Annotated in this window: 63 protein-coding genes (1 of these 63 running past the window's edge); 34 read left to right on the top strand and 29 right to left on the bottom strand. The window is 34.9% G+C overall.

From position 1 onward, the window contains the following. The 25 genes from QWY78_RS12555 to QWY78_RS12435 form a co-directional block, all read right to left on the bottom strand. Positions 1 to 2,024, bottom strand: the 5' portion of a protein-coding gene (locus tag QWY78_RS12555) for a heavy metal translocating P-type ATPase (protein ID WP_290220354.1). Its footprint begins 103 nt before the window's first position; only the first 2,024 of its 2,127 coding nucleotides appear in the window; it begins with the start codon at positions 2,022 to 2,024; its stop codon lies off the left edge, out of view. A gap of 37 nt (positions 2,025 to 2,061) precedes the next feature. After that, complete coding sequence (locus QWY78_RS12550; protein ID WP_228438156.1) at positions 2,062 to 2,625, bottom strand: DUF305 domain-containing protein; 564 nt, start codon at positions 2,623 to 2,625, stop codon at positions 2,062 to 2,064. 38 nt (positions 2,626 to 2,663) lie between these two features. Next, positions 2,664 to 2,873 carry a GDCCVxC domain-containing (seleno)protein gene (locus QWY78_RS12545; RefSeq protein ID WP_082423508.1) on the bottom strand — a complete coding sequence of 70 codons (210 nt, stop codon included), beginning with the start codon at positions 2,871 to 2,873 and terminating at the stop codon, positions 2,664 to 2,666. Positions 2,874 to 2,888: 15 nt separating this feature from the next. Next, positions 2,889 to 3,518: a mercuric transport protein MerTP gene (gene merTP / locus QWY78_RS12540; protein WP_290220346.1), complete on the bottom strand. Its 630-nt coding sequence runs from the start codon at positions 3,516 to 3,518 to the stop codon at positions 2,889 to 2,891. An 87-nt stretch (positions 3,519 to 3,605) separates the two neighbouring features. After that, positions 3,606 to 4,166 (bottom strand): AAA family ATPase, encoded by a 561-nt coding sequence (locus QWY78_RS12535; RefSeq protein ID WP_290220345.1) that lies wholly within the window; start codon positions 4,164 to 4,166, stop codon positions 3,606 to 3,608. A 9-nt stretch (positions 4,167 to 4,175) separates the two neighbouring features. Next, positions 4,176 to 5,549, bottom strand: coding sequence for an MBL fold metallo-hydrolase (locus tag QWY78_RS12530; protein WP_290220343.1), 1,374 nt, complete (start codon positions 5,547 to 5,549; stop codon positions 4,176 to 4,178). A gap of 13 nt (positions 5,550 to 5,562) precedes the next feature. Next, entirely contained in the window at positions 5,563 to 6,405 is an 843-nt protein-coding gene (locus QWY78_RS12525) for an ATP cone domain-containing protein (RefSeq protein ID WP_290220341.1), read from the bottom strand. Between the two features lie 26 nt (positions 6,406 to 6,431). Continuing rightward, positions 6,432 to 7,493 (bottom strand): class I fructose-bisphosphate aldolase, encoded by a 1,062-nt coding sequence (locus QWY78_RS12520; RefSeq protein ID WP_209816073.1) that lies wholly within the window; start codon positions 7,491 to 7,493, stop codon positions 6,432 to 6,434. Positions 7,494 to 7,645: 152 nt separating this feature from the next. Beyond that, positions 7,646 to 8,677, bottom strand: a complete 1,032-nt coding sequence (locus QWY78_RS12515; protein ID WP_290220338.1) for a type II glyceraldehyde-3-phosphate dehydrogenase — start codon at positions 8,675 to 8,677, stop codon at positions 7,646 to 7,648. Between the two features lie 79 nt (positions 8,678 to 8,756). Next, positions 8,757 to 9,848: a YVTN family beta-propeller repeat protein gene (locus tag QWY78_RS12510; protein ID WP_290220336.1), complete on the bottom strand. Its 1,092-nt coding sequence runs from the start codon at positions 9,846 to 9,848 to the stop codon at positions 8,757 to 8,759. 76 nt (positions 9,849 to 9,924) lie between these two features. Continuing rightward, entirely contained in the window at positions 9,925 to 10,266 is a 342-nt protein-coding gene (locus QWY78_RS12505; RefSeq protein WP_125201694.1) for a four-helix bundle copper-binding protein, read from the bottom strand. A gap of 232 nt (positions 10,267 to 10,498) precedes the next feature. Beyond that, positions 10,499 to 10,750, bottom strand: a complete 252-nt coding sequence (locus tag QWY78_RS12500) for a heavy-metal-associated domain-containing protein (protein ID WP_209816070.1) — start codon at positions 10,748 to 10,750, stop codon at positions 10,499 to 10,501. 332 nt (positions 10,751 to 11,082) lie between these two features. Then, the gene (locus tag QWY78_RS12495) at positions 11,083 to 11,652 is read right to left on the bottom strand and encodes a helix-turn-helix domain-containing protein (protein ID WP_290220328.1); all 570 of its coding nucleotides are present in this window, start codon (positions 11,650 to 11,652) and stop codon (positions 11,083 to 11,085) included. Between the two features lie 120 nt (positions 11,653 to 11,772). Beyond that, positions 11,773 to 12,219, bottom strand: a complete 447-nt coding sequence (locus tag QWY78_RS12490) for a heme-binding domain-containing protein (protein ID WP_290220327.1) — start codon at positions 12,217 to 12,219, stop codon at positions 11,773 to 11,775. Between the two features lie 16 nt (positions 12,220 to 12,235). After that, a complete protein-coding gene (locus tag QWY78_RS12485; protein WP_089819485.1) occupies positions 12,236 to 13,441 on the bottom strand; it encodes an efflux RND transporter periplasmic adaptor subunit in 1,206 nt (401 codons plus the stop codon). An 11-nt stretch (positions 13,442 to 13,452) separates the two neighbouring features. Continuing rightward, positions 13,453 to 14,703, bottom strand: a complete 1,251-nt coding sequence (locus QWY78_RS12480; protein ID WP_290220321.1) for a heavy metal-binding domain-containing protein — start codon at positions 14,701 to 14,703, stop codon at positions 13,453 to 13,455. Beyond that, a complete protein-coding gene (locus tag QWY78_RS12475) occupies positions 14,700 to 15,947 on the bottom strand; it encodes a TolC family protein (RefSeq protein ID WP_290220319.1) in 1,248 nt (415 codons plus the stop codon). The genes QWY78_RS12480 and QWY78_RS12475 overlap by 4 nt, the downstream gene beginning before the upstream one ends. An 18-nt stretch (positions 15,948 to 15,965) precedes the next feature. Then, on the bottom strand, positions 15,966 to 17,924 hold the full coding sequence (locus QWY78_RS12470) for an efflux RND transporter permease subunit (RefSeq protein WP_290220317.1): 1,959 nt from the start codon (positions 17,922 to 17,924) through the stop codon (positions 15,966 to 15,968). A 2-nt stretch (positions 17,925 to 17,926) separates the two neighbouring features. Continuing rightward, the gene (locus tag QWY78_RS12465) at positions 17,927 to 19,210 is read right to left on the bottom strand and encodes an efflux RND transporter permease subunit (RefSeq protein ID WP_089819482.1); all 1,284 of its coding nucleotides are present in this window, start codon (positions 19,208 to 19,210) and stop codon (positions 17,927 to 17,929) included. Between the two features lie 14 nt (positions 19,211 to 19,224). Beyond that, positions 19,225 to 19,848 (bottom strand): DUF3347 domain-containing protein, encoded by a 624-nt coding sequence (locus QWY78_RS12460; protein ID WP_290220314.1) that lies wholly within the window; start codon positions 19,846 to 19,848, stop codon positions 19,225 to 19,227. A 19-nt stretch (positions 19,849 to 19,867) separates the two neighbouring features. Then, positions 19,868 to 20,254, bottom strand: coding sequence for a hypothetical protein (locus tag QWY78_RS12455; RefSeq protein ID WP_290220312.1), 387 nt, complete (start codon positions 20,252 to 20,254; stop codon positions 19,868 to 19,870). Positions 20,255 to 20,470: 216 nt separating this feature from the next. Beyond that, the gene (locus QWY78_RS12450; protein WP_290220310.1) at positions 20,471 to 20,887 is read right to left on the bottom strand and encodes a hypothetical protein; all 417 of its coding nucleotides are present in this window, start codon (positions 20,885 to 20,887) and stop codon (positions 20,471 to 20,473) included. A gap of 63 nt (positions 20,888 to 20,950) precedes the next feature. Next, positions 20,951 to 22,225 carry a site-specific integrase gene (locus QWY78_RS12445; protein WP_290220309.1) on the bottom strand — a complete coding sequence of 425 codons (1,275 nt, stop codon included), beginning with the start codon at positions 22,223 to 22,225 and terminating at the stop codon, positions 20,951 to 20,953. 14 nt (positions 22,226 to 22,239) lie between these two features. After that, positions 22,240 to 22,908: a hypothetical protein gene (locus tag QWY78_RS12440; protein ID WP_290220308.1), complete on the bottom strand. Its 669-nt coding sequence runs from the start codon at positions 22,906 to 22,908 to the stop codon at positions 22,240 to 22,242. Between the two features lies 1 nt (position 22,909). Next, positions 22,910 to 23,329, bottom strand: a complete 420-nt coding sequence (locus QWY78_RS12435) for a hypothetical protein (protein ID WP_290220306.1) — start codon at positions 23,327 to 23,329, stop codon at positions 22,910 to 22,912. 146 nt (positions 23,330 to 23,475) lie between these two features. Here QWY78_RS12435 and QWY78_RS12430 point away from each other — a divergent pair, with 146 nt between their 5' ends. From QWY78_RS12430 to QWY78_RS12400, 7 genes are all read left to right on the top strand, one after another. Then, a complete protein-coding gene (locus QWY78_RS12430; RefSeq protein WP_290220304.1) occupies positions 23,476 to 23,694 on the top strand; it encodes a hypothetical protein in 219 nt (72 codons plus the stop codon). A gap of 1 nt (position 23,695) precedes the next feature. After that, positions 23,696 to 23,980, top strand: coding sequence for a DUF3853 family protein (locus QWY78_RS12425; protein ID WP_290220302.1), 285 nt, complete (start codon positions 23,696 to 23,698; stop codon positions 23,978 to 23,980). Next, positions 23,980 to 24,237 carry a DUF3853 family protein gene (locus tag QWY78_RS12420; RefSeq protein ID WP_290220301.1) on the top strand — a complete coding sequence of 86 codons (258 nt, stop codon included), beginning with the start codon at positions 23,980 to 23,982 and terminating at the stop codon, positions 24,235 to 24,237. Before QWY78_RS12425 ends, QWY78_RS12420 begins: the two co-directional genes overlap by 1 nt. Before the next feature lie 49 nt (positions 24,238 to 24,286). Next, positions 24,287 to 24,955 carry a hypothetical protein gene (locus tag QWY78_RS12415; protein ID WP_290220299.1) on the top strand — a complete coding sequence of 223 codons (669 nt, stop codon included), beginning with the start codon at positions 24,287 to 24,289 and terminating at the stop codon, positions 24,953 to 24,955. Positions 24,956 to 24,995: 40 nt separating this feature from the next. Then, positions 24,996 to 25,202: a hypothetical protein gene (locus QWY78_RS12410; RefSeq protein WP_290220297.1), complete on the top strand. Its 207-nt coding sequence runs from the start codon at positions 24,996 to 24,998 to the stop codon at positions 25,200 to 25,202. 59 nt (positions 25,203 to 25,261) lie between these two features. Then, complete coding sequence (locus QWY78_RS12405) at positions 25,262 to 26,359, top strand: hypothetical protein (protein ID WP_290220295.1); 1,098 nt, start codon at positions 25,262 to 25,264, stop codon at positions 26,357 to 26,359. Positions 26,360 to 26,767: 408 nt separating this feature from the next. Beyond that, on the top strand, positions 26,768 to 27,604 hold the full coding sequence (locus QWY78_RS12400; RefSeq protein WP_290220293.1) for a DUF8464 domain-containing protein: 837 nt from the start codon (positions 26,768 to 26,770) through the stop codon (positions 27,602 to 27,604). A gap of 34 nt (positions 27,605 to 27,638) precedes the next feature. Here QWY78_RS12400 and QWY78_RS12395 read toward each other — a convergent pair whose 3' ends face one another. Then, positions 27,639 to 28,256 carry a hypothetical protein gene (locus QWY78_RS12395; RefSeq protein ID WP_290220291.1) on the bottom strand — a complete coding sequence of 206 codons (618 nt, stop codon included), beginning with the start codon at positions 28,254 to 28,256 and terminating at the stop codon, positions 27,639 to 27,641. A gap of 198 nt (positions 28,257 to 28,454) precedes the next feature. Here QWY78_RS12395 and QWY78_RS12390 point away from each other — a divergent pair, with 198 nt between their 5' ends. The 4 genes from QWY78_RS12390 (at position 28,455) to QWY78_RS12375 (ending at position 35,049) form a co-directional block, all read left to right on the top strand. Further along, the gene (locus QWY78_RS12390; RefSeq protein WP_290220289.1) at positions 28,455 to 31,169 is read left to right on the top strand and encodes a restriction endonuclease; all 2,715 of its coding nucleotides are present in this window, start codon (positions 28,455 to 28,457) and stop codon (positions 31,167 to 31,169) included. A gap of 3 nt (positions 31,170 to 31,172) precedes the next feature. After that, entirely contained in the window at positions 31,173 to 33,074 is a 1,902-nt protein-coding gene (locus QWY78_RS12385) for a site-specific DNA-methyltransferase (protein ID WP_290220287.1), read from the top strand. Positions 33,075 to 33,155: 81 nt separating this feature from the next. After that, positions 33,156 to 34,145, top strand: a complete 990-nt coding sequence (locus QWY78_RS12380; protein ID WP_290220285.1) for a thymidylate synthase — start codon at positions 33,156 to 33,158, stop codon at positions 34,143 to 34,145. Beyond that, entirely contained in the window at positions 34,135 to 35,049 is a 915-nt protein-coding gene (locus tag QWY78_RS12375) for an alpha-glutamyl/putrescinyl thymine pyrophosphorylase clade 3 protein (RefSeq protein WP_290220283.1), read from the top strand. Before QWY78_RS12380 ends, QWY78_RS12375 begins: the two co-directional genes overlap by 11 nt. On the opposite strand, the gene QWY78_RS12370 is transcribed toward QWY78_RS12375, so the two are convergent. The 3 genes from QWY78_RS12370 to QWY78_RS12360 all read right to left on the bottom strand — a co-directional run bounded on the left by QWY78_RS12370 (position 35,035) and on the right by QWY78_RS12360 (position 36,905). Continuing rightward, positions 35,035 to 36,150 carry an ImmA/IrrE family metallo-endopeptidase gene (locus QWY78_RS12370; RefSeq protein ID WP_290220281.1) on the bottom strand — a complete coding sequence of 372 codons (1,116 nt, stop codon included), beginning with the start codon at positions 36,148 to 36,150 and terminating at the stop codon, positions 35,035 to 35,037. The genes QWY78_RS12375 and QWY78_RS12370 overlap by 15 nt on opposite strands. Beyond that, positions 36,147 to 36,470 (bottom strand): hypothetical protein, encoded by a 324-nt coding sequence (locus QWY78_RS12365; protein WP_290220278.1) that lies wholly within the window; start codon positions 36,468 to 36,470, stop codon positions 36,147 to 36,149. Before QWY78_RS12365 ends, QWY78_RS12370 begins: the two co-directional genes overlap by 4 nt. 66 nt (positions 36,471 to 36,536) lie before the next feature. Then, positions 36,537 to 36,905, bottom strand: a complete 369-nt coding sequence (locus QWY78_RS12360) for a nucleoside triphosphate pyrophosphohydrolase family protein (RefSeq protein ID WP_290220276.1) — start codon at positions 36,903 to 36,905, stop codon at positions 36,537 to 36,539. Positions 36,906 to 37,411: 506 nt separating this feature from the next. On the opposite strand from QWY78_RS12360, the gene QWY78_RS12355 reads away from it, so the two are divergent. The 23 genes from QWY78_RS12355 (at position 37,412) to QWY78_RS12245 (ending at position 57,507) form a co-directional block, all read left to right on the top strand. Beyond that, positions 37,412 to 37,750 carry a hypothetical protein gene (locus QWY78_RS12355; RefSeq protein WP_290220274.1) on the top strand — a complete coding sequence of 113 codons (339 nt, stop codon included), beginning with the start codon at positions 37,412 to 37,414 and terminating at the stop codon, positions 37,748 to 37,750. 7 nt (positions 37,751 to 37,757) lie between these two features. After that, positions 37,758 to 38,753 (top strand): type II toxin-antitoxin system antitoxin SocA domain-containing protein, encoded by a 996-nt coding sequence (locus QWY78_RS12350; protein WP_290220272.1) that lies wholly within the window; start codon positions 37,758 to 37,760, stop codon positions 38,751 to 38,753. Between the two features lie 98 nt (positions 38,754 to 38,851). Further along, the gene (locus QWY78_RS12345) at positions 38,852 to 39,325 is read left to right on the top strand and encodes a hypothetical protein (RefSeq protein ID WP_290220270.1); all 474 of its coding nucleotides are present in this window, start codon (positions 38,852 to 38,854) and stop codon (positions 39,323 to 39,325) included. 2 nt (positions 39,326 to 39,327) lie between these two features. Further along, positions 39,328 to 39,453, top strand: a complete 126-nt coding sequence (locus QWY78_RS12340) for a hypothetical protein (protein ID WP_290220269.1) — start codon at positions 39,328 to 39,330, stop codon at positions 39,451 to 39,453. A 205-nt stretch (positions 39,454 to 39,658) separates the two neighbouring features. Beyond that, a complete protein-coding gene (locus tag QWY78_RS12335; RefSeq protein ID WP_290220267.1) occupies positions 39,659 to 40,729 on the top strand; it encodes an SMEK domain-containing protein in 1,071 nt (356 codons plus the stop codon). A 1,054-nt stretch (positions 40,730 to 41,783) separates the two neighbouring features. Continuing rightward, positions 41,784 to 43,025 carry a phage tail-like protein gene (locus QWY78_RS12330; RefSeq protein ID WP_290220265.1) on the top strand — a complete coding sequence of 414 codons (1,242 nt, stop codon included), beginning with the start codon at positions 41,784 to 41,786 and terminating at the stop codon, positions 43,023 to 43,025. Next, positions 43,026 to 43,418, top strand: coding sequence for a hypothetical protein (locus tag QWY78_RS12325; RefSeq protein WP_290220263.1), 393 nt, complete (start codon positions 43,026 to 43,028; stop codon positions 43,416 to 43,418). Positions 43,419 to 43,426: 8 nt separating this feature from the next. Next, complete coding sequence (locus QWY78_RS12320; RefSeq protein WP_353960534.1) at positions 43,427 to 44,878, top strand: relaxase/mobilization nuclease domain-containing protein; 1,452 nt, start codon at positions 43,427 to 43,429, stop codon at positions 44,876 to 44,878. A gap of 9 nt (positions 44,879 to 44,887) precedes the next feature. After that, positions 44,888 to 45,538 carry a ParA family protein gene (locus tag QWY78_RS12315; RefSeq protein ID WP_290220259.1) on the top strand — a complete coding sequence of 217 codons (651 nt, stop codon included), beginning with the start codon at positions 44,888 to 44,890 and terminating at the stop codon, positions 45,536 to 45,538. 43 nt (positions 45,539 to 45,581) lie between these two features. Continuing rightward, complete coding sequence (locus QWY78_RS12310; RefSeq protein WP_290220257.1) at positions 45,582 to 46,100, top strand: hypothetical protein; 519 nt, start codon at positions 45,582 to 45,584, stop codon at positions 46,098 to 46,100. 60 nt (positions 46,101 to 46,160) lie between these two features. Beyond that, positions 46,161 to 46,454 carry a DUF4134 family protein gene (locus QWY78_RS12305; protein ID WP_290220255.1) on the top strand — a complete coding sequence of 98 codons (294 nt, stop codon included), beginning with the start codon at positions 46,161 to 46,163 and terminating at the stop codon, positions 46,452 to 46,454. A gap of 77 nt (positions 46,455 to 46,531) precedes the next feature. Then, positions 46,532 to 46,750, top strand: a complete 219-nt coding sequence (locus tag QWY78_RS12300; RefSeq protein ID WP_353960533.1) for a hypothetical protein — start codon at positions 46,532 to 46,534, stop codon at positions 46,748 to 46,750. Positions 46,751 to 46,848: 98 nt separating this feature from the next. After that, a complete protein-coding gene (locus QWY78_RS12295; protein ID WP_290220250.1) occupies positions 46,849 to 49,914 on the top strand; it encodes a TraG family conjugative transposon ATPase in 3,066 nt (1,021 codons plus the stop codon). Further along, positions 49,901 to 50,557, top strand: a complete 657-nt coding sequence (locus QWY78_RS12290) for a hypothetical protein (RefSeq protein ID WP_290220248.1) — start codon at positions 49,901 to 49,903, stop codon at positions 50,555 to 50,557. The genes QWY78_RS12295 and QWY78_RS12290 overlap by 14 nt, the downstream gene beginning before the upstream one ends. Positions 50,558 to 50,572: 15 nt before the next feature. Beyond that, a complete protein-coding gene (locus QWY78_RS12285; protein ID WP_290220247.1) occupies positions 50,573 to 51,247 on the top strand; it encodes a hypothetical protein in 675 nt (224 codons plus the stop codon). 10 nt (positions 51,248 to 51,257) lie between these two features. Next, the gene (locus QWY78_RS12280) at positions 51,258 to 51,926 is read left to right on the top strand and encodes a hypothetical protein (RefSeq protein WP_290220245.1); all 669 of its coding nucleotides are present in this window, start codon (positions 51,258 to 51,260) and stop codon (positions 51,924 to 51,926) included. Positions 51,927 to 51,933: 7 nt separating this feature from the next. Then, complete coding sequence (locus QWY78_RS12275; protein WP_290220242.1) at positions 51,934 to 52,755, top strand: hypothetical protein; 822 nt, start codon at positions 51,934 to 51,936, stop codon at positions 52,753 to 52,755. A gap of 3 nt (positions 52,756 to 52,758) precedes the next feature. Next, a complete protein-coding gene (locus tag QWY78_RS12270; RefSeq protein WP_290220240.1) occupies positions 52,759 to 53,994 on the top strand; it encodes a TraJ family protein in 1,236 nt (411 codons plus the stop codon). Between the two features lie 35 nt (positions 53,995 to 54,029). After that, positions 54,030 to 54,644: a conjugative transposon protein TraK gene (gene traK / locus QWY78_RS12265; protein ID WP_290220238.1), complete on the top strand. Its 615-nt coding sequence runs from the start codon at positions 54,030 to 54,032 to the stop codon at positions 54,642 to 54,644. Then, positions 54,644 to 55,009 carry a hypothetical protein gene (locus QWY78_RS12260; RefSeq protein WP_290220236.1) on the top strand — a complete coding sequence of 122 codons (366 nt, stop codon included), beginning with the start codon at positions 54,644 to 54,646 and terminating at the stop codon, positions 55,007 to 55,009. The genes traK and QWY78_RS12260 overlap by 1 nt, the downstream gene beginning before the upstream one ends. After that, positions 54,999 to 56,219: a conjugative transposon protein TraM gene (traM, locus tag QWY78_RS12255; RefSeq protein WP_353960532.1), complete on the top strand. Its 1,221-nt coding sequence runs from the start codon at positions 54,999 to 55,001 to the stop codon at positions 56,217 to 56,219. Before QWY78_RS12260 ends, traM begins: the two co-directional genes overlap by 11 nt. Continuing rightward, positions 56,209 to 57,078 carry a conjugative transposon protein TraN gene (gene traN / locus QWY78_RS12250; protein ID WP_290220235.1) on the top strand — a complete coding sequence of 290 codons (870 nt, stop codon included), beginning with the start codon at positions 56,209 to 56,211 and terminating at the stop codon, positions 57,076 to 57,078. Before traM ends, traN begins: the two co-directional genes overlap by 11 nt. Before the next feature lie 15 nt (positions 57,079 to 57,093). Beyond that, positions 57,094 to 57,507, top strand: coding sequence for a Vir family protein (locus QWY78_RS12245; RefSeq protein ID WP_290220233.1), 414 nt, complete (start codon positions 57,094 to 57,096; stop codon positions 57,505 to 57,507). Positions 57,508 to 57,671 lie beyond the last annotated feature (164 nt).

Below are 57,671 nucleotides of genomic sequence, written 5' to 3'. Positions count from 1 at the left end.
ACACCCGCAGCAAGTGGAATAGCCACGACGTTGTAGCCCACTGCCCATACGAGATTCTGGATCATCTTGCTGTAGGTTTTCTTTCCAAAATCTATCATTTTCACCACGTCTCGAGGGTCACTGTTGACCAGAATAATATCTGCGGTTTCGGCAGCAACATCAGTTCCGCTGCCAACTGCAATGCCTACATCTGCTGCTGCCAAAGCCGGTGCATCATTTACGCCGTCACCTGTCATGGCAACGATTTCTCCTTTATCCTGAAATTCTTTTACTTTTTCCTGTTTGTGGTGCGGAAGTACATTTGCCAAATATCCGTCCATTCCTAACTGCTTTGACACCGCCGCCGCTACCTTTTCGTTATCACCTGTAAGCAGGAATGATTTAATGTTCATGCTTCGAAGTTGGTCAATAGCTTCTTTTGCGCCTTCGCGAATGGTATCTGCTAAAGAAACAATACCCACGGGCACGTCATCAATCAAAATAAAGTGTACTGTTTCTGCATCCTGGTTGATTTCTTCCGGAATGGCAGGTACCTGTTTATTGTTTTGAACAAAATAATTAGGACCAGCCGCGACAACCGATTTACCGTTTACGATTCCTGTCACTCCAATTCCCTGCATGTAGCGGAAACTGTCTGACTTCCATAGCTCCAGTTTTTTCTCGGAAAGGGTCTGCATGATTCCTTTTGCAATGTGATGTTCGGAGTTCTGCTGCACTGCTGCTGCATACTGGAGTAAATCGTTTTCCGAATAGTGTTCCGTTAGAGGAATGATTTTCTGCACAGTGTGGGAGCCTTTCGTAAGGGTGCCGGTTTTATCGAAAATAATGGTCGATAATTTTCTGGTGGTTTCAAAAGCCGTTCGGTTTCTGATGAGTAAACCATTTGTCGCTGAAAGTGTAGTGGAAATGGCCACAACCAGAGGGATTGCCACTCCTAAAGCATGAGGGCAGGCTGTTACCATTACCGTTACCATCCGTTCCAGAGCAAAAGCCAAATCTCCCATGGTGATGTACCAGTAAGTGAAAGTTCCTACTCCCACCACAATTGCTACTATAGTAAGCCATTTGGCTACTTTATCCGCCAGATTCTGAGTGTTCGACTTTGCTGCCTGAGCATCCTGAACCAAATTAATGACCTTATTGAGGTACGAATCCTTTCCAACCCCTGTTGCTTTTATCTTCAAGGCACCGTCTCCATTGATAGACCCTGCGATAACCTTTCCACCGGACTCTTTTCTTACAGGAACACTTTCTCCGGTCAGCATGCTTTCATTTAAATAGGAACTGCCATCGACAATCAGACCGTCAGCGGCGACTTTTTCGCCCGGTCTTATGATTACGGTATCTCCGTTTTTCAGCTGTTCCAGTTTTATTTTAACCGGACTTCCGTTCTGCTCGACGGTTACGTCATTTGGTAGTAAGGCAACTAGAGATTGCAACGCTTTTGAAGCAGCCATCTGCGAACGCATCTCGAGCCAGTGCCCAAGAAGCATGATCACAATTAAGGTGGCAAGTTCCCAGAAGAAATCCATGCCCGGCAGCCCGAATACGACTGCAACGGAATAGACATAAGCTACGGTAATCGCCAAAGCAACGAGCGTCATCATCCCAATAGCTCCGGCTTTCACTTCGCCCAAAAACCCTTTGAAAAAAGGCATTCCACCGTAGAAATAAATAATACTTCCCAAAACCAGAAGTACATATTTATCACCGTTAAAAGCAATTGTGAAACCAAGCCACTGCTGAATCATATGAGAAAGCAGAAGGACCGGAACGGTAAGTGCCAAAGAGATCCAGAATCTCTTCAGGAAATCCGGAGTATGATGACCTGCATGTTTGTCAAATCCGGCCGCAGAACTATCAGATTCTGAGTTATGAGCATGATTCTGATGATGATAGCTGTGTTCGTCTTTTTCAGGTCGGGCGGTTCCTCCCAAGGGAATTAAGTTCATTCCGCAAAGTGGACATTTCCCTGGTTCGTCCTTCAATATCTGGGGATGCATGGGACAGGTGTATTTTTTCATAATTCATTTTTTTTGCGTTAAATTCTGCTATTTGAGATTACTTCCGGGTTTGAAGTTCCTTAATTTTCGCCCTCATGACGGCAATTTCTTCCTCCTGTGCTTTGATAATTTCCTCGCCCAACTTTCTCACTTCCGGATCGACCAGATTACTTTCTTCGACCATAAGAATAGCCCCTGCATGGTGTGGAATCATGGACTTTAGAAACTGGACATCTCCCACGGCTGTCTGCTGCCGAATGCCAGACCAAAACAGCACCATCGCCAACACACCGACACCCATCAGTACCTTGTTGAGTTTTTTATTGGGATACATCTTTGCCATTAACAGCAGTTCGATGATCAACATAGGAGAAGCCATTAGTCCGGCCATATAAAACTGATTGATATTGGGAATCACATTGGATAACCGATCAACCATCGCATACATTAATATAAACATGGATACGAAGGAAATGAGAAGCATCCAAAACAACTTTTTGTATGCCCCGCTGTGATCCATTTGTTCACTTTCTTTTTTTGAATCCATATTCTGTGTAGAATGAGTTTTCCCCGAGGCACTATGGTCCGGAGAAACTTTGTGGCTGTGCGTTGATTTGTCCATTAAAATGGTTTTTGTTATTTAGTTAAACGTAAGGACTTTTAGCAACATTTCTTGTCCTGCTGAACTGGGGGACAAGGCACTGTTCCGTAACTGCAATACACACAGCAGTCGCCCTGTTTTGGTTTTAAAACGATCCTGCATTTTTCGCATTCGTAGAAATACTGGCAAGAATCTGTAGGCATTGTTTCCTCCTTCCTGTGTCCGCAATTGGGGCAGGTGATTATTGACTGTAATTTGACTGTATTCATCTGTTTAATAATTTATTATGGTTTTTCAGGACCAAGGGTTTCCAATTGATATTCTTTTTTGTCAGTTACTACATATCCGGTAGCGTTTATGGCGTTTTCGATTTCATCAATGTTTGTTTTTGAACCATCAAATTTCACAACTGCATTTTTGTTTTCGTACGAAGCGTCTGAACTTATAATTCCCGTCAGTTTATTTACTTCGCTATTGACATGTTCACCACAGCTTGCGCAGGTCATTCCACTAATTGTAAATTCTATTTCCCGGATATTAGATTGGTTCACAATTATAATTTGCTTTTCTGTTGTTGGATAAAAAATTCCTGAATAGTATGGGAAGGCAAGCATCACGACAGCGAAAAGGGTTATAATCCCCAAAAACATTTTGGACTGCGTGAACGGTATTTTCTCATCTTTCTCACAGCTACAGTCTAATTGTTTTTTAGGTTTTAATTTAAGATACCAGGCAAAACCAAGAACAAAAATTGTTAACCCGATTAAATAAGGCCGTAAAGGTTCGAGCCAGGAAAAAGTTGCAGCCAGGCCGCTTGTTCCTGCAATGAAGGCTAATAATGGTGTAATGCAACATAATGAGGCGGTGAAGGCAGCCAGCAGACCTGCGCTGATTAATTTTTTGTTTGTTTTCATATTGTTTTAAGTTTCTACTTGATATTTAAAGATCTAAATTAATGCTAATTTCAAAAATAGATTTATTTTGTTTGACAATGGTTTTTCTTATAAATTATTTAAAATATATTGAACTCTTTCTGCAGGAGGCAAAACCGGAACAAAAACGATAGGGAAACCGAGATTGGTATAGCTTTCTATTATCAACTGCTGAATTAGTTTTTGATCGTCTTCATTTTCGGTTCTCGCATAGTCTTTGGTAAAAGGCAATCGGTCTAAAATAAAGATTTTTTTGTAGGAAACCCCGTTGACGGCATTAAGTAACTTTTCATCATAATCCAAGTTTAAAAATTGATAATAAGCCATTGCGTCCGGGATAGCCCTGTCCAAAAAAACCATATCCTCCTTATTGAGCGATCCTTCTTGGGCAATCTGCATATCTAACACGCCCAATTGAAATTTCTTCTTATTGCTTCTAATTTCTTTAACGGAATTTCCTTCATTATGCATGGTATCAATGTAATGCCTTGCGTGTTCTATTGTCGTATGGTAACCTTGCTTCTGAAGCAAATCAATGGTCGTTGTTTTTCCGGTACTGGGTCCGCCGGTAATCACATACCAGTTGGTCTCTTCTGAATGCTTGATTTTACTGTCCCTTATATGATTCATCTCTCCAAATTATAATTCTTCAATATCATAAAGTTGCGGTATTTGGGAATCCCAGCCGTAGGTTTCTTTTATGCCCAGCTGCAGCGCTTCTGCGCCTTCTTTCTCACCATGTACGACGAAAATTCTTTTCGGTTGGCTGGTTATTTCATTCATCCATTGTATGAGCTCATTATGGTCTGCATGGGAAGATAAGCCTTCAATTACTGCTACTTCCATATTAAATGGGATCCATTTTCCGTATACTTTTACTTCTTTCTCGCCCTCCAATAATTTTCTTCCACGGGTTCCTTCGGCCTGATAGCCCACAAAAAGGAGAGTATTGTCGGGGTTTTGCGCTTGAGTTTCAAGATAATTGAGCATTCGGCCACCGGTGAGCATCCCGCTGCCGGCGATAACAATTTTTGGTTTGTTGTCGGAGCGCAACTCCATGGTTTCCTGATAGCTACTTACGACTGTGAAGTGATCGCACATTTCATCACATTCGTCGGTTGTTAACCGATGCCAATCTCTACTACGGTAAAACAGATCCAGTATACTGGCTCCCATTGGACTGTCCATAATCATCGGTACTTTGGATATTTTATTTTCTTTAAGTAACCTCCATAAAATAAGCATCATCAGTTGAGCACGTTCAACCGAAAAACTGGGGATAAATAGACTGCCTCCCCGGTTAATGGTGTCGTTGACTAATTTTTCAATCTCCGGAACCGCTTCCACTTCATCTGGATGAAACCTTCCTCCGTAGGTCGACTCTATGAAAAGAACATCCGCCTTTTCTGGTTTCAGGGGTGGAAACAACAATAAATCATTTGTGCGTCCAATATCCCCGGAAAAAACAAAACGTTTTTCATGTATCTCCAGCTCTATGAAAGTAGCACCCAAGATATGCCCATTGTACTGAAATCGGGCACTGATGCCCTCAAACAACGGAATCCACTGTGATGGTGGGACCTCCTTAAAGTGGGAAATGGTTTTTGCTACATCCTTTAGACCATACAGCGGTTCTGCCGGACTGTGTTTGGAGTAACCTTCCTTATTGGCTCGCGCTGCTTCCTGTTCCTGTATTTTAGCACTGTCGTTCAGGATGATTTCGGCAATATCCAAAGTGGGATTGGTCCCATAAACAGGTCCATTAAAACCATACTTCACTAATCGGGGGAGGAATCCTGTGTGGTCGAAATGGCCATGAGTCAATAATACGGCATCAATATCTGAAACGTCCACAGGCGGATATTCCCAGTTTTTAAGCCGTAATTCCTTTAATCCTTGAAAAACTCCGCAGTCGATTAGGAGTTGATGTGCTCCTGTATCGATTAAATATTTGGAACCCGTTACTGTACCCGCAGCGCCCAAAAAATGAATGGTAATTTTTGTATTTTTCATTGGTCAGAGTGATTTAATGTTGAGTGCATAATTCTTTTGCGTCTTCAATAATGTTTTTATGGCGTGGTTTTGCAATTCCGATTTGGTTTAAGACCCCCGGGTTTTCGTAAATTTCTCTGCAAAGAACTAAACCAAGGTCTAACAATTTTGTTTTCTCGTTTTTTGTCAGGGTCGTTAATGCGGTTAATGGGTGTAAACCGGATTTGTCTATTCTCTCTTTTAAACCGTTCCCAAAAGGATAGTCCCAGCTTGCCATTAGTAAACCTGCACATTTCCCATATTGTGTGGCATCAGAAGTGAATCTTGTATTGGTGTACAAGCCTCCTTTAGATATTTTACCTTCGTTACTTTTTTGTTTTTCCCACTGTTTTTCTACATCCAGAAATCTGGAATTGACATACAGAGGAATTTTTACATTGCAAAATCTCCCTTGGTCGCTGTGAAATTTACATTCAATAAAACAATGCTGGTCGTCTTTGTCAGCAATGACATCTATTTCATGCGACACGCAATTTCCCTGAACAATGACCCCAACCTGGGTGGAAAAACCTTCATGAGCCATCAGTTTGCCCACTAATTTTTCAAAAGGAAAACCAGAGGGACCCAATTCAAAGAGTGCGTTTTTGAGTTTGTATTTTGAAGCACTTACGCGGGAATATTTTTTTAACAAATCAAAAGCAATTTTATAGATCTTTGTGGTGGTCATGCCTTCGTAAATCGTGGACTGAACCTCACCAACGATTTGCTGAATGACCTTTTCCCCAGCAGACGCGCGCCTAAGTGAATTAATGAGTTTTTCGACATCAAATGCGACAATATCTCCGGACTTTTTTACGATGCTAATGGGAATCTTCATTTTCTGATAGTTTGTTGAAACTTATTTTAGGCAACTGTTATCTTATTATCGAGATATACACTCTGTACCCTTTGTAGCAAGTTCACACCGTCTTTAAACGGGCGCTGAAATGCCTTCCGACCCATAATCAGTCCAGTGCCGCCCGCTCTTTTGTTGATGACCGCTGTTGTAATGGCCTCAACCAGATCTGACTCACCTTTTGAATCGCCACCGGAGTTAATTAATCCGATTTTGCCCATGTAACAGTTCGCTACCTGCAACCTGCAGAGGTCAATCGGGTGGGGAGTTGTTAATGCCTCATACATCGCGTCATCGTATTTACCGAATTTAATGTTTTTGAATCCAAAATTATTTGTCGGCAATTTTTGTTTAATAATATCAGCTTGAATTGTTACTCCGATATGATTGGCTTGTCCTGTTAAATCCGCAGCGGAGTGATAATCCTGATCTGCTGTTTTAAATGCCTCATTTCGAAGATAGCACCATAATATAGTCGCCATACCGAGCTGATGGGCGTGCTCAAACGCCTCGGCAATTTCTTTGATCTGTCTGTCGCTTTCTTCGGAACCAAAATAGATGGTTGCTCCTATGGCAAGGGCCCCCATATCCCAGGCGTTTTTAACTTTTCCAAATAGCGTTTGGTCATATTTATTTGGAAAGCTCAGTAATTCATTGTGGTTAATCTTTACAATGAAAGGGATTCTGTGCGCATATTTTCGGGCATTCAAGGCTAACCCGCCGAAGGTAGAAGCCACACCGTTACAGCCGGCTTCGAGTGCAAGTTTTAAAATGTTTTCAGGGTCGAAATAGTCGGGGTTTTTATAAAATGAGTATACAGCACTATGCTCAATACCCTGATCAACAGGAAGAATGCTCAGATAACCCGTGCCGCCAAGATTTCCCTGACCGTAAAGTTGAGCGAGACTCCGCAGAACCTGCGGGTTTCTGTTGCTATCGCCAAAAACCTTTTCCAGACTGTATTTGCCTGGAGTCAGCAGTTCATCTTTTGTAATTTTTTGGCAAACGTGATCCAAATAGAAGGCGGCCTTCTTGCCTAATAGGTCTGCAATGTTATCGTTCATTTTCATTTTTTTTAAACTTTAATTTAATCCCTAAATTTCTATTTGTTTTAGAAATGGACATTTGCGGAAGTGCGCGTCTTACAAATATTTGCAGGGTACAAAACCATTTTCCTTAACATTCCGTTTTATTAATTTGAAAATTTACTTTTTGCTTACTCCTAATAAAAACTCTGTTTAACTCCAAGGCTTTCGTTGGTCTTTATTATTGACTTTTCAGCATCTGGTTCAATTCCGGTTAAGGCACGGATTGCGTCAATGGTTTCGGGGATTACGATAGCCTGATTATCGACTAGGTAAGCATAGAACACTTCATCTCCAACCACTTTCAGCATGTCTTGCCACAAGGCTACTTCATACATATCTCCATAAGGGCGGCCTATTGCAAGCATTAATTCCTTAACTGTATTATTAGCGGCTAACTCATCGCTGTATTTAATCATTGCAATTCTGGTAGATTTATTGAACGCATCCAAAACTTCTTCCTTATCGGCCTTTCTGGTCAACTGTACATTCCAGTAATGTAGGTGGCTTAACGTTTCCGGTACTTTAACTGCTGATGTGATAACGTCAAAAGAGGGGTCAACGGATTGCGCATCCGGCCCCTGATGACTTGGTATTTCTTTTTCGGGAACTAGGGTATTCATAATCCCGGTCAAATGACTTTCCCATGGGTCGGTTGCACGACGAAGTAGAGTACCTCTTGCTTTTAAGAGCAAGCCTGCATTCTTCAGGGCGGTTAATGTTCTCACAATGGATGTAGTGTTGCAGGAAACTACTCTTGTAGCATCAAGGTTAAGTGCAGTGGCATAGTTGTTTTCGGCACTAAAGGAATGACCGGTTGTTTCATGCTTTTCACCTCCCTGTAAAATAAACTTTTTACCAAGTTTTTTATAAAGCTCTATATTTTGAGCAGCGATTTTCTTGGGTGTGCAATCCACAATAATATCTGATGATGCAAGCAGGTCGTTCACTGTGCCTGATGAATTTATTCCGGCTTCGTTCATCTTAATTTGAAAAGTATCATCGGAAGCAAACACAGGATATTTTTTTAATACCGCCATTTGAATGCGCCAGTCAGTTACCACATCACATACACCTGACAGTTCCATGTCTTCCTGCATCTGTACGGCATCGGCAACCCGTTTGCCAATGACACCATATCCGTTTACGGCTACTTTAATCTTTTCCATAATAAATTTATTTAGCTTAATTTATATAAATTGATATTACTAGAACGTTCTTTGATATCTATTTCCTTTAATATCCTGTTTACGGCATACCGCCAGTTTCAAACCAATAGCTTATTCCATTAGGGCCTTTGCCAACCGGGATTGTGTGGATTACTTTTTGACTTGCCACATCAATCACAGAAACTGTATTGTCTATAGTATTTGTTACATAAACTGATTTGCCGTCGTTGCTTGCTACAACACCGTGTGCCTTCTTACCAACTTTAATGGTACTTATCACTTTTGCGTTTGGTATGTCTATTACATAAATCTCGTTTGAAACCGGTCTTCCGAGTAACTCTCCTTGGTCAGCCACATACAGTAACTTACTATCAGGGGTAGCATACAACTGAATTGGACCTTGAGCAGTAGCAGGTAATGGTATTCTGTTTAGTTGACCATTTTTAAGGTCATACTGTATCACCTCTTTTGTGTCGTATAAAGAGATGAAAATAAATTTATCATCACGGGTAACTGCCACCTGTGGAGCTATTCCGCCCAGAGGAATATCAGTTACTTTGCCATCAGCTACAGTAATGACAGACATGCTTTTTCCGTCCATATTGGCTACATACAATTTGCCATTAGCGTAGCGCAAACCATGTGGTGCATGTTTTGCACCTAAATCAAACTTCCGTACCACCTGATAGGTCGTTGCATCTACTTGTATGACCTCATTCGTTGCACCTGCGGTTACAAATGCATTCTTTGATTGATCGTCTAAAACTACATGGGCCACGTGTAGATCTTTACCTAACAGCACACGCTCTTTTATTGTACCGCTGTTTGGGTCAATAACTATTAAGTAATTTGTTTTACTGCTGTCCATACCTGCTGCCGCCACCCAAACAGATTTTCCATTGGGGGCCACCTGAACATTATGGGCCATAAACATAGTTCCGGCGCTATCACTTAAGTCAATGCTTGTAGTTTTTAAGCTATCCTGAAGATCAATAACTGAAACACTGCCTCCGGCTTCATTGGCTACATAAACTTTAGCCCTTGGCAATGAAGATGGTTTATCAGTATTACTACTATTGGTATTGCTATTATCGTTATTGCCGCAACTGCTGACCATAACAAATAGCATGGTCAATATGACAACCAATGTCGGGGTAAAAAATTTTTTCATTTAATAGATTTTAATTTGGTCGTTAGGATGTAGATAAAAAAGAGTGGCAATCATTTAAATCACCACCCGTTTTAAATTACGCTGCCATTTTCCGGCATTCTTCGGCGCATTTTCTGCAAGCTTCTGCACATTCACGGCAATGATCCATTCCATGTTGTGCATGTTTTTCACATTCTGCAGCACATGCTTCACAGATGTCGGCACAAATACGGCAAATGTCTTTTGCTTTGTCGCTGCCGAGGCTCATTAACTGTGCTGATGCATAGCAGATCGCTGCGCATTCCATGTCTAACTGAATGCATCTCGCCATCATTTTTACATCTTCTTCCTGAGTGCATGATGAAGCACAGTGATTACATATTGCAGCACATTTTAAACATGCTTCAATACAACTTTGGTACGTGTGATAACCTGTCATAATTGTTGGTTTTTATGTTAATAAATAGGCTGGTTTTTTCAATAAATATGCAGTTCCTGCGCTAATACTGTCGCAATCATAAGTGCGTTTGATCAGCCAAGCCATTGCTGGCTACTTTGATTTTTTTAAAAAAAAATTTAGTTGCTTCTTTCACTTAGTTTTTAGCGGAGCATTTCTACCGTTATCGTTCCCATAGTACTAACATTATACTTGCCCGCGCAGTTCATACTTTTCAACAGCAACAGGAGCCGCCAGACTTTTTTAAATTCTCATCTACGGAAGCGCCGGCAATACTATAACCTACTTTCGCCAAGGCTTGCGTTAACTGCGCTGTATTAATCGATTTCTCTGCTTCAATAACTGCGCTCGGTGGATGCAGACTCGCTTTTACATTCTGTACGCCATCAATTTCTTTCAACGCTTTTTCGACATTTTTAACGCAGCCTTCGCAGGACATTCCTGTTATTTCAATTTGTTGTTTCATTTTGGTTGATTTTATTATTTTATACATTGTAAATTTCCCACTATCCGTTTAAAATACGTTCTGTGAGCCGTATTTTGACCAAACTCGTGTTGCAATAAAGTAGTTTTTGAAAGCGAGCTGGTTGTAATTACTACTGTAAAAGTACAAGTTTCTTAAACGGATGTTCTGCATAATTTTCGTTAGTTTCTGTATAATTTCGCTTTGAAAAAAAGGCCAAGTAACATCAAAACTATACCTGAAGTTTATCGAGAGTTGCGCAAACGTCCCTGTGATTGCCGTTTCTATTTCGCAACTATTTCCTATTTATAATTTCATACGCCTAAGTTCTAAGGTTAACTAATTTCATCATAGGGTCTTCGATTGGCTAGTTCAGCATTTTTATACTCAGTCATGCTCTCTCCGGTAATCTCTTTAAACTGTCTAGATAGGTGGTTGACGCTGCTGTAATCCAGGAGATGCCCTATTTCTGAAAAGGTGTACTGCCTGAGTTGAATAAGTTGTTTTACTTTCTCAATTTTTAATTTAATAAAATATTTTTCGAGCGTTGTATTTTCAAAGTGTGAGAACAACTTGCTCAGTGACTTATATTCGTGGTTGAACTCCGTGCTTAAAATTTGAGATAGGTTTACCGTGGAATCGAGAGGGGGCTCTTCTATTTTACAAAGCAAAAAATGTTTAATTTTTTCGACGAGCACTTCCTCTGGACTATGGATTATTTCAAATTTATTGGTATGGAGTACGCTTTCAATTTTCGCCAAGATTTCAGTATGATTACCAGCCATCTCGTCGATTACCAATACCCCGAGATCAATTGATGAAACCTTAATTCCCAGTTGTTCAAGCTCTTGCCTAAGCACTTTGAGACATCGGCTGCAAACCATATTTTTAATATTTAATTTCATCACGTTGTTTTTAATTTTTGTTGATTCTACAGCACAGTCTTTTCCGATCCTTTTTTATTCTAAACGACCATTTCTGATACTCTAAAGACCACAGGCGAGCGTCATTTCTTATGTTCTGCGTTACTTACTATATTCGTTGTCACGAAAAAAATCTAACAGTTCTTTTTTTTCATCCGCTGATAATCTGGCGTTTCCGTGCATCATGCGGTATGATCTTAAAGGCATTTCGTCTTTTTCAATCTGGCTGATGATGCTTTTTATTTTCGCTTTTTTCCGTCTTTTTGAATAGTTATTGAACTCATCAAAATTGAGTTCGTCTCTCCCTTTTTTAATATGCTGCGCCATAAACCAAGCGCCGGGCTGCAATTCTGAATACCACGGATATCGGCTGTTGTTGGAATGACAGTCATAGCAGGAAACTTTCAGAATAGCAGCCACGTTGGCGGGCACCTTTTCGGTTTTTTCAAAACTTTGACCTGGCGGAACGGTGGAGACATTACGCTCCACCGGTATGACCTGAATGACTAAAACAATAGCCACCACTAGCACCGCCAGCCAGCCTATCATATTCAATTTTCTCATATTACATTGTGCTCATATCGTGACCCGCCATGGGATCGACCCCTTTCTTGAATATATATTCACTGTTCAGCAGATAGGCCCCGGAAACCACTACTTCGTCACCCGACTTGATTCCGGAGGTAATTTCTATTCTGTCTTCATACTCCAGACCCGTTTCCACCATTCTGTTGACGAAGGTGTTCTTCGCGGTTTTCACCCACACCGTGGAGGATTTACCATCTCTAATCACGGCATCCACAGGCATGGAAAGGCCATCACGGGATTTGTTTTCCACCAGAACATATACCGGCATTCCGGGTTTCAGCAGATTTCCTTTGTTAGGCACGGAAACGCGAACCAGATTTATCCTGCTGGAAGCGCTGATTTCTGGGTTTGTAAAATCAATCTTCCCATTAATCTTCAAATTATCCAGATCGGGAATATACACGGTAACTTTGCTGTCTTTCTGAAGGAGAGCCATTTGAGAGGAATAGACCTGCGCTTCCGCCCACAGCGATGAAAGATCTGCCAGATTCACGATGGTGCCACCTTCTGCAAGATAATCGCCTTCGGCAATGCTCAGATCGGTGATGTAACCGGCTGCATTGCTGAACACAGTGGTGGTAGGTGTGGCTTTTCCTGATCTTTCCAGCTGTTTGATCTGGCTTTCCGACATTCCCCATAAATAAAGCTTGTTTCGGGAACTTTGGAGCAGCTGGTCAAAATCAATGGACGTATTGCCGACGAAGAGCTTGCGTCTTTCTAATGCCAGCAAATATTCCTGCTTTGCATTATTGAGTTCTTCACTGTAAATATCGACCAACGGCGCCCCCTTCGGAACAAAATCGCCAATGTTTTTATAATACAACCGTTCAACTCTACCCATTACTCTTGAACTTACTGCCTGCATTTGGTACTGATTAAAATTGAGTGTTCCGGTCAGCGTAAGTTTATCAGCCATAGACCCATCTGATAGCGCGACTGTTTTGATATTCCCAAGTTTAACCTGCTCGTCATTCAAAATAATTTCGTTAGGATCCGCATTCTTTTTCTTCTCCACAGGCACCAAATCCATGTGACAAATGGGGCATTTTCCGGGTTTATCGGAGACTACCTGCGGGTGCATGGAACAGGTGTAGTAGATATCGTGGCCGGCATGCGGATCTTCCTCCTTTTTACAGGAGTAAAGAAAAACCAGCAAGGCAAGCATTAAAATATTGAATTTCATCTTATCAATTTTTATCTGTTAATTTTTATGAAACTTTCGCTGTCCATCAGGTACTGTGCATTTTCGGCAACTCCATCTTCAGGAAGCAAACCACTGATGATCTGAATTTTATCGCCTACCACCGCGCCGGTAACAACTTTATGGGCAATAAAACCGCCTTCTACTTTTTTGAACGCGATTTTATCAATCCCTAAAGAAACCACCGCTGATTTCGGCAGCCAGTCTGCCATTCTATTGTGGCTCATAATCTCCGCTTTAACCTGACTTCCGACAGGAATTTTTGCGGTGGAATTATCAAAATAGACGCGCGCCGTTACGGTTTTGCTGCCCTGCCTGAAAAAGGGTTCAATAAAACCGATGATTCCTTTGAAGCGATTTTCAGGATTGGCTTCCGGGATGATCATGACTGACTGTCCTTTGCTGACCAGTGCAATGTCTTCAGAGAAAATATTGATCAGGGCCCAGGTTCTGTTGGGATTGTAGACACTGAAAATATTCTGTCCTTTCTGGAGATACATTCCCTCTTTTAGGGGTAGTTCAGCGGTGGCTGCCGTATTTGAAGCCATTGCGGGTGCAGATTGTGGTGATGACCCCATGCTTCCGGCCGATCCTGCCTGCTGAATGTGTCCGCTGTAATTGCTGAAAACCGGAACTGTGAGATCAGGTTTCCCTCGCTGGATGACTTTCTGAATCTGTGAAGCCGGCATTCCCAAAAGAAGGAGTTTCTGGCGTGAAGCATCGATCATTGTTTTGTTTGAGCGGTCATTTTTAATAACGAAGAGCAGGTTTTGCTGTGCGGTTAAAAGTTCCGGGCTGTATATATCTAAAATACGCTGCCCTTTCGACACTTTCTGGTATTTATACCGCACATAGAGTTTCTCGATACGGCCCGCAACGCGTGAGGAAATACTGCCAATCTGTCGAGTATCGTATTCTACCGTCCCTAAAGCATCAACCGTGGTGGGTATGTTTTCTCTTTTTACTTTTATTACGGGCTGTTCCGACACTACAAATTCATTGGTTGGTTTCAGCAGATCGTCGAGTTTAATCCCCTCTTCCTTTTTTTCAGGGGCATCTTTCAGGACCAAATCCATCCCACATTTGGGACATTTGCCGGGTTTGTCTGAAATCACTTCCGGGTGCATCGGACAGGTATAAGTATGCATTGCAGCTTCTGCCGAGTGCTTATCTTCCCAGAACTTAACTTTGTCACACGCCGTCAAACCAAATAAAAGCATAGTGAATATTATAATTTTTCTCATCTTCTTTCAATTAAGCGGTCAATTTCAGTTTGCGTCTGCAGTGCTTTGGTCAGGATCTCGAAATATTCCAATTGGGTCATATTCAGCTGTTCCCAGGCATCGTACAACATGAAGAGTTCTTCCGTATTCTGCTCGTAGCCTAACTGCATGGATTTGTAGTTGTTTTTTAAGGCCGGAATAATGGTGTCTTCATAGAGTTTGAGCTGATTTTTATTCAGGTCCAGTTCGTTGCGCATTCCGTAGGCCATTCCACTGTATTCGTTCACCATCATTTCTTTCTGTGCCTGCAAGGCCTCTTCTTTCAGTTTGAGACTTTCAATATTGGCTTTATTCATGCCTGAAGCCCAGGAAACAAACGGCAGCTTTGCCATCAGCATGAGTGAAAACTGCATGGGCTGGCCGCCAAAACCAAACATGTTTTCGAACTTTACGCCAAATTCCGGCTTTAGATTCTGCTTTTCCAGATCCTGTTTGAGTTTGGCAATATTGATTTCCCGGTCGATGCCGCGGAGATCACTTCTGTTTTGATAAAATCGATCCTGACCAAAAGTCTCGAGAGAATAATCATTCAGGTTGTATTCCGGTTCAATCTCCAGTGGCGCGAGCGGGTCTCTTCCCATGAGGGCATTCAACCGGATCCGGTTGACGCGGAGGTCATTCTCGTACATGAGCTGCATGTTTTTGGAGCTTCCGAGGGCGGCTTTGGCTTTGTAATATGCAGATATTTTGGAAAGCCCGTTTTTGTACCGGATCTCGGCGTTTCTGATCATGAAATCCAGCATCTTTTCGTTTTCCTTTACGACCTTCAGCTTTTTATCCAGGACGATTGAACTGTAATACAGTTTTTTCGCATCCTGAAAGTTTTCATTGAGGGCGGCATAGAGTTTTTCCTTTTCTACGGAAGACATTGCCTTCATCAGATTCTCGTTGGCATCGAGTTTCTTTCTGTTGGGCAACATCTGTTCTACCGAAACTGCTACTGAGCCCATACCGAGCATATCGCCGTCGCGCTGCCAGAGTTTTGGATTATAGGGCGTCATGAAGAAACCGGCTCCAACGGTTGGGGGCATCCAGCTTCTTGCGCCTTTGGCCGCAGCGTCCATTGACCGGACTTCCGCATTATACATTTTAACCACCGGATGGTTGGCTGCGATACTGTCCATTACAGCGGGCAGGGACATTTGCTGAGCAAAAGTGGCGGTAAAAAGCAAGGTAAGTACTCCTGTTATTATGAATTTTTTCATTTTGTAATCATTTAAGGATTAATGGGAAGCGTCGAGGACGTCAATTTTCCCCAGTTTATTCAGTTCCCATTCTTTCTGCATGTAAAAGATAATGGGGGTTACCAACAAGATGTGAATGGCGGAAGTAAAAACGCCACCCACCATCGGTAATACGATTGGTTTCATCATATCACTTCCCACGCCGTGGCTCCACAGGATGGGAACGAGTCCGAAAAGGGTAACACACACTGTCATAATTTTAGGTCTTAATCTTTTCGCTGCTCCATTGATGACGTACTCCCGAAGTTCTTCATTGGTAATGGTCTCCCGTGAGTTGCCGTTCTTCGTGGTAAGCTGAATCATGGCATCGTTCAGGTAGATAACCATCACGATTCCTGTTTCTACCGCAAGTCCGAACAGGGCAATAAATCCCACTGCTACTGCTACGGAGAGATTAACACCCCAAAGCGAAATCATAAAGACACCGCCGATTAAGGCGAAAGGAATACTGATGAGATTAAAGAAAGCTTCGCGGTAAGAATTGAATGCAAAGTACATGGAAAGGAAGATCACGATTAATACGAGGGGCATAATCATTTTTAAAGTCTGCTCACCGCGAATCAGGTTTTCGTACTGTCCGCTCCATTCCACGAAATAACCTTTAGGCATTTTGTTCACCATGTTATTGAGTTTTGCCTGGGCTTCTTCTACGGTACTGCCTAAATCCCGGTCACGGACGTTGAACAGAACGGTTCCGCGCAACATTGCGTTTTCAGAATTGATCATTGGAGGACCTTCTGTAAGACGAATGTCAGCCACTGCACTTAGCGGAATGGAACCAAATTCCATCGTCTGCATGGGCAGCCTTCTCAGAGATTCCAAATTATTTCTGAAATCCTGGCCGTACCTGGCATTTACCGAAAAGCGCTGTCGGCCTTCCACGGTGGTGGTGAGTTTCATTCCGCCGAGGGCACTTTCCACGACGGCATTTACATCATCCACACTTAGGCCGTATCTTCCTATTTCTTCGCGTTTCACTTCAATATCCACATATTTTCCGCCGGTGATGGGTTCTACGTACATGTCTTTAATTCCTTCAATACCGGTGAGCTCCTTTTTTATTTTTTCGGAAAGGACGGCGATACTGTCCAGGTTCTGTCCGTACACTTTTACGCCCACATCCGTTCTAATCCCTGTTGAAAGCATATTGATCCGGTTGGAAATCGGCATGGTCCAGCCATTTGTTACGCCGGGAATCTGCAGTTTGGCATTCAATTCATTAATAAGATCGTCTTTTGTAAGGCCGTCGCGCCATTCGTCCTGAGGTTTCAACAGAATAATGGTTTCAATCATGGAGATGGGTGAATTATCTGTCGCCGTGTTTGCTCTTCCGGCTTTTCCGAGGACATGATCCACTTCCGGAACTCCTTTAATGATTTTATCCTGCACCTGAAGTAATCTTTTGGCTTCAGAGTTCGAAATATCAGGCAAAGTGACCGGCATAAAGAGTAGTGAGCCTTCATCTAAGGGCGGCATAAACTCACGGCCGAGGTTCATAATTAAAGGGATGCTGATAAGAAGGGCAAGAATATTAATGCCAAGCGTTGTTTTTTTCCATTCCATGCACCAGCGAATGATGGGTTCGTATATCCGCTCAAGCCCTCTGTTTATCGGGTTTTTATTGTCATCCTTAAACTTTCCCTTCATGAAAAAAGAGATAAGCACCGGCGCAAGGGTAAGTACCAGGATCGCATCAACGATCAGTATAAAGGTTTTGGTGTACGCCAGCGGGTGAAAAAGTTTACCTTCCTGACCTGTCAACATAAATACGGGGAGAAAGGAAACCACGATAATCACCGTAGAGAAAAAGACCCCTCTGGATACCTGTAAGGATGATTTTTCGATAATCTTCATCCGAATATCTTCGGGAATTTTAACGTAACTGTCTTTCTCCTTATCTTTCTTTCTGAATATATTTTTTAACCAGTTGGTTTTCATTGTTAGGGGTTTTTATTTTGTTGATGGTTCTGCCAATCGGAGAGATTTTTATACGCATTTTCAGACATGATAATTCCGTTATCTACGATCACCCCAATTGCAAGCGCAATTCCGGTAAGCGACATGATATTGGATGAAAGTCCGAATGCATTTAGCAGAATAAAGCTGATGGCAATGGTGACCGGAATCTGAATAATGATACTGAATGCACTTCGCCAGTGAAAGAGGAACAGAATAACAATGATAGCGACCACGATGATCTCTTCGATCAGCTTGGTTTTGATATTGTCTATTGCCCCTTCAATAAGAGTACTGCGGTCGTACGATGTTTTGAAAGTGACACCTTCAGGTAGTCCTTTTTCAACGTCCTTCATTTTCTCTTTCACATCGTTGATGACCTTATCTGCATTTTCGCCATACCGTGCCACAACGATACCGCCCACAACTTCGCCTTCACCGTCTGCATCAAAAATACCCAGACGCAGATCGCCACCCATCTGTACAGAGCCAATATCTTTGACCCGCACGGGAATACCGTTGTAATTTCCCAAAGCAATTTCTTCGATATCGGCTACGTTCTTGATGTAACCCAAACCGCGAATGATATAGGCCATATCAGCCATTTCAAATTTACGTCCGCCCACATCATTATTGTTGGCTTTCACTTTGTTCATGACATCCATCAGAGAGACGTTATAGTACTGGAGTTTTACAGGATCTACAATGAGTTGGTACTGTTTTTCGAAGCCGCCAAAGGAGGCTACTTCCGCCACACCGGGAACCGTCTGCAGAGCAAATTTCACATACCAGTCCTGGAGGGCGCGCTGGTCTCCCAAATCCATTTTAGGTGCATCGAAATGGTACCAGAAGACGTGACCAACGCCGGTACCATCCGGTCCGAGCGTAGGCGTTACGTCTTGCGGGAGTAGGCGTTGGGCATAGTTGAGCCGTTCCATTACCCGGGTTCTGGCCCAGTAAATGTCCACGTTATCTTCGAAAATAACATACACGAAGCTCATCCCAAACATGGAAGAGGCGCGGATGTTCTTAATTTTCGGAATTCCCTGAAGGTTGCTTACCAGAGGGAAAGTCACCTGATCTTCAATAATCTGGGGACTTCTGCCCATCCACTCCGTAAAAACGATGACCTGGTTCTCACTCAGATCCGGAATTGCATCGATGGGATTGTCCCTTACCGCAAAAATACCCCAGATAAAAAGGCCGATTGCTATCAGCAAAACGAAATACCTGTTGCGGAGGGACAGTTTGATTAAATTTTGAATCATGGTTCTGTACGGTTTTACTTAATTTCTTCCTGAACCTCGCCACATGAAAGCATTTCTTTGCCGTAATAAGGATTCTTCACCTCACGTGAATCGCTAAGCCAGAAGGCCCCTTTGTTATCATTATACATCGGGCAGAATACTTTGTACACCGGTTTTGGAGTTCCGAAATCTTTCAGCAGGTCGTAAAAATCTGCGCTCATTAAATCCAGATGTTCGCGCTGGTGATCAATCTTTCCGGCGTTATCTGCAATGTGCTCGGCGTGTTCACTGATGCTTGATTCGAGGTCAGCAAATTCTTTTTTCTGTTCAGCAGAAAAACCGTTTATGTCTATTTTGGGAAAAGAAGCGAGGATCCCTTTGGCTGCACTCACCGCTTCTTTATCATCATCACCTGACAACGCGAATGTAAGGTGGGTGTAATGAGAATAGAGCTCCGTAAGGTCAGCGGTAGTTTTTTTGGCGGTGGTCACGGTTACCTTAGCATCCATTGCCATATTGTCCATCGCTGAACTGTCCGACATCGTGCTCATATCATGCTGCATTGATGTTTCAGTGGATTTTTTCTGTTCTTTGTTTTCTTTACGAGAAGAGAGTGCAAGTGTGCCAATTGCTAAAAGGCTGAATATTAGTGTTTTCATTATTTTATAAGTTTAAAGGTTATTTATTATTAAAAAAGGCTTCGTAGTTTGCTTTATTTTCGAAGTACACGACATTATCATTTTTATCAGAGATTGCGATAATTGCGCTCGCTTTATCGATGAGTTGATGAGATATCGGATCATACGCCATGCGCGCATTTTCTTCCTGCGGGATTCTGAGTTTGCAGTTTTCGCAGCAACCGTAGTAGGTTTTGCCGTCATGCTTTACTTCGAGCTGTTTTTTGCCCATGTAGGCGTTGTTTACCATACAGACCTGGTCGTGAGGAACAATGTCGCCGGTCTTGAACTGTGCATTTGTAATTTGGGTATTTTCGGCTTTTGAATTGGTGCAGGAAACGAGGAACACTGCTACAAAAGCCAGTATTCCTAAAAGAATATTCTTCATTAAATTATCGTTAAAGGTTAATTTTGAGCCTCCGTCTTGAGAGACTGTGCACGAAAATCCTGATCTTCAAGTTGTTCTTTAAAGAACATTCTTTTCTAAAAGATTACTTAAACGAGAAGTGGAAATTCGAAGGGACATTCAGCACCGCTAAATAATCTGCGGAAAGTGTCATAAACACTTCACGACCAGACACAATTCGGGCTGTAAAAGAAGATCTTAACCTATTTTGGGCGGTTCCCAAATGGTATGGAATCCACCGGAGTAATGAGGATTCTGATAAAAGAAATTAGCATTTTTGTCTTCGTAACCGGACGCTTCTTTTTTAGAATCCTCTAAAAATTTGCTGTCCGCTAGAACGGTGTACTGAGCAGAGCTGCAAAGGTTTCCGCTGCAGCTTCCTGAGCATCCTTCAGTTTGACAGTTATGTAATTTTGGATGACAGCATTCTTCTTTGCAATCGCCGCTGTCGCAAGACGGCTGTATCTGTGCGAATGACTGTTTTATGAAAGTTTGCGAACTGGTCGCGGTTTTAATAACCTGCTTCTCCTTTTTATTGCAAGCCTGAGAAATCCCTGGCGCCAGAAATAACGCGAGTGTAAGGGAAAGCAACAGTATTTTAAAATTTCCGACCATTGTAAGTAAACAGCACAAAGATAGGGAATTATTTTAGAAGCTAAACTACTTCCTTAAAAAAATTTAGGATTTCAACATATTAAACTTTGCCATCGCATTTATTTTAGTTTGATCTGCAATATCAATATAGGGTTTCATCGCAGCATAATCACTGTGACCTGTCCACTTCATCACGACCTGCGGAGGAATTCCTAAAGCCAAAGCGTTGCAGATAAAAGTTCGTCTCCCGGCGTGAGAACTCATTAGTGCGTATTTTGGGGAAACTTCATCGAATTTCTGATTACCTTTATAATAGGTTTCGCGAATCGGTTCATCAATTTCCGCCATTTCCATTAGTTCCCGTAAATATTCATTCATTTTTTGATTGCTAATCACCGGCAAAGCTTTAGATTTTTCATACACTTCATCTTTATATTTTTCAAGTATGGCTCTGCTGTGATCATTGAGTTCAATAATTAAACTATCAGAAGTTTTTACCGTTATTATTTCGATGAAATTATCTTTAATGTCGCTTCGTTTTAAATTTTCTACGTCCGAATATCTCAAACCGGTAAAACATTGGAACATAAAAACATCTCTCACCCTTTCTAAATATTTTTTCTCTTTTGGAATGTCAAAATTCTTCAATTGACTTAGCTCGGGTTGAGTAAGAAAAATTATCTTTTTCTGAATAGTTTTCAGTTTCGGTTTAAAAAGTTCAAATGCTTTGTTTTCATTAAAACCTTTTTTAGTCGCCCATCTTAAAAACCATCGGAGGAAAGAAAAATTCTTTAATGCAGTGGAGTTTTGGAGTTTTAGATCATCTTGTAAAAAATATTGGTATTTTATTAATTTGTTTTCATCCAGGGATTTAAAACTTAGATTTTCATCAAATGTTTTCAAATGCTTTTTGAAAGTTTTCATTTTTGCCTGTGTCTTAACAGACCATAGATTCAGTAATGACTCTTCTTTTGTAAAAACATCAAATAGTTCAAACAAAGTTTTATCTCGTTCAATCAGAACTACGGGTTTCTTACCTAGTTCAAGATTAAACAAGTTTTTAAAGTTCTCTTTTTCAGGTATAGAATTTTCGATTTCGAATTTGCGAAAAACTTTCTCGCAAACCGATTCAAATTCTTTAATTTTTTTATTAATAATTGAAGCACTAACTTTCTTGTCACCGTGCGTTGTATTGGTTTTACAACGTTGAGTTTCGAGGCTCCATTTGTCAATTTCTACCCGATAACCTAAATTAAAAGCCACAATATTATCTTCCCATTTAATTCTATAACGAATTTTTGCAGTGGGTTTATCTTTTTCTTTATCGAGTAAAAATTGGGCGTGATATTTTATTTCCATTTTTTAAAATTTATTTATTCCACCTCTCCAACTTGAAAATTTTTCAATGAAATTCCACCAATTTTGGATAAATCAGCGTAAGTATAAATCAAAGATTTTATCAATTTACCATCTGCGTAAATGTTTATTGTTTTTGATAATTCCGTTTTTATTGTTGGATTGTTATCTTTTCGACTGGTATAAATTAGAAAAGAGAATGAAGATACCGGAGAAGTAGTTTCAAAAATTTCATTTTCTGGCATTGAACTTTTTAGTTCTCCCTTTTCATTTTTAGCACTCGTAAATTCCTGCGAAATATTCAATGGTTCAGAAATAGATCTAAAACTCACATTTCCATTTTCATCTTTCCAATTGTTAGTTTGATTTGAATTTGATACCAATTCCAATCCCGAATTTTCAGTGTTTAAAATTTGTTCAAATTTTCCGTCGTTTACTTTCACAAAACGAAACCAAGAAATTTGATTAAGTTCTTCCCAATCTCCTTCGTTGATGATCTCAATTTTTAATATTTTCTGTGATTTTATTAAGTCCTTTTTTACATCCTCTGAAGATTTTGACTTCTGACCATTTTTAGAAATAGCTTGATTCGAAATTTTAGAATTATTACTCAATTGTATTTTATTCTTTTGAGCAAAAAAGTTTCCTGCGATTAGAAATGAACTCAAAATGATGATTTTGTTCATTTTATCTATTTAGTAATTCGATTAGTAAAGTAACTTGTCTCATACAATCGGTTAATTGATCTTGGCTTGTTTTTAATCTATCTGCTAATTGTTCTTGATGTGCTTGGTAACCTTTCTGTAAATCAATCATCCCAGAAAATTCGCTGTGAGAAATGTTCAAATTGCCGCCAATATTCCCATTTACATTGCTATTCACATTGTTTGTTGAACCGTTACTATTAATAGTTTGATTGTTGCTTCTAATCATTTCACCATTTCCCGAAACAAACCATTCTGGGTTTAAGTCTGTATAAGTAACGAGTATTTTCTCTATCGTTTCAGAGTTTAAACCAGAATCATTTTTAATTGCTCTTCCTATTAAACCCACAGACAATCCAGCATCTACCGTAATTTTGTTAGCGTTTAAGTTCCTGTGTACCATGTATTTTTGTAATCTTTCAATAATTGACATATAATTTTGTATTGATTTTTATCATTATTATTTTCGTAAATATAGAATAATATCTATATTTGCTTTTTATTTGCAATACAAATATAGTAAATAATTTATTTTAAAATACAATTGAAATGCAAAAAGTGAGTAAAATAATCATTCATAAAATTTTAAACGAAAATGATTTCAGCATTGGACTGGCGAAAGTGCTTGATATTCAGCAACAATCCGTTTTGGGTTTGGCAAAAAGAAATAGCAATAAATTAACATTGTTTATTGCTATTCAGTATTACAAAGAAAAAGGATTTACAGAGGAAGAAATTTTTTATCGCAACCAAATTAATTCAATTTAGTATGGAAAATTTTAATAAACCATTGTGGCAATTGACCATAGGGGAGTTGGTTGATATATTGGATTCCAGACAACCAAAAGTAGTAAATGAAATCGTTGAAAAGGATAGAAATGAAACCAAATATGTGTATGGTTTATCTGGACTTGCAAAACTTTTAAATTGTTCGAAAAACCATGCTGGAAAATTGAAAAGTTCTGGAATGTTCGATGAAGCAATTATACAAAATGGTAGAAAAATCATTATTGATTCTGAAAAAGCGTTGGAACTTTTTAAAAATAGAAACTGATGAAAAAGATAGATTTAAAAACACCAATTTGTTTCTTAACTGTGGAAGAATTATTGCAAGTTTCAAAAGGTTTTAATGCTGAAAATAAATATGAATTCGGATTAAAAGGTTTGGCAAAAATTTTTGGCTGTTCATTATCCAAAGCATCAGATATGAAAGCTTCTGGAATTTTAAAGGATGCGATAATTCAAAATGGACAAATTATCATCATTGATCGAGAGAAAGCAATTGAATTATTCCGAAAAGATGCAAAATAACTATATTTATTTACTTGGAAAATTCTGGGATTTTAGCGAAGACAAGCAATTGGGTTCTTCTGCAATATTGATTTATCTCTATTTATTAAAAGAGGCTTTCAATAGAAATAATGCAAGATTTAGTATCTCCGACGTTCAAATTTCCAAAAATTTAAACTTAACTAAAAAGACTGTCAAAGTCAATAAAGATATTCTTTTTAATAATGGATTGATAGATTATAAAACAAGAAATGGTGTTCCATGTAATTACCAAATAATTACCGATTATCCATTAGAAACAGATAATTCAAACCAAAAAATCGAAAAGAAAATTGCTGTAATACAAGATGTGAAAAAGCAAGATATTGTAAAAAAGCAAAGTAAAAATATTGAGAAAAATTCAAAGGAAGATTCAGAACAAAATTCAGAAAATTTATCAAAAGATTCACCACAAAATAACCCACAAAAAGCTTTAAATAAAGATATTCCAACACTTGAAGAATTTCTGAAATTTGCCAAAACTTTAAATTCCTATGATGATTCTTTGGTAGAAAATTTAGAATTAAAATACGAAGAATGGACAGAAAAAGGATGGAAAAATAATTTTGGTCGCCCAATTACCGATTGGAAATCCGCGATAAAAAACACAATGCCCTATTTAAAAAACAGATCTAATACGAACATAGATTCCATTCAATCTATTCCAAACATTAGAAGGACTGGTATTGAGAAAGTATAAATCAAGGTAGTTCTTTAATTAAAAATATAAATAATTCAAAATGAAAATAAGTGATTTAAAAGTAGGTCAAAAGGTTGCCATCAAAGGAATGCTCGCAGAATACCAGGGAATTCAAAAAGTAAAAGTATCCGGTTTTGGTAAAGTGGAAAAAAGAGTATTTAAAGGAATTGGCATTGAAATTTTCAAGTATTTTAGTTTAAATGATGGTGTCAAAACTTTGGAAAAAGAAGGGATTTCTTTGGTATAATCCAGATAGTTCTATATTAAATGTAAGCGCTGCAAAGCAACTGCAGTAATTTTTAAATTATGTCACATCTCAATAAAGATTTGCGAATTATCCGAAAGGAATTTGAAAATTCAAGTGATAGATTACCTGATAAAATTCGATTGGGAAATAACTTCGTGGACGATTTTATCTTTGGAAATAGCGAAGCAGCAGACATTCCAATCAACGCACTTCGTGTGATTTTTAATATTATTTCTATCATTGGGAACAATCAATTTCGTCCAATTGATCGTCCGCATCAGCTTTCTTTATTTGACGAAGAATTTGAAACAGACAATAATATTTTCGCTTCCATAAAAATTAGGAATAGTAAAATTTCTCCAAGCGGATCTACCAAACAAGTAGTTGCAGCTTATGAGTTTCTCACAAAATTTAAGATGGCTTGGTACAAATCAGAAAATTCAAAAGGCAAAGAAATCAAAACTTTTGGTGGATTAATTTCCCTTCCAAGTTATGATGTTAGAGGTTATACCACATTTTTGATCAGCAGTTATTGGTTGAAAAAATTAATGGTAATTCCCGAATACAATTACGTTCTGTACAATTTGGTGTATCATATTCGCAATAATAAACATGTCATTTTAGCAATTTGGCTCTCTAAAATTCCTGAAATGGGAACGTCTGTAAAACTTTCAACGCTCAATAAAAAATTTGGACTCAATTATAAAACAGCCAATGATTTTTGTTTTAAATTTTTAAAACCCGCTAGATTAAGTTTAAATCAACATAATAATTTGTCTTTCAATTTTAAATGTGTCAAAGATTTGATTACAATTTACCCTTATGACACTACCAAAATTGTTATTAAAGAAGTTTCAATTATCTCGAAAGAACAATTAAAAATCAACAGAAGATTGAATTATTTTAAAGAAAGATATGCTTTGCAAGAAGATGAAATGGTTCAATTCTTTTACCATTACAAAAATATTGCACAAACGAGAAATTTATTTGAAAAAGCATTTGTTGAATTCGTAAAAACAAACAGAATGCTGAAAAAAAAATCAACGGACTATCAAGGTCACAATTTCTTAAATGAAATTCAGAACATCATCAAAAAGAATTATGCAGATACAAAAATGGGAGAATTGTTTCCAAACGGTTATCCTGTTATTATTTGAATTCGGAATTGGGCTCATTCATTTTCGGAATTGGACTCATTCGCATTTCGGAATTGGACTCTCTGAAGTTAATGAAATGTTAAAATTATGAATTTTGAGTGCTACTTTTCGGAATTGGACTCATTTATTGCAGATTAGAAATGATTTTGTGGATAACTTTATAGACAATTATCTATACTTTCGGAATTGGACTCATGTGTAATAGTGCTTTTATTCGGAATTGGACTCATCTCTTTTTCGGAATTGGACTCATTCAACTTTCGGATTTGGACTCATTTCAAAAATGATGTAATCACCTTTCTATAAGGCGATACAATGCTTTGGTAAAAGAGATTTAAAAGTAAATAAAAGTTTTTTTTATCTAAAAAGGATTTTAGAGATAAAAATTTGCTTTAAAAAAGAAAAAAAATGAATTGCGAACAAATCAAGAAAAAAATAAGTATTAGAAGTGTTTTAGAATCATTTAATCTATATCCTGAAAAACAAAATTCTAAAACTGCTTTCTATTTAGCGATTGATCGGGAAGAAAAAAAACCAAGTCTTTGCTTGGATTTTGTAAAAAACAAAGCATTTGATTTCGGAACTGGAAAAAGTTACGATGTGGTTTCAATTGTACAGCAAATGAACAAATGTTCTGTTTCTGAAGCGTTAGAATATTTGGAAAAGTTTGATATTCCTTTAAATTCTCTAAAAATACAAAGACGTGAATCCGATAAAAACTACGAAATTTTAGAAGTGAAAGAGATTGAACATCCTGCACTTATTCTATATCTCAAATCAAGAAAAGTATTTGAGCAGCGACATTTGGTTAAAGAAATTCACTATCAAATGAACGGAAATCATTTCTTTGGAATTGGCTTCTATAATAATTCCGGAGGAGTTGAAATCCGAAATAAATATTCTAAAATCTGTTTAGGAATAAAAGATGTCACTTTTATAAAAGATCTTGACAATTTAAAAAAGGAAATTTGCGTTTTTGAAGGTTATTTTGATTTTCTCACCTATCTCCGTTTGCCAAACGTTCAAAATTCAAGTTCAGATTTTTTAATTCTAAATTCTACGTCAATGTTTTTTAAAGTTAAATTGGAATTAAAAGCATATCACAAAATTGTGCTTTTTCTGGACAATGATTTGGGTGGGAGATCTTTGGCTGAAAAGATACTTGGAAAATATAGAAATGTGGAGGATTGCTCGATGTTGTATTGGGATTTTAAGGATTTGAATGAGTGGTACTGTGATTGTTAGTTACCTAAGTAATTAAATAAAAGAATTTAAAACTCTATTGAATTTTAAAAGCACTAATTATTTTGTTCAAAGATTCTAATTGTTTTTCGGTCAATCGCCCGTTTTTTTGACAAGATTTTTTAATTGATTGAACAAAATCTGTATTAAAAGTAATGTTGGTTTGAGCCCATTTCAGAACAAGGTTGATTTTATTAAAATGAGAATTAGTTTCATAACTTGTGAAATTTAGAAACTTCTGATTGATTCGCTTCTTAATATCCCATTGCTTATCAGACATTATTCTTTTCCTATAAATAGATTTATAGAAATTATATTCAAAATCCGATATTCCTTTTTTCTTGTAAATATATTCTATCACTTCTGAACTCATACTCGCTGTTTCACTGTCTTTCAATTTTTTTATTGATATAAAGATTTTATTACCTTCATCTATCCCTAAAAATTTGTTTATACAGCAATTTCCTACTTCAGTCACAGAAGAATTTCTGCGATTTTTAATAACACAAATATTTTTTATTGGATAATGTCCACATAAACATTTTTGAAGTTCTTCTGCGTAATATGCAAATTCAAAACTCCATTCCAATTTTGCAAAATCCCATTCTTTAGATTCACTCAGGTTTAATATTTCTTCTGTCAGTTTGTAATGCATAGGTTTACATTTTTAATGTGCATAAGGTTTCTTTATTGAATTTTATTCTGTTTTGTGCAAAAATTATAACACAAATATAAATTTTCACTTACCTGCAAAATTCTTTATATTTGAAAATCTCAAATTTAATGCCTTTTTCTAATAATGATAGGGATTTGAGTATATTATTACCGATAACTTCCATTAGAATAAACATAGATGCAGTTAAAACTCGAAAATCTCGAATATCAAGAACAAGCCATAAAATCTGTCGTGAAGATATTTGACGGCAATGCTCGAAATACTTTTGACAATGCCACTTTTGAAGGAATACGTTCTAATTTTTCTAATTTGAATTTAGAAGAATTTCAGGAAAATATAAAAAGTGAGGCGCAGGAAAATGGACTATTGCCAGAAAATATTTATTTATCTGAAGAGCGTGAACTGTCCATAGAAATGGAAACCGGAACAGGTAAAACACTAGTTTACATTAAAACTATTTTTGAACTTTTTAAGCATTATAATTTTACAAAATTTATTATTCTCGTGCCTTCTGTCGCTATTCGTGAAGGCGTTTTGGCATCATTTCAAAATTTTAATAAACAACTGGAAAATATTTATGGTTTTATACCGAATGTTTTTGAGTACGATAGCAAAAGACTTTCTAAAGTTTCCAATTTTATAGAAGAGCAACATCCACAAGTGATGATCATGACTTTAGCTTCCTTCAATTCCGAAGATAAAATTCTAAATCAAGCGCAGAGAGAAGATTTATTTAATAATATTCCTTTCATAGAAGCCATCGGAAAAACCCGACCTGTAATCATTATGGATGAACCGCAGGAAGGAATGGACACTGAAAATTCTGTTCGTCAAATTTCCAAATTAAATCCTTTGGTTAAAATCAGATATTCTGCTACTCATAAAATCTTGAAAAATTTAATTTACAGATTAACACCGTATGAGAGTTATAAAAATGGATTAGTAAAGAAAATAGAAGTGCTTACCGTTACCGAAAAAAATGATGAAGCATCTCTAAAAATAGAATTGGCAGAAGTTCAAAATACAGGCAGTCCAAAAGTTAAATTAAAAGCATGGTTTCAAAACAATTCTACTGGAAAAATTGATTTTAAAACATCTACATGGTTTAAAGAAGGTGATAATCTGGGCGAAAAAACCAATAATCCAAGTTACAACAATTACAAAATCGACCGTATTTTCAAAAGTTTAAAGACTGGAAAATGGAGCGTTGTTTTTTCAAACGGAACAGAAATTTTTGAAAAACAAGTTGCTGGAAATTTAGAAAACATTTGGGCTTTGCAAATAGAATGGTTAATCCATCGTCATTTTCAAAAATCTCAAAGTTTAAAACCAAAAGGAATTAAATGTTTATCACTGATTTTTATAGACCGTGTTGCAAATTATATGGGTGAAGATCCAAAGATCAAAAATCTTTTTACAGAAAAATATAAACAAGTTTATCCTGAATATCACAATGGCGAAAATCCCTCGGAAGAACAAATTACATCAATTCAAGGCTATTATTTCGCCCAAAAAACCAATGGTGAATTTGCAGATAATGAAGGTGGAGTGAAACAGCAAAAGCAAATTTATGATGCCATTTTGCGAGACAAAGAAGACATTTTGCAGTTTGGGGACAAAGTCGCCAATAAAATAGAATTTATCTTTTCGCATTCCGCATTAGGTGTTGGTTGGGATAATCCTAATGTTTTTAATATTGCAACACTCAACAGTACTTATTCTGAAACCAAAAAAAGACAGGAAATTGGTCGTGGATTAAGAATTTGTGTGAATACAAACGGTGAAAGAAATTATGACGAAAGCACAGTTGAAGATTCCGAAAGAGTTAATCAATTGACTGTAATTCCCAATGAAACTTACGAAACATTTGTTACCCAATATCAGGAAGAGATAAAATCTATCTATGGCGATACCAATGCAGGTGCAGGAATGACACATACGCACAAAGGCGAGGAAAAAGACAAGGTTTTTTTCAAAAAAAATCCGTCGGACGATATACAGAAAGCATTCAAAAAGTTTTGGAAAGCAATGGCGAAGAAAACCGATTACAGTATTGCATTTGAAGAAGAAAGTTTAATTTCTAATTCCGCTGAAAGAATTAATAAAATTACTATTCCGGATTATGTGATCGAGGCAAGTAGTCATTTCGTAACAGAATTTTCGGAAGATGATAGAGTTGATACTTATGCAGGAAGTGAAAGTGTAAAACAAAAAGCCATTTTTACACCTTTGGATTTGGTGGAAGAAATCAGCGAAAATACCGGTGTTAGTTATACCACATTATTCCAAATTATTAAACAAATAGATAATCACGAAGAATGGGTTAAAAATCCACCTCGTTACATTCACGAAGCCTCGCAAGTCATTAAAGATGTAGAACTGGATGAAATGCTTCGGAAAATAGAATACAAAATAAATGGCGAAGAATTTCCTTTCAATTTTAAAGATTTTGAAAAAAATATAGATTCCAAACAATATGTGGAAACACCTAAAAAAGGAGTATTTGATAAAATGCTCATTGATAGCGATGTAGAAAGAAAATTTTCTGAAAGTGCAGATGGTGATTCTGAAGTAGTGTGTTTCATTAAACTACCAAATTGGTACAAAATAAAAACACCAATTGGCGATTACGAACCAGATTTTGGTTTGGTAATGAAACGCAAAGAATTAAAAAACGGGACTGAAAATGAATTTTATTTCGTGATAGAAACTAAAGGAACCAACGACATCAATGATAAAAAAGCAATAACCGAAGGCGAAATTTATAAAATAAAATGCGCTCTGAAACATTTTGAATCTATTGGCGTAGAAGTACAATACAAAGCACCTGTGAAGGAATATTCTTATTTTAAAACAGAAGTGGAAAAAGCGATTTTAAAAAAGCAAGCATAAATAATGGAAAACATAAAAGACTATATGCCGGAAAGTCCAGATTTTAATCAGGAACGATTGGAAACTTTAAAACAGATGTTCCCAGACCTTTTTACCAGTGAAAATAAACTGAACGTCAATGAACTGAAAAAAATCATTGAGCCAGAAAGCATTACAGAAACCGAACGCTACGAATTCCGATGGTTTGGCAAAAGCAATGCAAAACGAAATGCCTTTACACCAAGCAATGCTACTTTGGTTTATGATGAAGAGCGCAGTGTAAATCCTGCAGAAAGCGAAAACATCATTATTGAAGGCGAAAATCTGGAAGTTTTAAAATTATTGAGTGCTTCTTACCGCGAAAAAATAAAATGCATTTACATAGATCCACCCTACAATACTGGAAAAGATTTTGTGTATTCTGACAATTTTACCCAGGACAAAAAAGCCTATTGGGAAGATGCCGGAATTGTGGAGGATGGATTAAAAATAGATACCAATACCGAAACCGATGGTAGATACCACAGTAATTGGTTAAATATGATGTACAGCAGATTGTTGGTTGCAAGACAATTATTAAAGGAGGACGGCGTGATTTTTATTTCTATTGACGATAATGAAGCACATCATTTGAGGAAATTGTGTGATGATGTTTTTGGAGAGAATAATTTTGTAGCAAATATTATTTGGGAAAAGAAATTTGCACCCCAAAATGATGCAAAGTGGTTTAGTCAAAATCACGATTTTATTGTTTGTATTAGTAAAAATAAAAGTCAGTGGTTTCCTAATTTATTGGAACGTTCCGCAGAATTAAATGAGAGATATAAGAATTTAGATAATGATCCTAGAGGTGATTGGACATCAGGAGATTTATTAAGAAAAGACTTTCAAAAATCAGGATCGTATATTATAACAGCACCTTCTGGCAAGAAACATAGTCCACCAACTGGAAGAAGTTGGAGGTTTTCAGAGCAAAAATTTAATGAACTTTTAGATCAGGATAGAGTTTGGTTTGGTGAAAGTGGTGAAAATGTACCTAGAATTAAAAGATTTTTAACAGATGTCCAAGACGGAATGAAAGTAACAACAATTTGGAAATTTTCTGAAGTAGGACATAACCAAGAGGCTACTCAAGAATTGAGAACCATTTTCGAAGGAGATGCTTTTTTTGATACCCCAAAACCTGTTAAATTAATTGACAGATTATTAAAAATAGCAACATCTCCAGAAGATACTATTTTAGATTTTTTCAGTGGTTCAGGAACAACAGGACAAGCAGTGATGGAACTTAATCAAGAAGACGGCGGAAATAGAAACTTTATTTTAGTTCAACTTCCAGAAAAAACCGATGATAAAAGTGAAGCCTATAAGGCTGGTTACAAAAAAATAAGCGACATCACTATAGAACGCAACAAAAGAGTAGTTGAAAAAATAATAGAAGCCAAAAAAGCCGAGCAACCAGATTTATTTACAGAAGACAATAAAGAAGAAAATCTAAAAGGTTTAGGTTTTAAAGTTTTCAAATTGGCAAAGTCTAATTTTCCAAGAGTAGATTTTGCACCCGATCCAGAAAAAACTGATGCAGAAAATGTAGAGTTGCTCAAAAAATACATTGCAGACAAAGAAGCGCAATTGGTGAATGCTTTCAACAGAGGAGAGTTGCTCACAGAAATTTTATTGAAGAAAGGTTTTAATCTCAATTACACGACAGAACTACAACCACAATTCACAAAAAACGAAATACTTCTCGCCCAAGACGGCGAAAAAGAAACGCTCATTTCTTTAGATGTAACAATAGCCGATGAAACCGTAGAGTATTTCAAAACCCACACTTCCCAAAAATTCATCTGTCTGGAACGTGCTTTAGATACTACAAAGAAGTATAATCTGAAGCATTATTTGGGAGATTTGGTGGATGTGTTTTAATGTTTTCCTAAACATTTTTAAGTCATTATAATTCGATAGATCACCTAATACTATTATTGTTCAAAATTTAATTATATTTTTATGAAAAAAATGATGTGTATAGAAGAAAACTCTTTGGATGACATTGTAAGATCACTTTTGATTAAAATTAAAGATGATGGTACAAAGCAAAAAAACAGCAAAGGTGAAAATACAGAAATCCTAGGTGTTTATGTGAAATTAACAAATCCCCTAAATAGAATAAGTCTCTCATTTGAAAAACAAATTTTTGTAAGTCCTCTAGGAGAATTTTTTTGGTATATGTCTGGTTCCAATAATTTAGATTTTATTAAATATTATATTCCAAAATATAAAGACTTTTCGAATGATAACATGACTCTTAACGGTGCTTATGGTGCTAGATTATTTGATAATGGAAATATTTCTGAAAGTCAAGTGCATAAAATTGTAAAATTGCTTAAAAATAAAAACAGTACAAGACAGGCAGTAATTCAAATTTTTGATAAAAAAGATTTGGATATCGAAGACAATTTAGATATACCCTGTACCTGTACATTGCAATTTTTTATTAGAAATAATAAGTTAATTTTATTTGTAACTATGAGATCCAATGATGTCTTTATAGGCTTGCCACACGATATATTTTGTTTTACAATGTTGCAGGAAATGATTGCTAGAGAATTGAATATTGAACTCGGAAATTATCATCATTTTGTAAGCAGTTGCCATTTTTACAAAAAAGATGAAAAAAAAATAAATCGATATTTGAAAGAAGGTTTTCAATCTTCCATAACACAAATGGATAAGATGCCGAATACAACTACATTTGAAATTTTTAATATTGTTCAAAAGGCAGAAGTTGATATAAGAAACCAAATCGAATTTGATATAGAACTTTTAAATTTAGATACTTATTGGAAAGATATTTTATATATCTTAAAGATTTTTTCTATTAAAGAAAAATATCAAAATAGTGAACTTAAAATTAGAATCTTTGAATTGTTAAAGATGGTTGGAAACGTTAATTACAAAAAATATTTAATTGAAAAATATAGACTGAATGAAAAATAGTGAATTATATAGAGATATTGAAACAAGATTGTTAAAGTATAAAAAATCCGTAAGCCTACCTGGAATAATTAAACCCGAAGTGGAATCAAACTTTATAAGGCAATTTATAGATAGTTATAAACGCATAAAATTTATTGAAGTATTAAAAAGTAGACCTATAGACATTAGAAGAAAGAATCCAAACTCTGATTTATTTGATCCAATTCAATCTGCGATTCTACATTATAGAGAGAATAATATAAACGAAGCCGTTTGGAACATTTTGCTCTATGTACATTTTGGGAAAACAATTAGTAAAGGATATGGTTTATTAAAGGCTGTATATGGAAATCTTGGTAAATCGCAAATTTGGAGTTTGGAAAATTTCAAAAATGATATTTCGGGTTTTAGAGACTGGTTAGATGATAATCAAATTCAAATAAAAAATTTGGGAGGTTTCGGAAATCATAGAAAATACCAATCTATTAGGGCAAATGCAAAATCAACTACCTATCAAACATTAGAATCTTTTTTAACTCTAATCAACAATGATTTTGAGACATTCATATCTTCTATTCCAACAAATATAAAATCTGATAAGTATAAGTTTTTTGATTATCTCTTCAAACATTTCGGTGGAATAGTTGGATTTGCTAGATTGGCAATATTCGATTTTTTATGTATGATAGGAAAAGTCGGAATTCTCGATATTGAACCGGCACATCCATATTTAGGAAATTCGGGTCCAGTAACTGGTGCTAAATTATTATTTGGTGACCACAAAAATCTTAAAGAATTGAACATCGCTTTAAAAGATTTAGGTGACAATAATTTCGTAGATTACCCTTTTAGAATGCAAATTTTAGAAGACAGTATTTGTAATTGGCAGAAAAAACCGGGTACTTATAAATTATTTAATGGCTAAATTTTCAATACTATACTTAAAAGAGTTTTTAATTTCATCTATGTCATATCTTCTTTTATACCCGTTTAAATAAGCGGGTTTTATTAATCCCTTTTTTTGCAATTGTCCAACAACTATACCAGCAGATACATTTGCATCCATAGCAAAATGCAATAGTTTCTTTTTATTGCCATTGATATTACCTAACCTTTCTTTTAATTGCAAAGGTATTAATGCTTCCTCTGCAAATAAGTTTGCTTCCAGTTCTTCTTCATCCAATTGAACGTTTTTTTCAGTTAAGTTTTCCACTTCAAAATTTAAAAACTTCTTTTCATGCAAAATAACGTGTCCTGCTTCGTGAAAAAATGTAAACCAAAATTGATCGTCTGTTAAATACCTGAAACTTAAAATTAATAAAGGATTTCCATCTTTGGTAAAATTTGTAACCCCATAAACTTTACAACGTTCGGGCGCTCTTTGAATAGACAAAATAACACCGCATTCATAACATATTTCAATTAATTTAGGTATGAAAACTTTTGGTGATTTTGTACGAGTAAGTTGTTTAATTTCATTCTCTAACTTGATTAAAAAATCTTCTCTATTGTATTTTGGGTATTTGATGTTTTTAATATGTAACTCCCCCATTCGAAACCACGCTACAACTGAACTTTTTTTAGAGTCAAATCCTTCTGATTTTCGAAAAGAAAGATTACTTTTATTTAAATATTTAATTTTCCATTCAAAAATACTATTTACCTCAAAAAAATTTAATAATTCTTTATAGAGATTTGTTTTCGATTTTAGGTAACCCGCATCAGCAATTTCTTTGATAGGAAAACTATTAATCCATTCTTCTTTTTCAGTTGAATCTATCATCTTAATACGCTCGCTGAAAATCTTTTGTTTATTCAACCAAAATTCTGATGAGTTTTTAAATATTTCTGAAAGTGTATTTGCAATTTGAATGTCAATAGAGGTCTTTCCTTCAAGCAAATCATTTGCATTGATTGATTTCTTATTTAGAATATCTATAATGTCTTCAATGTTGAAATTATTGTAATTAATAATATCACGAATAGTTTCACTTGGACTTGATACCCAGTTTGGATTGAAAGTCATAATTGTATTTTTATAAGTTTTATCCTTGTTATAATTTGTCTTAATTGAAAATCCTGAAATAATTTTACATTTTCTGGAATTTCAAATTTTAAAAATTGTGTTTCGTCTTTATTAAAATAATATGTAATAAAAATTTTCTCATTTTTATTTTGATCAATTATTGTATTTCCAAATCCAATATCAGAAAAATCTTTTGCAACCTCAATATCAGACAATCTTTTAAACAATATCAATGCTAATTCAATACCATATCTTTCAATTGCGAATTCGTAATCCTCGCAAATATTTCGTAATATTTTATTTTCAAAGGAGATTTTCAAAACAAATATTTATATGAAAATTATTGCGAAAAAATTTAAAAAATCATTTGATTTTGTTTCCAACATCTAAAATTTTTTACCACCAATTTGCATCCTAGTTTGTCTTTTATGATCTTCCCTAGTCTTGTTGTATTCTAGTTTTTCTTTAATTGCACCTCCAATATCATATTCCCATCTACCACAATAATCCATTATTCGAATTATCGCATCTGCTAATTCAACTTCAGCCATTGGTCTTGATGGTAAATGAGAGTCCATTAATCCTTTCCTTTCTCCTTCTAATGCTTCCGAAATTTCTGAATGCATTAATGATATCATCTCACCTTTGTTTTTATCTAAAATTTTACCATTTTCATCAGTGTGCCACCCATTTTTAAAAGACTCGCTAAAACATAGGTCTCTTAACTCGTTGACTTTCTTTTCTAAATCGTTCATTTTATATATAAAATTGGATTTTCAAATATACATTTTAAATTTTCAAATCATTTATTTATCTAAACATTCACCTAAAAAAGATAATTTATTTTCATGTGTTTTTCCAATTTAAAGCAACTGAAAAATAATTATTGAAATAGAATCCACAGTTATTTTTTTAGTTGAAATTGCATTATTTTATTCTACCATATTTCTCTTCAGACTACATTATGAAAATAAAACAATCTATTCCAGGAGAAGCACTTATTTTCGGAAATTGTGTTCCAATTCCTACCCATTTAAAAATACATTTAGCAGATCCTTCACCTGATAGTGAGAATTGTGTTATATATTATGAGTGGTATAGTAAAAAGAAGTAAACATTTAGTTTCAAGAAGCATAACAGGTTCCAATTAGACAATAACATTATAAAATATTAAAACACTTTAAAGTGATTATAATGTAAAATTATAAATACATTTTCACTTTATAGTTTAATTTGTATATCTTTGCATAAATAAAATGGTTTGACAACGAAGGATGAAGTTTCCCAATTTTTGAGACAATTAAAATCTGTACGAAGTGTTGGGCAATTGTTTTTTGCTGACAGATCCGTCAACAAGCAGACGATATTAGATTTAGAAATCACAGCAAAACAGAGAGAAATCTGTATTAATGAACTGGTTTTGGAGGATTATTCCGAAGGTCCTTTAGATAACGACCAGTATGGTTCAAGTCCCATGTGGGTATTTGGTAAAACCATCAAAAACAAGGAAATATATATTAAAATTACAGTTTCAGAACTTAACGTAATATGTATCTCTTTCCATACCTCACAGTATTCTATGAATTACCCTTTTAAGTGAAAACATTATGAAAAGCCCTTACACAGGACAAGACATGAAACTGAAAAAAGAAATCAGAACAGTAAGTTTCAGAAAACAAGAAATCGAATACACAAACCTCAATTATTATTGTGAAGAAAGTAAAGAGAGTTTTGTAACGACAGAATTGGATGAATTAAATTTAAAAATAATTCATAATAAATATAGGGAAATGAATAATATTCCTTTCCCGGAAGAAATCAGCAAACTTCGTAAGAAATATGGATTGTCTGCAGCAAAGATGGGAGAACTTTTTGGTTTTGGTCCCAATCAATATGCATTGTATGAAAGTGGGGAAATCCCAAGTCTTTCAAATGCAAAATCAATAAGTTTAGCATTAAATCCTTCCATCTTCAAAACTATGATCATCGATAATCATGGGGTGTTAAAAGAAAAAGATTACAAAGCAGTTCTATCGAAAATAAATTTTGAAATTCTTGAAGAAAATGATTTTTCATTGAAAAATTATTTATTAGGAGATTGTGATCCAGATGCATTTACAGGATATAAAACGCCCGATTATGAAAAGTTGGCAAATATGGTTGTTTATTTCGCAGGGCATCTAAAACCACAAAAAACGGTATTGAATAAATTATTGTTTTATTCAGATTTCGGACATTACAAGAATTATGCTTCTTCTATAACAGGTTGCAGATATGCAGCGATTGCGAGAGGTCCAGTTCCAGATAAGTTTAGAAGTTTATTTGAGAAAATGGAAAATGATTATTTTATTGATATAAAATATGTAGAATATCCAGATGGTAAAGTAGGGGAGAAATTTATCCCTAATTCAAATTATGCTTTCAATATTGATTTGTTCGATAAAACGGAAATGAATATGATGGAGAAAGTAAAAGATTGTTTTAAGGGAAAAACAACTAAAGAAGTGGTAGATTTAAGTCACCAAGAATCAGCGTGGTTAGATAATCAAGAGAACAAAGCATTAATTAATTATGATTATTCTTTTGATTTGAATCTGTTTTAGAGCAGTATGAAAATAAGGCGAATTATAAAGTTATAACTAACTATTTTTTTAATAGCCACTTTTGGATTGAATAGTTATTACTAAAATTTGAATAATTTATGAATAGGTATAGTGGAACAAATGATTACTATCCGAAAAATTTAGGAATTATTTCCTACGCGGATAATTCCAATGAAGATTGGCAGAATTACAGAAAATCAATAATAGAATCTCGGACAAAAAGCCAAGATGATTTTGAAAAATATTTAAATATTTTTAGTAGTGGTGGTCTTTTGATTGGATTAACTATTTTGGGCAAATTGGTTGAAACTGCAGACGATTTTAAATTTGAATATTTCGTAACTACAGGTAGTTTAGTCTTTGTAGTAAGCATTTTGTCAAATGTGTTTTCGCATTACAAAGCAATTGCAAATGATGATAAAACAATTAGTGAAATAGATATCCAAGATGTTGCAATCTTAAACAAAATTGATAGGAGGAACAAAACAGTAAACCGATTGAATATTGTTTCATTAACTGCGATACTATTAGGAACTTTACTATTGATCCTTTTTTTAATTTTAAATATTTAATTATGAGCAAGAAAATAATAATTCCGCAGGCAAAACCAACTAATTCGCCAGATAAACCTAAACCAATAAATGAAGAAAAAGGTAGAACTTCTCAAAAACCTTCCTTTTTAATAAAACCTAAAAAGTAGTTATGAGCAAAAAAGAAGCATCAAAACCTGCAATTGTTAAGACGATAGTTCCAGGCGTGAAAATAGGATTGGGAAGAGCATCTTTGCCTACAACCAACTTGAAGCCACCGAAAAAGGGTTAATTGATTTTGCTGTGAGAGTACATCATCATCACGGAATTTAGAGAAAAGTATTCTGTAACTTAAACAGCAGTTATTAATTTTTTATGAAAAGAGAAATTTATTTAAAGGAGATAATTGAGGAGTTCAGTATTTTGAAAAGTAAAATTGAACTTTTATCTAAATCTAACCTTCTTGATATTAATCTGATTTCCGAATATCATATTCAGGAAATTTTAAATATTGTATTTGATTTGCAACTTGTCAATTCTAATTACCAAAGTAAAAATGCAAAGGCAATTGATTTACAAGATGAAGTTAATTGTATTGCAGTTCAAGTTACTTCAAATCCTAGGAAATTGAAAATTCAAGAAACCTTAAATAAATTTTTTAATAATACACTCGAAATTAAATATAGCACGCTAATAATCTTAATTTTAGGAAAAAAACAATTAAAATATACTAACCTTCTTGTAAAAGAGGGTTTTAATTTTAATGCTGATCAACATATTATTGATTTTGAAAATATAACTTCCCGATTGTTAATATTATCTACAAAGAAGATAGAACAAGTTAGGAATATTTTAAAAAGTGACAGATTGCCTACAGTTGCAAACCAAAGTGCGAAATCTGTATTTAAGTCCAAGCAATTAATAAGAAAAAAAATTGTTAAAAATTTAATAGAGACAACCGATAAAAACATATCGACAGTCAATTATTACGATCCTTCTTATAAATTTATTTATGTAGATTTAATTATTAGTTCTATTAGCGATAAATCTTATCCAAATTTTGAAGATGAAAAAACGGGAGAAAGGGCAGATTGGTACAAAGTATTTTCACACGATCTCAATGAGCATTATTTGGAAGTTGTTTCTTGGTATAATGTTGAGATTGTTTATACCAAAGACGGAAAATGGAATTATTTAAATGAAAGGGATAAAAAATCTATACCTGAAAATTTAATGATTGGGAATTTTGGAGTTTTGGAGCGTATAGCATTAGAAAATATTATTGACGTAGATATGGATTGTGAAGATCCAATTATTTTTGTGCAATTTGATAATCACAAGGCTTGTTTTGAAGAAATTCCATTCAGTCCAGGTTATTTTAATAATGCTCAAGATTATAGAGTTGTCATTTACTTTGAATTAAAAAATCTTGATAATAACTTGTAGTTATAATGTTCTAGTTATAGAAGAGCAATTCTCAATTTGTCCTATTTTATAGCAGTAAAAAAATATATTCTATAAAGCCTACCCATATTTGCAAGATGAAATTGCAAGCAAAAATTATTTAATCAGCAATTCCTAAGCAAGGAGGTGGTAACCAATCAATTATTATTGAATTCAGTGATAATAAGGTAAAACAATATTTTGAAGTTTTAATAGAAGATTTTGATGCTTATAATTGCAAAGCTCGGTGTAATTGACCATCCAAATTTGGTTTAAAGTGGCCATCTAATTTCGGTTTGAATTGACCACCTTTTTTTAGTGAAAACGATTATTTTTCATGTGGTAATTTGTACTCAAATATAATTAATCTTCTGCATTTGTAACTAAACCTGCGCAAATCAATCACAGGTATTTTCTTAAACCTGCGTAATTTAAACATAGGAGCAAATAATTGAATACGTAAATGAAACATAGGTTATTGCGTAAAATAAACATAGGTTAGATTTCAAACCTGCGTAAATCAAACACACGTCCAAATATTTAAATGCGTAAATAACACACAGGTAAATGAGTAAAACAATCATAGGTCAGTTCTAAAACCTGCGTAAAATAGTAACAGCACATGCGTAAATTAAATATAGGTTTCCAATCAACCTGCGTAAAATAATACTACGCAAATTTCTTTTCTTTTTTTCAAGCAATCCTTTCCAACGATTTGTAAATCAATTATTTATCAACAGTAAAAGTGGTTTTTCAGAACTCTTAATAATAGGGTGGATGTGAATAGCAAGATGTGTCTTTGTACCCACAACTTTTCAAGTTGGGACACAAAGACGAATCTTGCCTTTTTTGCAAAAAGGGAAAAAACTTCGGAACTCGTTTTTCTATTTTCAAAGAAATTTTGAATAACCATCCAGATAAAGCCAGATCACTCTTTTTCACACTTTTTTTATTCATTTACCATCCAGACGCATAGTTTATAGCCCAAACCCTTTGCTGGCTATTGTTTTGAAGCATTTGTATTCTCAATTTTGTCCCGAAATAATTACACAATTTTATGGCAAGACTACTTTACATACTATTTCTTTTTGCAACACTATCGCTTAATGCACAAGTCGGAATAAATACAGAAACTCCCGAGACAACGCTGGACGTTGTTGGTAAACCAAATGACACCAATCATTACGACGGCATCATTCCACCAAGAATTACAGGCGATCAATTAGCAGCAAAATTTTATACTTCTTCAAAAAAGGGAACAATCGTATTTGTTACCACAGTACCCAGTAATATTGCAGGTCAGGTGATCCATGTTTTGGAAACAGGACTTTATTATTTTGATGGAAATGTTTGGAAACCATTTGAAGACGATACTCTTGAAGATGTTGTAGGAAGAGGCAATTATTCTCCTGAATATATTTCATTTATCGGAAGCACTGCAAATCCATTGCGAGATGGAGCAGTAGGAATGGACAAGAATACCTATTCCATTTTTTTCGGAAATATGAATCCAAACCATACCGGAACATACAATTTGTCTCAAGGTTATGGAGCACTTCAAAATTTAACTTCTGGAAAATCAAATACCGCAATTGGCAGTTTTAGTCTGAAAGGTTTGACAATTGGTGAGTATAATACTTTCGTAGGATTTGCTTCAGGATATGATTTTCTAAATCCAAATAAAGAAACAACTGGAAATGTAAATGTCGCGGTAGGAAATTCTACTTTCTCATCAATTACTTCTGGTTACAAAAATGTAGCAGTAGGTCAATCTACATTGAAGGAATTAACAATTGGTTCTTACAATACCGTTGTTGGTCAAAATTCAGGAGCTTTCATTACTACGGAAAATAAAAATGTGATGCTTGGAGCGCAAAGTGGAGCTTACGTCAAAGGAGAAAATAATGTTTTTATAGGAACTGGAGCAGGACATAGCAATACGGTAGATGTTGTAGAAAATGTAAGTAACAGATTGGTAATTCATGGAAACGCCAATCTTATTCCGCAGCCAAATATTGGTACAGAAAACATGGTAGATCTAAGTGCATCATGGACTAATGGATTGATTATCGGAGATTTTGCACAACGTTGGGTAAAGTTTAATGGGAGATTTCAAATCAACCCAAACTACATTAGCAACGCTACAACTTCTTATACCAAAATGTTGGTTTATAATCCTTCTGATGGCGAAATCGCAACTCAATCTTTACCAGCTATTATTTCTGTTCCGCAACCACCTCAAACTGGTACTTTCATATTAAAATCAGTTGATGGTGTGATGCAATGGGTTTTATATTAATTGAAAAAGTTTAAAGAAATCATCAAGAATTTAGATAAAATAAAGGAGAAAGCAGAAGCCATTAAATTCCGAATTTCAAAAGAAAAGAAAAGCAATTGGAAAAAAATCTGCGTTGAAAAGCAAACCACATTAACCAGTTTAATTATTGATTCCGTAGAAAACAGAATTTTAGATCAAGAGAGAAAAGAAATCCTGGCGTTCATTGAAAAACAGGATAATCTATTTGTGAAAATAGAAACCAACATCAACCAAGTTGCAAGAATTGCAAACGGTCAAAAGTTCATCAGTGAAATTGAACTCGGAAAATTTTCAGAAAAATTAGCAGAAATAGTTCAGTTGAAGAAGGAACAAAATAAAATTTTTGGAAAGATTTATTCAATGCTTGCAAAATGATTGTCAAAATGATGAAACCGGCAGGAAACAGTTTTCCAGCAGTAAATTACAACGATAAGAAAATTAAAAAAGAGAAAGGCGAATTAACATTAATGAAAAATTTTCCCTCTTTTATTGATAAAGATAGCAATAAACATCAAGTGAGAAATTATCTCCGTGCAATATCAATCGGAAATAAAAAGGTTTTAAAACCACAATTTCACGCAATGATTTCGACGAAATTTCGAGAACACAGCAAAGAAGAATTAACAAAAATTGCAGATAATTTCATGAATGAAATGGGTTATGGAAAACAGCCATTTATAGTGGTCTTTCATGCGGATACAGATAATAACCACGTCCACATTGTAAGCACAAGAGTTGATAAATCGACAAGGAAAAAGATAAATGACAGTTTTGAAAAACTCAAATCGCAGGAAGCATTAAATAAAGCATTAGAGAAAATTTACAATCTGAAACCAGATGAAGAACTTGAAAAAATATTGAATTATAAAGTAAGCACATTTTCTCAATTGGAAATTTTATTGGAAAGAAGCGGTTTTGTGCTGATTGAAATTAAGAACGGTGAAAATGATTTTGACATTTTAAAAAACGGAGTTAAGCAAAAAACGATAAATGGCAATAATCTAAAATTTGAAAAAATAAAGAATGATAGCAGAAAAAACCAGATCAAAGCCATTTTAATAAAATACAAAGAGCTGCATTCCAACAAAGTTTTTAAAGTAGAAGATGCGAGAAAATCGAAATCAGTATTTGGAGAAGAAAGAGCAAATAATTTCCAAGATTTAAAAAAGAAAATTGAATTTGATAGCGAACTGCAAAACACGATGAGAAAGCAATTTGGGATTGATATTGTTTTTCATCACAAAGATCATCATCAACCATTTGGATATACTTTGATAGATCATAAAAGTGGAAAGGTTTATAAAGGCAGTGAAATTTTAGCAATGAATCATTTATTTGAATTTACTACTGAAACGATTGATAAAAAACTTTTTGAGGTATTGAAAGATTATAACATACATAATCAGGAAGCGAAAACAGGTTTGCTCAATTTATTAAATTCAAAGACATTGAATGAAAAACTGTCTGACTTTATGCTTTTTGAAAACAGGAATAGGAAAGATTTGGAAACGTATAGAATTATTCAAAGTGAGGTCAGAGATTTTGTAAAAAATACAAAAGGAGCAGACGAAAGAAAAGAGAGTATTTCGATTATAAAAAATGAAGACGGGAAATTTTATGCAGTACATGAGCAACAACATTTTATTGGTGAATTATCAACTTTAATCGGTGAAAAAGAAACTCATAAATATGCGGATTTGCTGAAAAAAGGAAATGGAAACAGTGAGATTTTGGAAGCAGTAGATGAATTGATATTTGAATTAATGAAATCTTCTGGAACTGCAAAAGATCCTGCGGAAAACGAACTGAAACGAAGAAAGAAAAAACGGAAATAAAGAAAGAAAATGATCATCACGTTTGCAACTCAAAAAGGTGGAACAGGGAAAACAACACTTGCTATTGCCTTTGCCAATTACATTTCGAAAATTTCAGATAGAAATATTAATGTCTTTGATTTTGATTATCAAAGGTCATTTTATCAAAAATGGAAAGAAGATGAATTATTGGATTTGCCAAAATTGTACGATGTAGAAATCATTGGACAAGAAGAAGAACAACCGTTTTCAGATTTTGAAACTATTCTTGAGTTGAAGAAAAGTGAAGAAATTTATTTGTTTGATTTAGCCGGAACGCTTGATGTAAAATACAGCGACTTATTGATTTACAGTGATTTCATCATCATTCCATTTGAATATTCAGATGTATCTGCAAAATCAACTTTAGTGTTTGTGAACTTTTTGGGATTGCTAGAAAGTCAGGCAAATAGAATTTTCATTCGCTCAAAATATGATATGAGTTACAAATATTTGAATCAAGAAGGAATGGATGCAGAATTAAGCAAGTATGGAAATTTATTAGAAAATCCAGTGTACAAAAGAAATATTTTGCAAACAATTCATACCAGAGGACTTTCTTATTGGCAAAAAAATGCAGTGAAAAATTCTTTTAATGAACTAATAACTTACATCAATGAAACTTCGGCAATTAGTTTATAACCCGATAATTTATCCAATTCTATCAATAGAAAAAACAATATTTATGGCAAAATTTTTAATCATTCTTCTTGTACTATATGTGATTTATTACACAGGAAATATCGTTTACGATTTATTTATCAAAAAAGGTAATTCCATTATTACAGAAGAAAGTGATGTTTTTTCGCTCACGGATTATGAAGAACAGAACCGAAGCGATGTGACCACGGTTGGAATTGAAGATGTTGAAAATTTAAACACCCCAAAATCATTCAACAAAAGAGAATTTCCTATAAACGAAGAACCTTCAAAAGAAAGACAAGATATCAATGCTTTACGAGAAAGATTTGAATCCGAGCAAGATATTGATTCTTTTGATCCTACAGCATTTAATCAAAATAATGCAGAAGAGGAAAGTCAGTCTGAAACATCCGACAATGAAGAAGATGAAAGTTCAAAGGAAGATCAAGATATAGCAAAAAAAGCAATCAGAGAACGATTTTTCGATTTTCTCAATCTCGCTGAAACTGCCGTTCAAATGGTTTCAAATATAAATGGTCACAAAGTTTACAATGCGTCATAAAAATAATTTAATCTTTAAAATAACTTAAACACAATGAATCAAATTTCAAAAAAACACAGAATGATGAAAAAATCTTTAACAGCATTTGCAGTACTTTTTTCTATAAGTATGGCTTTTGCACAATCCGGAGGAAGTGCCGCATTAGGAGCAGCAGCAACCACAATTTCAGGATATATCACTGATTTGGGACTGCTCATTTATGCAATTGGAGCAATTGTAGGAACAGTTGGAGGAATCCGAATTTACAACAAATGGACAAATGGTGACCAAGACATCAACAAAGAAATTGTTGGTTGGGGAGGTGCTTGTATTTTCCTGTTGTTGGTTCCAACCTTCATCGCTGCAATATTCTAATGGGCTACTTTTTATATAAGGGGCTCAAAAAACCCCTTATATTTTTCGGACTGAAAGATAAATACATCTATTACGCGATGGGATCCGCAGTTGGCGGTTTGGTATTGGTCGCCATTCTTTCATCAATTATAGGATTTTTCGGGACGATAATCGGTGGTGCAATTGGTGGAGCAGGAGTTTTTTTCAGTTATAAAACCCAAGATTCCAAAGGTTTGTACAACAAAACAAAAAATGAAGACGAGTTGCACATTATCCCAACAAAATTCAGGAACGCAAAACTTTTACCTAAAAAGTAAATATTTACAAATGAAATTGCCATTGGCAGATATGCAAACAAGTCCGATGAAGATTAAGGCGATAACATTTGACCTTTAAAAACAATAAGTATCTACAAATGAAACTAAAGAAAAAAACATTCGAACTTCCTTTTATCGGTTATGATTACGGAAAAGACAACAAATGGAATTTTGATGTTTTGATCGGGCAGTTTGGCAATCCCATTATCGGAATAAAAATTAAAAATAATGTAGAACAATATTCTGCGGATCCAGATGCTTACTTGCATTTTCATACAATTTTAAACCAGGTTGTAGCAATTATTGGAGAAAATCATATCGTCCAAAAGATTGATATTTTCAGTAGAAAAAAATATTCCGCAGAAAATTCAAACGAATTTTTGCAACAAAAATATTCAGAACATTTTGATGGTAGAATGTTCAAAACGATTGATACCATTCTCTTATTCACCGATATTGTAGATCAAAATACCAATAAAAACAAATACGCTTTTTCCGAAAAAGAGTATAAAAAATTGAGAGATAAATGTCTGAAAATATCTATGCTTCTCGCTCAAAATGAATGTGAACCAGAATTTTTACGAGAAAAAGATTTTGAGCATTACATCAGTGGAATTTTATCGATGAATTTTTCAGAAATCCCTTCTTTTGATAATATCAAAGCCACGCATGAACATTTGATTATTGGAAACAAATTTGTAAAAACCATCAGTTTTGTTGATGTTGAAAAAATTGAATTGCCCTCTGAAATTGAGACCTATTCTTATTTAGGCGGAAATGGTTCGGCTTCCGAAACTGCGGTGGATAATTTTTCATTCATCAATGAATTGGAAGATTATCATACAATCGTTTACAATCAAATTATTTCCATTCCCCACCAATCTTCAAAACAGAGAGAATTAGAAAAAAAGAAGAAAAAACACGAAGGAGTGGCAAATAATTCTCCGTCAAATGCAATAGTTGCAGAGGAAATAGATGAACTGCTTCATAATATTGCGATGGACGGACAACTCATTGTAGATGCTCACTTTTCCATTTCCTATTCCACAGGATCTCTGGAAAAAATGGAAGAAACACAATCTTTGATTGAAAATAAACTCTTTATGAAAGGAATTATCGTTTCGCAAAATTCCTACAATCAATTAGAATTATTCCGCTGTTGTCTTCCCGGAAATGCCGTGGAACTGAAATCTTATGATCTATTTACAACGACAAGCGAAGCTGCCTTGTGTTTTTTTTTTAAAGAAAGTTACCCCGTGAACGAAGAATCTAATTTTTACTTACGATTTACCGATAGACAAGGCGTTCCCTTAAAAATTGATCCATCAGATCTACCTATGAAAACAGGAAGAATTAATAATCGAAATAAATTCGTTCTTGGTCCATCAGGATCTGGGAAATCTTTTTTAATGAACAATATTGTGGAGCAATATCTGACTTATAATTATGATGTAATCATTGTAGATACAGGAGATTCCTATTCTGGATTGTGCGCGTATAAAGGTGGGAGATACATTCAATACACTGAAGAAAAGCCGATTACGATGAATCCTTTTTTAATGGATAAAGAAGAATTCAACATTGAAAAAATAGAATTTCTAACCAATCTAATTTTTTTGATTTGGCAGGGAGCAGATGCAGCGATGAGTTCAACTCAAAAATCCATTTTAGATAATGTTTTGATGTCTTACTATCATCAATTTTTCAATGGAGGAAGTGATTGGTATCAAGACAAAAGTACTGAAGAACTGTTTCAGTATTTAAGAAAATACAATATTCACGAAGAAGATATTCAAGCGGAATATGAAAATAAGATTAAAGAGAATCAAACCTATTACGACATTCTGGAACTTACGTTTGATGTAAGTTCAAAAGAAGTTCGAGAGAAGGGAAGGAAATTAATTCAATTGTATCATCCAGACAAGAATTCTAATAATCCTGATTATGATGCTACAAAATTCTACAAAGTTTTTGAGGCGTATGAAACATTGAATGATGAAGAGCGAAGAAAAGTTTACGATGAAACGCAACTCATAGTCACGAAAGCAAAATCTATAATCAAAAGACCGGTTGGATCAGAAGAATATGAAGAAGCGATAAAAGGTGCCTTGATAAAAAGGATTGTGGAACTTGAAGAAAAATTGGCAGTACCAGAATTATCTTTTAATAGTTTCTATGATTATTGCGACCAATTTTTGCCGATTTATCTCAATAATAAAAAGCATAAAATAGATGAAAGTGAATTTAAACTTCGGACTTTTTTATTCGTTCTAAAAGATTTTTACAAAGGCGGAAGATATGGGACAACCATAAATGAAAATGCAGACAATACTTTGTTTGATGAGCCATTTATCGTTTTTGAGATTGATAATGTAAAGGATAATCCAAAATTATTTCCAATCGTCACGCTCATCATAATGGACACATTCATTCAAAAAATGCGATTGAGAAAAGACCGAAGAAAGGCGTTAATCATAGAAGAAGCGTGGAAAGCAATTGCTTCAAAACTCATGGGTGGATACATTTTATATCTGTACAAAACCGTAAGAAAATTTTGGGGAGAAGCCGTTGTAGTAACCCAAGAGTTGGATGATATTATTGGAAACACAGTTGTCAAAGATTCTATCATTAATAATTCTGACACATTTATACTTCTGGATCAAACTAAATTCAAAGATAATTTCGACAAAATTGCTTCATTACTATCACTGAATAAAGTAGAGCAAAATAAGATTTTCACCATCAATAATTTGAATAACAAATTTGGTAGAAGTCGTTTTAAAGAATTTTATCTGAAACGTGGTGCAAAAGGAGAAGTGTATGGAAATGAAGTTTCATTGGAGCAATACTTAACCTACACCACTGAAAAACCTGAAAAAATTGCAATCGAATATTATGTTCATGAGTTGGATAATTATGATGAAGCATTGCAATTGTTCATCAAAGATTTCCAAAATCTGGATGATAAAATGGAAAACATGGTTGGTTTGGTCAATCTCTACAAGCAACCTCTGGACGAAGATGTTATTCATTATTATCAGAAAATTAGAAACAAAAATCCAGATCAGAATGTTTTAAAAATTATTGGTCATAAGATCTTGAATCGTGGATTAACATTGAAAGAAATAATTAATTCCAAAAATTTTAAATATGAAAAAGTTTAGCATTTCACTGATGATTCTTGCAGGAAGTTTTGCTTTTGCGCAAAATACCTACATCGATGTGACCACAACATTGGCTTTGAAATTATATTCCGATAATCTGGAAAATCAACAGGAAAAAACCATTGAGCAACAAACGAAACTTCAACAAGCCCAAACATGGGTTGCAACACAAATGACTGTTGCCAATGACATTCAAAATAAAGTACTGAAAGGTTTGAATGAAGTTTCTGGAACGTTAAAAAATGGAGTTCAAGTAGTTACTATTTACAGCGAATTAGACCGTTGTCTTCAATATTCCAGTGATATTTTGACGTTGACAAGCAACAAACCACAATATTCTGTTTTCGGAGTAAAAGCAACGCAAAAAGCCTATGAACAAGTGATAAAATTAACAACCGATGTTACAGATTTATTGAAACCAGGAGAATTAAACCTTGCAACTGCAGGAGATCGCTACAAACTTTTGTTTTCAGTTTCGCAGAATGTGACGATGCTAAAAATTTGGTTACTCGCTACAAAATTAAACATTGAAAGAGCAATTAGACTAGGTTGGTTTCAATCTATCAATCCTTTTCAAGGATACATCAATACGGATATGAGCATTGTAGAAAATATCATGTGGACTTATAAAAATAGATTTTAGACTAAAAATGTTCAAATGAGAAAACTGTTTTTATCAATTTTTTTCCTTGCAGTTTATTTTGTGATTACTTCTTCTGGTGGTAGTGCAACTCCACCTTGGGAAAAGGAAAACGTTTCCTTTCCGATGATGAATCAGGAGATTCGGAATACCATGGAAGAAAATGAAAGGCAGAAAAGTATGAAGAATTGGCAAGATCAAAATCTTGCAACAGAAGTAGTCAACAAAAAGCAGTGGGAGAAATTTAAAGAAACCACTACCAAAATTCAGGATAGATTAAGAATTGTGGATTTTGCAATGCAGGCAATTCCAACAGGTTACGCTATTTTTTTAGAAAGTCAAAAGATCGCAGATATTCAATCAAAAATAATTGATGAAATCCAAACTGCACCCTATTCATTAGTAGTTGTACTTCCCTCACAAATCAAGTTTGTAGAAGATATGAAAATGGTAGTACAACTTTTAACCGGAATTGTGATTTCATACGGAGCAATTAATCAAATGGAAAAAGCAGAAAGAAAAATTCTTTTGGAGTATGCTTTAGGAGAAGTTAGCAATTTGAGGAGAGATTCCCTTTTTATGTTGATGAAAGTACGTGATATAAAGAGAAAAGTAGAATGGACAAAGTTTGTGGTACTCAATTACATCAATAAAGATAAGCAGATAGTAAATCAGATTTTAAGTCAGTTTTAAAACAAACCAAATGAGAATGATGACCATTATTTTAATATCAATTTTTGCAGGAATGCTCTCTGTAAAAGGACAAACTGTGGTATTAAACGATCAATTATTGGCTCAAATAACCAAAAATCAAGCGGTAAGATTGGCGAGTAATGAATCCTTTTTAAATTCTTACGAAAAACAGAAGAAATTATATGAAGATGTCAATCAAAAAATCGCTCAAGTTGTGGCAATTCAAAAATTCATCTATGAAAAATTGACCAATGTAAATGCAGCCATCAAACAGGGAAAACAGTTGTATTACCTCTCAAACACTTTTGTTCAAATTGGACAAAACGCCAATGAAGTACTTTCTCTCACAGCACAGAATCCTCAATATGCTATTCTTTTGAACAGATATTACATCGCAGCAACACAAGAACTTATCAAAATGCAAACGGAATTGGTTAATGATATTTTACGTGAAGATGCAGATTTTTTAATGGATCCATTTGACAGACAAGCGGTGATTCAAAAACTATCTACCAGAGCAAATATGATCAATGGTTATTTGGTTTGCATCCGAATTAGACTGAAAAACGCAAGAAAAATTCCCTACATCTATCAGATTCCGACCATCAATACTTACGTCAATTTAGATAGAGCAATTGTAAAAAACATTATGCAGAATTACCAATTCATTTTTAATTAATAGGCTCATGAAAAAACATTTTTACAAAATAATATTTCTTTTACCTGCAATCTTTTGTGTAATCTTCAGTTTTGGGCAAGTCAAAAAATTGAATGATCCATCAATAGTTGCACACCAAAAAAGAATGGTGTTTGAATCTTGGGGAGACTTTCGTCCCTATCCAAAATACACATTAGGAATCCAGACCAATTTCGCTTACGCTACAGTTTGGGGTTGGTTGTCGCCGAGCAAAAATCAAGATTATAAAAATGGAGCCGATATTCGTCCATTAAAACCAACAGGGTTAGAAGTTCAAAGATTGGTAGAATTAGAATTTCAACGAGCAGAAGCAGAGAAAATCAAGTTACAAGTAGATTCTTTACACACCAGAAATGTTCAAGATCTAGCGCATTGGACATCCGCAACTGTAGAAGCAGACCCACTTTGGTTGTTGTATTATAAAAAAATGCTAAAACCTTTAAATCTATTTTCAGAAAATCCTCAAAATTATTTTGAATGGCAATTGAAAGATGATAAAACCTATCAAAATATGCTTGCTAATGGTGGAATTGCTCACTTAAAAAAAGAATTGGATTTACTAAAAGACAAATACAAAAACTCCCGAACATTGGATATGCCTCGCGGAAAAAGATTTTTGATGTACCACGAAACTTTGATTGGTTGGCGGAAATTTAATCAACAAATTAGAGCATTTGACCAAAAGAACACCCTTTTTCTGGATTACAAAAAGCTACTCTCAAAATCAAAAATAGATATAGAACCCTATTGGGAACCCAATGATGTTACCATCGTTCATGAAGTAATGATTGCTTATAAAAATAAATTTTAAAAGATGAATAAATATCTAACATTCACAATATGCTTGTGTTTAATTTTTCTCCCAGTAATTGTCTTTGGACAAACCAATAATGCAGATAGTTATAATAAACTTTTACAATTTCTAAAAGGAGATGGTGCTTTTGAAAAATGGTTTATGGAAGCATTTACAACATTAGACACCACAATGGCAGCACAATCTGCGGGAGCAGTAATGTTGGGACAGGCAATTGGTGGTTTCGGTGCTCTATGTTATATGGGATATTTAGGTTGGCAGATGCAGGAAGGAGCAAGACCTTGGGAAGTTACTCCAATGATTCGACCAACCATTATTGCATTTATTTTAATGTATTGGGGAGCATTTACCTCTATGATACAATATCCGCTACAATCTTTAGCAGAACCAGGAATTGCACTTTTTCAAGAAATTGAGCAGGATGCCAATGATTTACGAGTAGAGCGGTTCAAAAAACAAAACCAAATTTTAGAAATTCTCATAAAGCAACAAGCGGAAGAAGAAGCGAAACAAGAAACTTTGGATAAGTTGGAAAATAAAGCTGAAGACAGTTGGTATGACATCGATGTAGATAAATTATTAGCACCTGCAAAAGAATGGTACATGAAAATGGAATTCAAAATTCAGAAAACATTATCAGAAATCATCGAAGCAGTTTCTTTAACCATACTTCGAGTTTGCACCTATCTCATATTTTTCATTCAGAAAATTTGGAGTTACATCTTAATTATTTTAGGTCCGATTGCTGTCGGAATTTCACTAATACCCGGATTTGAAAATTCATTTAGCAATTGGGTGACGAAATTTATCAATATCAATTTATACACTTTTATCACTTACACCATAATTAATATCGGTCAACAATTAATTATGTCTGGTTACCAAATGGAATTGGATAGATATGCTTTGATCATTGATTCAGGTGGCGTTGCAGATATGGAAACACTTCGGGTTTATGTTCAAAATAGTGGCATGATGTACACTGCTTTATTTCCAGCAGTAGCTTACATCGTTACAGGAATTGGAATTTTAATGGTTCCATCTATTGCAGATTCAATTGTTTCTGCAGGTGGAGCAGGAATTATGAGCAAAGGAAAAGCAGCAGGTGCAACGGTTGCAAGTGCAGGAAAAGCAGCAGGGAAAACTGCAGCTGTTGCAGCTTCTGGCGGTTCATCTGCTGTTGCAAATGCGGCAAGAAATATTGCGAGTTCAGTAGCGAAAATGAATAAAAAATAAATCTCAAATCTAACTTCTAATATTTAAAAAATAAAATGCTCGTAAAAAACATAGAACAAAAAATTAAAATCAATAAAACGATTTCGTTAGCATCCATACTTTTTGCTGTAATTATTGTGATTGTGGGATTTGTGTTTGCTTACAAATTAATTGAAGATTCTCGAAAATCACTGTATGTCATTGATAATGGAGTGCCGATTTTGGTAAAACAAACCGATGAACTTTTAAATCGACCCGTAGAATACAAATCTCAAGTTGAATTATTCCATCGCCTATTTTTTACGCTTGCTCCAGATGATCGATACATCAAGGAAAATGTAGAAAAATCTCTGTATTTGATTGACGATAGTGGAAAAAAGGAGTACACCAATTTAAGAGAAAAAGGTTTTTACAATCAAATAATTTCAGGAAACTCTTTGGTAACGGTGCGAAATGATTCTATCAAATTGGATTTACCCAACAAAAAATTCATCTATTACGGAACGCAAATGATCAATCGAAAAAATTCACTTATCATCAGAAAATTAATTACTGAGGGAGATTTTGAGGATATGATCAGAAGTCCAAATAATCCTCACGGTGTACTTCTTCGAAATTGGAGAATTTTAGATAACAGCGAAATTTCTAACAAAGCAAAATCGAATTACTAATGTTAATCAATAAATACAATTTTCTGAAAGAACAGTTTTATTCATCAAAAGAATGGATGATAAAGCATCCCAAAAAGGTTTACGGATATGTGATGTTACTATTAACCCTATCATTTGGATTGATTTTCATTCAATATTTCTATTTCACACCAAAAATTTCTACCAAAAATAATATTCCAAATATGTATTCGGAAAGTGATCAGGTAAAAGCGAAAATGGATGAAACTGAAAAGAAAATGGAGACTGTAGTAAAAGAACTGCAACTTTTAAAAACAAAAAGAGAAAAAGGTCCGCTCACAAAAAACGACAGTCTGCGAATAGAATATTTGTTCAATCAATACCAAACTTTAAAAAATGGACATTAAAAAATTAAACTTTAAACAACCCAAGTACATATTTCCCCTAATTCTCTTGCCAATCGTACTTTTTTTAGGATTTCAAGGAACGAAATATCTGAATAAAGATAATAAAACGGAAGAAAAATCGCAGGATTTATCACTCAATTTGGGAGAAACGCAAGATTCTATTCTGTCGAAAAATGCAGCTTATGATGATTTATTTGAAAGAGGAGACGGTAGATCCATGTTGGATGGAATTGAAAACGATGAAGACAGTTTGCAAAATTATTCCGACAATTTGGATGATAAACAAAAACGCTACATCGATTCATTGAAAATAATGAGAGGATTGAATAATGGATTAGGAAAAAATCCAGCAAATGATTCTTACTACAAACAAGGTTCACAAAGAAATTCTGATGAAAAAGATTTTCAACGTTCCGCCGAAATGATACGAATGCTAAATACTCAAGGTGGTGGAAATTCCAATAGCAATAATTCCAAATCAGAAAATCAATTTGGTTCAAATAAAAAGCAAGAAGAAACCGATCCAGTAAAAATGTTGAAACAACAATTTTTGATGATGGATTCCTTGGAAAAAGCGAAAGATCCAGAATATCAAGCAGCACTTGCTTCTGAAAATAAGTTGAAAAAGAATAAAGAAAAGTTAGAAGCATTTTTGAATACGACTTTAAAAGTGGATAAATCATCCCTCAATCCAAGTTTCAATTTCATAGCAAAAACCAACAATGACAATTTCATAAAAGCGGTTATCGATGAAAATAACAAAGGATATTTAGGTAGTAGAATCCGCTTTCGATTATTGGAAGACATCAATGTTGGTAAGCATAAAATCAATAAAGGAACTATTTTGTATGGTCAGATTTCAGGATTTGCAATGCAAAGGGTGAATCTCAATGTTATTTCAATTTTAAAAGATGGAAATATTTTACCAGTGAATCTTTCTGTTTTCGATATGGACGGAATGCAAGGTTTGTACGTCCCACAAAGCGATTTTCGGGAAATGTTGCGCGAAATGGGAAGCAATTCTGTACAAGGAACTCAAATGGATAGCAGTGGAGAAAGTTTTTTCACAAGTTTATTTTCCAGTTTGTTCAGTTCCACTTCAAAAACAATTTCCAACATGATTCGGCAAAATAAAGCGAAACTAAAATACAATTCCTACATCTATTTAATCAACGATAAAGAACTAAATAAAAACAAAAATGACAAATAAACTAACAAAAAACATTTTGAGTGTCCTTTCACTTTTCTGCTCCATTTTCATTTTTTCACAAACCGAAACTATTGAAAAGCGGGTTGAAGATTTAAAAATTTTAGAAATTTCCAAAGGCGTAAGTCTGCATATAGTTTCTCCAGAACCTATTCAATTTGTGGATTTATCCACCAATAACTTGACAGGAGATTTACCTGCCGAAAACATTGCGAGAATAAAAATAACCGAAAATTCAGTATCAGATTCTACCAAAATCGGCACTAAAATAAATATGAATGATTTGGGAGTAATAACTGTTGTATGTCAGTCTTTTATGGCACAATACAAAGTGAGTTATCTCAATTATAAAAAAGAAGCGGTTACAAACATTCAAATTCAGCCGGAGGATATGCAACCTTTGGAATATCCAAAAATGTCTTTCTCCAACACAGAATTGCAAAAATTTTCGCTTGATATTTTGCGTAAAAAGGAGATAAAAAATCCAATAAGAGAAGTGAAAAGTTTAAAACTCACCATGCAGATTAACAATGTGTATGTCGTAAACGATTACATTTTTTTGGATATGACTTTTCTAAACTCTTCCAATTTAGGATATGATATCGACGCACTAAAATTTTCTGTGGAAGATAAAAAGATTTACAAGGCAACGAATAATCAAAGCATTGCATTACATCCAGTTTATCAATTGTACAACCAGAAACAGTTTAAGAAAAGTTACCGAAATATTTATGTTTTCAAAAAATTCACCTATCCGAATAGCAAAGTGATGAAAATAAGATTGATAGAAGAGCAATTGTCCGGAAGAGCCATAGAAATGAAAGTCAAATATTCAGATATTTTAAACGCAGATACTTTTTAATTTAAGATTGATAAAATGAAAAACGAACTTAAACAAACCATATTACGAGCAAAAGGTGATGAACTAAAATATAAATTTTATTGCTATTTCCTGAATACTTTTTCGATTTATAATAAAAAGTTAAAAATTGAAGGTTCTCATGAAAATATTTTTTATGAACAAGAATACTTTAGGATTGGAAATTTGTCGGATGTTAAAGAATTTTCAATCTGTGGTGGTAACTCAAAGCAAGTAAAAGACATTGAAGAAATTAAACAATTAAAATACCTTAAAATATATTATGAAAATCTAACAAGACAAGAGTTTTCAGAAATAATTAAAAGTGTAAGAAATTTCTACTTGCAGTGTGGTGTTTATATTGACTGTTTAGTAATCGATTCCATAATTGATTTATATTATGATGAATCAGGCAAATATAAAAGTATTTGATTTTTAAAAATTTAAAAAATGCAAGAGCAACAAAACCAAATAAAGATTTACAGTTTTTTCGGTAGTGTCCCACTAACTGTGTAAGTTGAAAAGTTATTCTGAAAAATTTTGAGCCCTTAAAGCTCAAAAAAATTTTTCGGAAATAACTTTTTTACTATTTTTAA

Origin of the sequence: Kaistella yonginensis (assembly GCF_030409525.1) — a bacterium.
Taxonomy (GTDB): Bacteria; Bacteroidota; Bacteroidia; order Flavobacteriales; family Weeksellaceae; genus Kaistella; species Kaistella yonginensis.
This window is presented reverse-complemented; position numbering and strand designations above follow the sequence as displayed.

Bases quoted from the DNA above. Each gene is read 5' to 3' on its own strand.
- traM (WP_353960532.1), top strand. From the start codon at position 54,999: ATGGACATTAAAAAATTAAACTTTAAACAACCCAAGTACATATTTCCC.
- QWY78_RS12340 (WP_290220269.1), top strand. From the start codon at position 39,328: ATGAGCAAGAAAATAATAATTCCGCAGGCAAAACCAACTAATTCGCCA.
- QWY78_RS12465 (WP_089819482.1), bottom strand. From the start codon at position 19,210: ATGATTCAAAATTTAATCAAACTGTCCCTCCGCAACAGGTATTTCGTT.
- QWY78_RS12550 (WP_228438156.1), bottom strand. From the start codon at position 2,625: ATGGACAAATCAACGCACAGCCACAAAGTTTCTCCGGACCATAGTGCC.
- QWY78_RS12530 (WP_290220343.1), bottom strand. From the start codon at position 5,549: ATGAAAAATACAAAAATTACCATTCATTTTTTGGGCGCTGCGGGTACA.
- QWY78_RS12315 (WP_290220259.1), top strand. From the start codon at position 44,888: ATGATCATCACGTTTGCAACTCAAAAAGGTGGAACAGGGAAAACAACA.
- QWY78_RS12245 (WP_290220233.1), top strand. From the start codon at position 57,094: ATGAAAAACGAACTTAAACAAACCATATTACGAGCAAAAGGTGATGAA.
- QWY78_RS12475 (WP_290220319.1), bottom strand. From the start codon at position 15,947: ATGAAAAAATTCATAATAACAGGAGTACTTACCTTGCTTTTTACCGCC.
- QWY78_RS12505 (WP_125201694.1), bottom strand. From the start codon at position 10,266: ATGACAGGTTATCACACGTACCAAAGTTGTATTGAAGCATGTTTAAAA.
- merTP (WP_290220346.1), bottom strand. From the start codon at position 3,518: ATGAAAACAAACAAAAAATTAATCAGCGCAGGTCTGCTGGCTGCCTTC.
- QWY78_RS12300 (WP_353960533.1), top strand. From the start codon at position 46,532: ATGGGATCCGCAGTTGGCGGTTTGGTATTGGTCGCCATTCTTTCATCA.
- QWY78_RS12320 (WP_353960534.1), top strand. From the start codon at position 43,427: ATGATGAAACCGGCAGGAAACAGTTTTCCAGCAGTAAATTACAACGAT.
- QWY78_RS12380 (WP_290220285.1), top strand. From the start codon at position 33,156: ATGAAAAAAATGATGTGTATAGAAGAAAACTCTTTGGATGACATTGTA.
- QWY78_RS12470 (WP_290220317.1), bottom strand. From the start codon at position 17,924: ATGAAAACCAACTGGTTAAAAAATATATTCAGAAAGAAAGATAAGGAG.
- QWY78_RS12545 (WP_082423508.1), bottom strand. From the start codon at position 2,873: ATGAATACAGTCAAATTACAGTCAATAATCACCTGCCCCAATTGCGGA.
- QWY78_RS12360 (WP_290220276.1), bottom strand. From the start codon at position 36,905: ATGAACGATTTAGAAAAGAAAGTCAACGAGTTAAGAGACCTATGTTTT.
- QWY78_RS12310 (WP_290220257.1), top strand. From the start codon at position 45,582: ATGGCAAAATTTTTAATCATTCTTCTTGTACTATATGTGATTTATTAC.
- QWY78_RS12460 (WP_290220314.1), bottom strand. From the start codon at position 19,848: ATGAAAACACTAATATTCAGCCTTTTAGCAATTGGCACACTTGCACTC.
- QWY78_RS12345 (WP_290220270.1), top strand. From the start codon at position 38,852: ATGAATAGGTATAGTGGAACAAATGATTACTATCCGAAAAATTTAGGA.
- QWY78_RS12270 (WP_290220240.1), top strand. From the start codon at position 52,759: ATGAATAAATATCTAACATTCACAATATGCTTGTGTTTAATTTTTCTC.
- QWY78_RS12485 (WP_089819485.1), bottom strand. From the start codon at position 13,441: ATGAAATTCAATATTTTAATGCTTGCCTTGCTGGTTTTTCTTTACTCC.
- QWY78_RS12375 (WP_290220283.1), top strand. From the start codon at position 34,135: ATGAAAAATAGTGAATTATATAGAGATATTGAAACAAGATTGTTAAAG.
- QWY78_RS12390 (WP_290220289.1), top strand. From the start codon at position 28,455: ATGCAGTTAAAACTCGAAAATCTCGAATATCAAGAACAAGCCATAAAA.
- QWY78_RS12435 (WP_290220306.1), bottom strand. From the start codon at position 23,329: ATGGTACACAGGAACTTAAACGCTAACAAAATTACGGTAGATGCTGGA.
- QWY78_RS12405 (WP_290220295.1), top strand. From the start codon at position 25,262: ATGTCACATCTCAATAAAGATTTGCGAATTATCCGAAAGGAATTTGAA.
- QWY78_RS12535 (WP_290220345.1), bottom strand. From the start codon at position 4,166: ATGAATCATATAAGGGACAGTAAAATCAAGCATTCAGAAGAGACCAAC.
- QWY78_RS12455 (WP_290220312.1), bottom strand. From the start codon at position 20,254: ATGAAGAATATTCTTTTAGGAATACTGGCTTTTGTAGCAGTGTTCCTC.
- traK (WP_290220238.1), top strand. From the start codon at position 54,030: ATGCTCGTAAAAAACATAGAACAAAAAATTAAAATCAATAAAACGATT.
- QWY78_RS12370 (WP_290220281.1), bottom strand. From the start codon at position 36,150: ATGACTTTCAATCCAAACTGGGTATCAAGTCCAAGTGAAACTATTCGT.
- QWY78_RS12440 (WP_290220308.1), bottom strand. From the start codon at position 22,908: ATGAACAAAATCATCATTTTGAGTTCATTTCTAATCGCAGGAAACTTT.
- QWY78_RS12330 (WP_290220265.1), top strand. From the start codon at position 41,784: ATGGCAAGACTACTTTACATACTATTTCTTTTTGCAACACTATCGCTT.
- QWY78_RS12410 (WP_290220297.1), top strand. From the start codon at position 24,996: ATGAAAATAAGTGATTTAAAAGTAGGTCAAAAGGTTGCCATCAAAGGA.
- QWY78_RS12495 (WP_290220328.1), bottom strand. From the start codon at position 11,652: ATGAAATTAAATATTAAAAATATGGTTTGCAGCCGATGTCTCAAAGTG.
- QWY78_RS12275 (WP_290220242.1), top strand. From the start codon at position 51,934: ATGAAAAAACATTTTTACAAAATAATATTTCTTTTACCTGCAATCTTT.
- QWY78_RS12350 (WP_290220272.1), top strand. From the start codon at position 37,758: ATGAAAAGCCCTTACACAGGACAAGACATGAAACTGAAAAAAGAAATC.
- QWY78_RS12385 (WP_290220287.1), top strand. From the start codon at position 31,173: ATGGAAAACATAAAAGACTATATGCCGGAAAGTCCAGATTTTAATCAG.
- QWY78_RS12400 (WP_290220293.1), top strand. From the start codon at position 26,768: ATGAATTGCGAACAAATCAAGAAAAAAATAAGTATTAGAAGTGTTTTA.
- QWY78_RS12425 (WP_290220302.1), top strand. From the start codon at position 23,696: ATGGAAAATTTTAATAAACCATTGTGGCAATTGACCATAGGGGAGTTG.
- QWY78_RS12525 (WP_290220341.1), bottom strand. From the start codon at position 6,405: ATGAAGATTCCCATTAGCATCGTAAAAAAGTCCGGAGATATTGTCGCA.
- QWY78_RS12490 (WP_290220327.1), bottom strand. From the start codon at position 12,219: ATGATAGGCTGGCTGGCGGTGCTAGTGGTGGCTATTGTTTTAGTCATT.
- QWY78_RS12515 (WP_290220338.1), bottom strand. From the start codon at position 8,677: ATGGAAAAGATTAAAGTAGCCGTAAACGGATATGGTGTCATTGGCAAA.
- QWY78_RS12295 (WP_290220250.1), top strand. From the start codon at position 46,849: ATGAAACTAAAGAAAAAAACATTCGAACTTCCTTTTATCGGTTATGAT.
- QWY78_RS12290 (WP_290220248.1), top strand. From the start codon at position 49,901: ATGAAAAAGTTTAGCATTTCACTGATGATTCTTGCAGGAAGTTTTGCT.
- QWY78_RS12510 (WP_290220336.1), bottom strand. From the start codon at position 9,848: ATGAAAAAATTTTTTACCCCGACATTGGTTGTCATATTGACCATGCTA.
- QWY78_RS12305 (WP_290220255.1), top strand. From the start codon at position 46,161: ATGATGAAAAAATCTTTAACAGCATTTGCAGTACTTTTTTCTATAAGT.
- QWY78_RS12335 (WP_290220267.1), top strand. From the start codon at position 39,659: ATGAAAAGAGAAATTTATTTAAAGGAGATAATTGAGGAGTTCAGTATT.
- QWY78_RS12420 (WP_290220301.1), top strand. From the start codon at position 23,980: ATGAAAAAGATAGATTTAAAAACACCAATTTGTTTCTTAACTGTGGAA.
- QWY78_RS12450 (WP_290220310.1), bottom strand. From the start codon at position 20,887: ATGGTCGGAAATTTTAAAATACTGTTGCTTTCCCTTACACTCGCGTTA.
- QWY78_RS12520 (WP_209816073.1), bottom strand. From the start codon at position 7,493: ATGAAAATGAACGATAACATTGCAGACCTATTAGGCAAGAAGGCCGCC.
- QWY78_RS12500 (WP_209816070.1), bottom strand. From the start codon at position 10,750: ATGAAACAACAAATTGAAATAACAGGAATGTCCTGCGAAGGCTGCGTT.
- QWY78_RS12285 (WP_290220247.1), top strand. From the start codon at position 50,573: ATGAGAAAACTGTTTTTATCAATTTTTTTCCTTGCAGTTTATTTTGTG.
- traN (WP_290220235.1), top strand. From the start codon at position 56,209: ATGACAAATAAACTAACAAAAAACATTTTGAGTGTCCTTTCACTTTTC.
- QWY78_RS12480 (WP_290220321.1), bottom strand. From the start codon at position 14,703: ATGAGAAAAATTATAATATTCACTATGCTTTTATTTGGTTTGACGGCG.
- QWY78_RS12395 (WP_290220291.1), bottom strand. From the start codon at position 28,256: ATGCATTACAAACTGACAGAAGAAATATTAAACCTGAGTGAATCTAAA.
- QWY78_RS12280 (WP_290220245.1), top strand. From the start codon at position 51,258: ATGAGAATGATGACCATTATTTTAATATCAATTTTTGCAGGAATGCTC.
- QWY78_RS12260 (WP_290220236.1), top strand. From the start codon at position 54,644: ATGTTAATCAATAAATACAATTTTCTGAAAGAACAGTTTTATTCATCA.
- QWY78_RS12445 (WP_290220309.1), bottom strand. From the start codon at position 22,225: ATGGAAATAAAATATCACGCCCAATTTTTACTCGATAAAGAAAAAGAT.
- QWY78_RS12430 (WP_290220304.1), top strand. From the start codon at position 23,476: ATGCAAAAAGTGAGTAAAATAATCATTCATAAAATTTTAAACGAAAAT.